Source organism: Sulfitobacter sp. EhC04, from assembly GCF_001650875.1.
In the GTDB taxonomy this organism is placed as follows: domain Bacteria; phylum Pseudomonadota; class Alphaproteobacteria; order Rhodobacterales; family Rhodobacteraceae; genus Sulfitobacter.
Window position 1 is genome coordinate 1 of record NZ_LXYI01000040.1, and the last position, 55,989, is coordinate 55,989.

The 55,989-nt window shown below is 63.1% G+C and carries 54 protein-coding genes and 1 tRNA gene (1 of these 55 only partly in view); 32 read left to right on the plus strand and 23 right to left on the minus strand.

What is annotated here, in order from left to right:
* Positions 1–193: 193 nt before the first annotated feature.
* A complete protein-coding gene (gene tldD, locus A8B82_RS16355; RefSeq protein WP_067294859.1) occupies positions 194–1,615 on the minus strand; it encodes a metalloprotease TldD in 1,422 nt (473 codons plus the stop codon).
* Positions 1,616–1,795: 180 nt separating this feature from the next.
* Here tldD and coxB point away from each other — a divergent pair, with 180 nt between their 5' ends.
* From coxB to A8B82_RS16400, 9 genes are all read left to right on the plus strand, one after another.
* Positions 1,796–2,722, plus strand: coding sequence for a cytochrome c oxidase subunit II (gene coxB / locus A8B82_RS16360; RefSeq protein ID WP_067294731.1), 927 nt, complete (start codon positions 1,796–1,798; stop codon positions 2,720–2,722).
* A gap of 108 nt (positions 2,723–2,830) precedes the next feature.
* Entirely contained in the window at positions 2,831–3,766 is a 936-nt protein-coding gene (cyoE, locus tag A8B82_RS16365; RefSeq protein WP_067294734.1) for a heme o synthase, read from the plus strand.
* A complete protein-coding gene (locus tag A8B82_RS16370) occupies positions 3,766–3,951 on the plus strand; it encodes a cytochrome C oxidase assembly protein (RefSeq protein WP_067294736.1) in 186 nt (61 codons plus the stop codon). Before cyoE ends, A8B82_RS16370 begins: the two co-directional genes overlap by 1 nt.
* A complete protein-coding gene (locus A8B82_RS16375) occupies positions 3,951–4,526 on the plus strand; it encodes a cytochrome c oxidase assembly protein (protein ID WP_067294739.1) in 576 nt (191 codons plus the stop codon). Before A8B82_RS16370 ends, A8B82_RS16375 begins: the two co-directional genes overlap by 1 nt.
* Positions 4,527–4,545: 19 nt before the next feature.
* The gene (locus A8B82_RS16380; protein WP_067294742.1) at positions 4,546–5,358 is read left to right on the plus strand and encodes a cytochrome c oxidase subunit 3; all 813 of its coding nucleotides are present in this window, start codon (positions 4,546–4,548) and stop codon (positions 5,356–5,358) included.
* A 96-nt stretch (positions 5,359–5,454) separates the two neighbouring features.
* Entirely contained in the window at positions 5,455–6,126 is a 672-nt protein-coding gene (locus A8B82_RS16385; RefSeq protein WP_067294746.1) for an SURF1 family protein, read from the plus strand.
* Between the two features lie 4 nt (positions 6,127–6,130).
* Positions 6,131–7,519, plus strand: a complete 1,389-nt coding sequence (gene thrC / locus A8B82_RS16390; protein ID WP_067294749.1) for a threonine synthase — start codon at positions 6,131–6,133, stop codon at positions 7,517–7,519.
* Positions 7,516–8,778, plus strand: a complete 1,263-nt coding sequence (locus tag A8B82_RS16395) for a M16 family metallopeptidase (protein ID WP_067294752.1) — start codon at positions 7,516–7,518, stop codon at positions 8,776–8,778. The genes thrC and A8B82_RS16395 overlap by 4 nt, the downstream gene beginning before the upstream one ends.
* On the plus strand, positions 8,778–9,362 hold the full coding sequence (locus A8B82_RS16400; RefSeq protein WP_067294755.1) for a GNAT family N-acetyltransferase: 585 nt from the start codon (positions 8,778–8,780) through the stop codon (positions 9,360–9,362). The genes A8B82_RS16395 and A8B82_RS16400 overlap by 1 nt, the downstream gene beginning before the upstream one ends.
* Before the next feature lie 40 nt (positions 9,363–9,402).
* Here the strand turns inward: A8B82_RS16400 and A8B82_RS16405 are convergent, their stop codons facing one another.
* Together A8B82_RS16405 and glyA are read right to left on the minus strand one after the other, a co-directional pair.
* Positions 9,403–9,867: a hypothetical protein gene (locus A8B82_RS16405; protein ID WP_067294760.1), complete on the minus strand. Its 465-nt coding sequence runs from the start codon at positions 9,865–9,867 to the stop codon at positions 9,403–9,405.
* Between the two features lie 208 nt (positions 9,868–10,075).
* A complete protein-coding gene (gene glyA, locus A8B82_RS16410; RefSeq protein ID WP_067294763.1) occupies positions 10,076–11,407 on the minus strand; it encodes a serine hydroxymethyltransferase in 1,332 nt (443 codons plus the stop codon).
* Between the two features lie 121 nt (positions 11,408–11,528).
* Between glyA and A8B82_RS16415 the strand changes: the two genes are divergently transcribed.
* Both A8B82_RS16415 and A8B82_RS16420 read left to right on the plus strand, forming a co-directional pair.
* Positions 11,529–12,356, plus strand: a complete 828-nt coding sequence (locus A8B82_RS16415) for an MBL fold metallo-hydrolase (protein WP_067294765.1) — start codon at positions 11,529–11,531, stop codon at positions 12,354–12,356.
* A 139-nt stretch (positions 12,357–12,495) separates the two neighbouring features.
* Entirely contained in the window at positions 12,496–13,914 is a 1,419-nt protein-coding gene (locus tag A8B82_RS16420) for an FAD-binding oxidoreductase (RefSeq protein ID WP_067294768.1), read from the plus strand.
* A 73-nt stretch (positions 13,915–13,987) separates the two neighbouring features.
* Here A8B82_RS16420 and A8B82_RS16425 read toward each other — a convergent pair whose 3' ends face one another.
* The 3 genes from A8B82_RS16425 to A8B82_RS16435 form a co-directional block, all read right to left on the minus strand.
* Positions 13,988–14,518 (minus strand): adenine phosphoribosyltransferase, encoded by a 531-nt coding sequence (locus A8B82_RS16425; protein ID WP_067294772.1) that lies wholly within the window; start codon positions 14,516–14,518, stop codon positions 13,988–13,990.
* On the minus strand, positions 14,515–15,144 hold the full coding sequence (locus A8B82_RS16430; RefSeq protein ID WP_067294775.1) for a LysE family translocator: 630 nt from the start codon (positions 15,142–15,144) through the stop codon (positions 14,515–14,517). Before A8B82_RS16430 ends, A8B82_RS16425 begins: the two co-directional genes overlap by 4 nt.
* A 135-nt stretch (positions 15,145–15,279) precedes the next feature.
* The gene (locus tag A8B82_RS16435; RefSeq protein ID WP_067294777.1) at positions 15,280–16,152 is read right to left on the minus strand and encodes an S-methyl-5'-thioadenosine phosphorylase; all 873 of its coding nucleotides are present in this window, start codon (positions 16,150–16,152) and stop codon (positions 15,280–15,282) included.
* Positions 16,153–16,316: 164 nt separating this feature from the next.
* Here A8B82_RS16435 and A8B82_RS16440 point away from each other — a divergent pair, with 164 nt between their 5' ends.
* Together A8B82_RS16440 and A8B82_RS16445 are read left to right on the plus strand one after the other, a co-directional pair.
* A complete protein-coding gene (locus A8B82_RS16440) occupies positions 16,317–17,453 on the plus strand; it encodes a glycosyltransferase family 2 protein (protein ID WP_067294780.1) in 1,137 nt (378 codons plus the stop codon).
* A gap of 174 nt (positions 17,454–17,627) precedes the next feature.
* The gene (locus A8B82_RS16445) at positions 17,628–19,229 is read left to right on the plus strand and encodes a SulP family inorganic anion transporter (RefSeq protein ID WP_067294862.1); all 1,602 of its coding nucleotides are present in this window, start codon (positions 17,628–17,630) and stop codon (positions 19,227–19,229) included.
* A gap of 54 nt (positions 19,230–19,283) precedes the next feature.
* On the opposite strand, the gene rsgA is transcribed toward A8B82_RS16445, so the two are convergent.
* Positions 19,284–20,357, minus strand: coding sequence for a ribosome small subunit-dependent GTPase A (gene rsgA / locus A8B82_RS16450; RefSeq protein WP_067294783.1), 1,074 nt, complete (start codon positions 20,355–20,357; stop codon positions 19,284–19,286).
* Positions 20,358–20,586: 229 nt separating this feature from the next.
* On the minus strand, positions 20,587–21,192 hold the full coding sequence (locus A8B82_RS16455; protein ID WP_082899347.1) for a flavin reductase family protein: 606 nt from the start codon (positions 21,190–21,192) through the stop codon (positions 20,587–20,589).
* A gap of 81 nt (positions 21,193–21,273) precedes the next feature.
* Here A8B82_RS16455 and A8B82_RS16460 point away from each other — a divergent pair, with 81 nt between their 5' ends.
* Together A8B82_RS16460 and A8B82_RS16465 are read left to right on the plus strand one after the other, a co-directional pair.
* Complete coding sequence (locus A8B82_RS16460; protein ID WP_067294785.1) at positions 21,274–21,762, plus strand: GNAT family N-acetyltransferase; 489 nt, start codon at positions 21,274–21,276, stop codon at positions 21,760–21,762.
* Between the two features lie 45 nt (positions 21,763–21,807).
* Positions 21,808–22,575: an EcsC family protein gene (locus tag A8B82_RS16465; RefSeq protein WP_067294788.1), complete on the plus strand. Its 768-nt coding sequence runs from the start codon at positions 21,808–21,810 to the stop codon at positions 22,573–22,575.
* Positions 22,576–22,606: 31 nt separating this feature from the next.
* Here the strand turns inward: A8B82_RS16465 and modC are convergent, their stop codons facing one another.
* The 3 genes from modC to modA are packed head-to-tail and all read right to left on the minus strand — an operon-like array spanning position 22,607 to position 25,085.
* Positions 22,607–23,695, minus strand: coding sequence for a molybdenum ABC transporter ATP-binding protein (gene modC, locus A8B82_RS16470; RefSeq protein ID WP_067294790.1), 1,089 nt, complete (start codon positions 23,693–23,695; stop codon positions 22,607–22,609).
* The gene (gene modB, locus A8B82_RS16475) at positions 23,692–24,381 is read right to left on the minus strand and encodes a molybdate ABC transporter permease subunit (protein WP_067294793.1); all 690 of its coding nucleotides are present in this window, start codon (positions 24,379–24,381) and stop codon (positions 23,692–23,694) included. Before modB ends, modC begins: the two co-directional genes overlap by 4 nt.
* The gene (gene modA, locus A8B82_RS16480) at positions 24,378–25,085 is read right to left on the minus strand and encodes a molybdate ABC transporter substrate-binding protein (protein ID WP_235604717.1); all 708 of its coding nucleotides are present in this window, start codon (positions 25,083–25,085) and stop codon (positions 24,378–24,380) included. The genes modB and modA overlap by 4 nt, the downstream gene beginning before the upstream one ends.
* Before the next feature lie 138 nt (positions 25,086–25,223).
* On the opposite strand from modA, the gene A8B82_RS16485 reads away from it, so the two are divergent.
* The 5 genes from A8B82_RS16485 to ptsP all read left to right on the plus strand — a co-directional run bounded on the left by A8B82_RS16485 (position 25,224) and on the right by ptsP (position 30,704).
* The gene (locus tag A8B82_RS16485) at positions 25,224–25,703 is read left to right on the plus strand and encodes an NUDIX hydrolase (protein WP_067294869.1); all 480 of its coding nucleotides are present in this window, start codon (positions 25,224–25,226) and stop codon (positions 25,701–25,703) included.
* 60 nt (positions 25,704–25,763) lie between these two features.
* Entirely contained in the window at positions 25,764–26,219 is a 456-nt protein-coding gene (locus A8B82_RS16490) for a DUF1178 family protein (RefSeq protein WP_067294794.1), read from the plus strand.
* Positions 26,220–26,230: 11 nt separating this feature from the next.
* Positions 26,231–26,875 carry an SDR family oxidoreductase gene (locus tag A8B82_RS16495; RefSeq protein ID WP_067294797.1) on the plus strand — a complete coding sequence of 215 codons (645 nt, stop codon included), beginning with the start codon at positions 26,231–26,233 and terminating at the stop codon, positions 26,873–26,875.
* 170 nt (positions 26,876–27,045) lie between these two features.
* Complete coding sequence (locus A8B82_RS16500; protein WP_067294800.1) at positions 27,046–28,284, plus strand: aspartate kinase; 1,239 nt, start codon at positions 27,046–27,048, stop codon at positions 28,282–28,284.
* A 173-nt stretch (positions 28,285–28,457) separates the two neighbouring features.
* Entirely contained in the window at positions 28,458–30,704 is a 2,247-nt protein-coding gene (gene ptsP, locus A8B82_RS16505) for a phosphoenolpyruvate--protein phosphotransferase (RefSeq protein ID WP_067294803.1), read from the plus strand.
* Here the strand turns inward: ptsP and A8B82_RS16510 are convergent, their stop codons facing one another.
* Both A8B82_RS16510 and A8B82_RS16515 read right to left on the minus strand, forming a co-directional pair.
* Positions 30,705–31,349, minus strand: coding sequence for a GntR family transcriptional regulator (locus tag A8B82_RS16510; RefSeq protein ID WP_067294805.1), 645 nt, complete (start codon positions 31,347–31,349; stop codon positions 30,705–30,707). It abuts the gene before it with no gap.
* Entirely contained in the window at positions 31,346–32,704 is a 1,359-nt protein-coding gene (locus tag A8B82_RS16515; protein WP_067294808.1) for a formimidoylglutamate deiminase, read from the minus strand. Before A8B82_RS16515 ends, A8B82_RS16510 begins: the two co-directional genes overlap by 4 nt.
* A 78-nt stretch (positions 32,705–32,782) precedes the next feature.
* On the opposite strand from A8B82_RS16515, the gene hutI reads away from it, so the two are divergent.
* From hutI to hutU, 4 genes are read left to right on the plus strand one after another with little or no spacing between them, the layout of a single operon-like run.
* Positions 32,783–33,973 (plus strand): imidazolonepropionase, encoded by a 1,191-nt coding sequence (hutI, locus tag A8B82_RS16520; protein WP_067294810.1) that lies wholly within the window; start codon positions 32,783–32,785, stop codon positions 33,971–33,973.
* The gene (hutH, locus tag A8B82_RS16525; protein WP_067294812.1) at positions 33,970–35,475 is read left to right on the plus strand and encodes a histidine ammonia-lyase; all 1,506 of its coding nucleotides are present in this window, start codon (positions 33,970–33,972) and stop codon (positions 35,473–35,475) included. The genes hutI and hutH overlap by 4 nt, the downstream gene beginning before the upstream one ends.
* Positions 35,472–36,266, plus strand: a complete 795-nt coding sequence (gene hutG / locus A8B82_RS16530; RefSeq protein WP_067294815.1) for an N-formylglutamate deformylase — start codon at positions 35,472–35,474, stop codon at positions 36,264–36,266. The genes hutH and hutG overlap by 4 nt, the downstream gene beginning before the upstream one ends.
* Positions 36,263–37,933: a urocanate hydratase gene (hutU, locus tag A8B82_RS16535; RefSeq protein WP_067294818.1), complete on the plus strand. Its 1,671-nt coding sequence runs from the start codon at positions 36,263–36,265 to the stop codon at positions 37,931–37,933. Before hutG ends, hutU begins: the two co-directional genes overlap by 4 nt.
* Positions 37,934–38,122: 189 nt before the next feature.
* Here hutU and A8B82_RS16540 read toward each other — a convergent pair whose 3' ends face one another.
* Together A8B82_RS16540 and A8B82_RS16545 are read right to left on the minus strand one after the other, a co-directional pair.
* Positions 38,123–38,956 carry a DUF3883 domain-containing protein gene (locus A8B82_RS16540; protein WP_067294820.1) on the minus strand — a complete coding sequence of 278 codons (834 nt, stop codon included), beginning with the start codon at positions 38,954–38,956 and terminating at the stop codon, positions 38,123–38,125.
* 136 nt (positions 38,957–39,092) lie between these two features.
* Positions 39,093–39,166, minus strand: a tRNA-Cys gene (locus A8B82_RS16545).
* Positions 39,167–39,311: 145 nt separating this feature from the next.
* Between A8B82_RS16545 and A8B82_RS16550 the strand changes: the two genes are divergently transcribed.
* From A8B82_RS16550 to A8B82_RS16560, 3 genes are all read left to right on the plus strand, one after another.
* A complete protein-coding gene (locus tag A8B82_RS16550; RefSeq protein ID WP_067294823.1) occupies positions 39,312–39,965 on the plus strand; it encodes a protein-L-isoaspartate O-methyltransferase family protein in 654 nt (217 codons plus the stop codon).
* Between the two features lie 53 nt (positions 39,966–40,018).
* Positions 40,019–41,449 carry a TolC family outer membrane protein gene (locus A8B82_RS16555; protein WP_067294825.1) on the plus strand — a complete coding sequence of 477 codons (1,431 nt, stop codon included), beginning with the start codon at positions 40,019–40,021 and terminating at the stop codon, positions 41,447–41,449.
* A gap of 75 nt (positions 41,450–41,524) precedes the next feature.
* Positions 41,525–42,565 carry a hypothetical protein gene (locus A8B82_RS16560; RefSeq protein WP_067294828.1) on the plus strand — a complete coding sequence of 347 codons (1,041 nt, stop codon included), beginning with the start codon at positions 41,525–41,527 and terminating at the stop codon, positions 42,563–42,565.
* A 3-nt stretch (positions 42,566–42,568) separates the two neighbouring features.
* Here the strand turns inward: A8B82_RS16560 and A8B82_RS16565 are convergent, their stop codons facing one another.
* Complete coding sequence (locus A8B82_RS16565) at positions 42,569–44,026, minus strand: cobyric acid synthase (RefSeq protein WP_067294829.1); 1,458 nt, start codon at positions 44,024–44,026, stop codon at positions 42,569–42,571.
* On the opposite strand from A8B82_RS16565, the gene A8B82_RS24010 reads away from it, so the two are divergent.
* A complete protein-coding gene (locus A8B82_RS24010) occupies positions 44,010–44,192 on the plus strand; it encodes a hypothetical protein (RefSeq protein WP_138069791.1) in 183 nt (60 codons plus the stop codon). The genes A8B82_RS16565 and A8B82_RS24010 overlap by 17 nt on opposite strands.
* Here A8B82_RS24010 and A8B82_RS16570 read toward each other — a convergent pair.
* Positions 44,171–44,491 carry a DUF6280 family protein gene (locus A8B82_RS16570; RefSeq protein WP_008228933.1) on the minus strand — a complete coding sequence of 107 codons (321 nt, stop codon included), beginning with the start codon at positions 44,489–44,491 and terminating at the stop codon, positions 44,171–44,173. The genes A8B82_RS24010 and A8B82_RS16570 overlap by 22 nt on opposite strands.
* 219 nt (positions 44,492–44,710) lie before the next feature.
* Here A8B82_RS16570 and efp point away from each other — a divergent pair, with 219 nt between their 5' ends.
* Positions 44,711–45,274, plus strand: a complete 564-nt coding sequence (gene efp, locus A8B82_RS16575) for an elongation factor P (protein WP_067294832.1) — start codon at positions 44,711–44,713, stop codon at positions 45,272–45,274.
* Positions 45,275–45,347: 73 nt separating this feature from the next.
* Here the strand turns inward: efp and ygfZ are convergent, their stop codons facing one another.
* Entirely contained in the window at positions 45,348–46,109 is a 762-nt protein-coding gene (gene ygfZ / locus A8B82_RS16580) for a CAF17-like 4Fe-4S cluster assembly/insertion protein YgfZ (protein WP_067294835.1), read from the minus strand.
* Between the two features lie 64 nt (positions 46,110–46,173).
* Here ygfZ and A8B82_RS16585 point away from each other — a divergent pair, with 64 nt between their 5' ends.
* Positions 46,174–46,851, plus strand: coding sequence for a TIGR04283 family arsenosugar biosynthesis glycosyltransferase (locus A8B82_RS16585; RefSeq protein ID WP_067294837.1), 678 nt, complete (start codon positions 46,174–46,176; stop codon positions 46,849–46,851).
* A 197-nt stretch (positions 46,852–47,048) separates the two neighbouring features.
* On the opposite strand, the gene A8B82_RS16590 is transcribed toward A8B82_RS16585, so the two are convergent.
* Positions 47,049–48,905, minus strand: coding sequence for an ABC transporter ATP-binding protein (locus A8B82_RS16590; RefSeq protein WP_067294839.1), 1,857 nt, complete (start codon positions 48,903–48,905; stop codon positions 47,049–47,051).
* 142 nt (positions 48,906–49,047) lie between these two features.
* Between A8B82_RS16590 and A8B82_RS16595 the strand changes: the two genes are divergently transcribed.
* The gene (locus tag A8B82_RS16595) at positions 49,048–50,256 is read left to right on the plus strand and encodes a pyridoxal-phosphate-dependent aminotransferase family protein (RefSeq protein ID WP_067294842.1); all 1,209 of its coding nucleotides are present in this window, start codon (positions 49,048–49,050) and stop codon (positions 50,254–50,256) included.
* Between the two features lie 390 nt (positions 50,257–50,646).
* On the opposite strand, the gene rpiB is transcribed toward A8B82_RS16595, so the two are convergent.
* The 3 genes from rpiB to A8B82_RS16610 are packed head-to-tail and all read right to left on the minus strand — an operon-like array spanning position 50,647 to position 52,484.
* Entirely contained in the window at positions 50,647–51,096 is a 450-nt protein-coding gene (gene rpiB, locus A8B82_RS16600; RefSeq protein WP_067294844.1) for a ribose 5-phosphate isomerase B, read from the minus strand.
* Positions 51,097–51,146: 50 nt separating this feature from the next.
* A complete protein-coding gene (locus A8B82_RS16605; RefSeq protein WP_067294846.1) occupies positions 51,147–51,329 on the minus strand; it encodes a hypothetical protein in 183 nt (60 codons plus the stop codon).
* A 51-nt stretch (positions 51,330–51,380) separates the two neighbouring features.
* Complete coding sequence (locus tag A8B82_RS16610; RefSeq protein WP_067294848.1) at positions 51,381–52,484, minus strand: pyridoxal phosphate-dependent aminotransferase; 1,104 nt, start codon at positions 52,482–52,484, stop codon at positions 51,381–51,383.
* Between the two features lie 135 nt (positions 52,485–52,619).
* Here A8B82_RS16610 and A8B82_RS16615 point away from each other — a divergent pair, with 135 nt between their 5' ends.
* Entirely contained in the window at positions 52,620–53,408 is a 789-nt protein-coding gene (locus A8B82_RS16615; RefSeq protein WP_067294872.1) for a crotonase/enoyl-CoA hydratase family protein, read from the plus strand.
* Positions 53,409–53,487: 79 nt separating this feature from the next.
* Here the strand turns inward: A8B82_RS16615 and A8B82_RS16620 are convergent, their stop codons facing one another.
* Positions 53,488–55,989, minus strand: partial view of a valine--tRNA ligase gene (locus A8B82_RS16620; protein WP_067294851.1) — the 3' portion only. Its footprint extends 570 nt past the window's final position; only the last 2,502 of its 3,072 coding nucleotides appear in the window; its start codon lies beyond the right edge, outside the window; its stop codon occupies positions 53,488–53,490.

Below are 55,989 nucleotides of genomic sequence, written 5' to 3' on the forward strand. Positions count from 1 at the left end.
GGGTGGGAGTGGGGGGTGAGTGGAAGAAGGATATGTGTCCTTGTCAGTCATCCCGCGTCTCCGCCTGTTGCAGAATCAGGTATAAGACAGCGCGGTTAACAGGGAATGAATCAACTAAAGCCGTTTTGGCACAAACTGGCCGTCCGACCGCAAGCCCCGGTACACAATGACATATACGCCCGGCAGGGCGGGATCAGGTGGCAGAGCCGCCGACCGTCAGCCCGCCTATCATCAGCGTCGGCTGGCCCACACCCACCGGCACCCACTGGCCCTGCTTGCCGCAATTGCCCATGCCCGGATCAAGGCTGGGGTCATTGCCGATGGCCCTGATCTGTTTCAATGCAGTGGCCCCGTCGCCGATCAGCGTCGCCCCCTTGACCGGCGCGCCGACCACGCCGTTCTGCACGCGGTAGGCTTCGGTGCAGGAGAACACGAACTTGCCATTGGTGATATCGACCTGCCCACCGCCGAATCCCACCGCATAGATGCCATCCCGCAGGTCCGCCACGATGTCGCCGGGGGCCACATCGCCGCCCAGCATGTAGGTGTTGGTCATGCGGGGCATGGGAATATGCGCAAAGGACTCGCGCCGCCCGTTGCCGGTGCTTTTGACCCCCATCAGACGCGCATTCTGCCGGTCCTGCATATAGCCGACCAGCCGCCCGTCCTCGATCAGCACGTTCCTGGCCGAGGGCGTGCCCTCGTCATCGACGCTGATCGACCCGCGCCGGTCCGGGATCGTCCCGTCATCCAGCACCGTGACACCGGAGGCCGCGATCTGCTGCCCCATCAAACCGGCAAAGGCGGACGAGCCCTTGCGGTTGAAATCGCCCTCCAGCCCATGGCCGATGGCCTCGTGCAGCAGGATGCCGGGCCAGCCGGGGCCCAGCACCACGTCCATCACGCCAGCGGGGGCAGGCACCGCATCAAGGTTGACCACAGCGATGCGCAGGGCTTCGCGCGCCTTTGCCTGCCAGTCTTCGGGGGCCAGCATGCCGTCCAGCCCGATCCGCCCGCCGCCGCCTGCCGTGCCGCTTTCGCGGCGGCCGTTCTGTTCAACGATGACCGACACATTCACCCGCGTCATCGGGCGCACGTCCCTGACGGATGTGCCCTCCGGCCTGAGAATCTCGATCTCTTGCAGGGATGCCGAAATGCTGGCGCTGACCTGCACCACCCGGCTGTCCAGTTCGCGGGCAAAGGCGTCGATCTCGCGCAGGGTCTGGATCTTGACCGGAAAGGCGGCCCCGGCGATCGGATCCTCGTCTGTATAGAGCCTGCGGTTGGTGCCCTCGGGCGCATCGGCCCAGGTGCCGCCGCCATCTGCCACGGCCAGGCGCGCGGTCTCGCAGGCGCGTTTCAGCGCCGCATGGGAGACTTCGGTGGAATGGGCGTAGCCCGCAACCTCGCCACGCACCGCGCGCAACCCGAACCCTTCGGAGGCATCATAGCTTGCCGTCTTGAGCCGCCCGTCATCGAACATCAGCCCCTCTGACCGACGCCGTTCAAAGAACAGTTCGCCATCGTCGGCACCGGCAACGGCCTCTCGCAGTGTTTTCAGGGCCGCATCGCGGTCCAGCAGGTCATTGAAGGGAGAAAAGGGGGTGCTGCTCATGAAATTGTCCTGAATTGGTGCCACAAAATGCGCATCGCGTCTGTTTGCCGCAATCGAAGTGGCTTTATCTTGAGGACAGAATATGATTGTAAGCACCGAGATTACAACGGGGCGGGCAGGGATCATCTGCTTCTTCCGGCGAAACCGTAGCCAAACATGGTCACAAGATCAGGACGACTTATGAAAAAACTTCTCTCTCTTAGCGCGCTCTTGGCAGGCCTCGGGGCCATGCCGGTACTGGCCCAGGACAATCTGCGCATTGATGGGCTTGAGGTCATCGGTACGCCCGTGGACGGCAAAACGGGCTTTCAGCCTGCCGTGACTCGGCTGGCGCAGGATATTCATGATCTCGACTGGCTGATCCTTGTGATCATCACCGTGATCACATTGTTCGTGACCGGCCTGATCCTCTGGGTGATCGTGCGCTACAGCAAGAAGCGGAACCCGAACCCTTCCTCCTTTACCCATAACACACCCGTCGAAATCGCCTGGACCGTCGGTCCGATCGTGATTCTGGTGCTGATCGGTGCCTATTCGCTGCCGATCCTGTTCCGCCAGCAGGAGATTCCCGAGGCCGATATCACCATCAAGGCGACCGGCAACCAATGGTACTGGTCGTATGAGTATGTGGACGAGGGGTTCGGCTTTGACAGCTACATGATCGGTGCGCCCGCAACGCTGACCTCCGAGGACGAAGCAGCCGGTGCCATTGCCAACCGTCTGGACGACGTCATGGTGGCCAAGCTTGAAGCCGCCGGATATTCGCGTGACGAATGGCTGCTGGCGACGGATACCTCTGTTGTCGTGCCGGTGGGCAAGACCATCGTGATGCAGGTCACAGGCTCTGACGTGATCCACGCCTGGACCGTGCCGGCCTTTGGCGTAAAGCAGGACGCGGTGCCGGGACGTCTGGCCGAACTGTGGTTCAGCGCGGAACGTGAAGGCGTCTATTTCGGCCAGTGTTCCGAACTGTGCGGTCAGGCCCACGCCTATATGCCGATCACCGTCAAAGTGGTCTCTGAGGCGGCCTATGCCGACTGGCTGGGCAAGGCCAAGGAGGAATATGCCGGTATTCCCCAGACGCTGAAGGTCGCTTCGGCCGACTGATCGTTGCGGCGCGGTGCCTGCCACCGCGCCCGACCTGCAAGCCGGGGGCGGCATGCATTGTTACTATGGTGGATGCCGTCCACCCTTGTTGCCAGCTAAAGGTGTCTCATGACCGACGTCAGCCAAACGCCAGCCTTGGAAAACGAAGCGGAACTGGGCGATTACTTTGCCCTGTTGAAGCCGCGCGTGATGCAACTGGTGGTCTTTACGGCCCTGGTCGGCATGCTGGCCGCACCCCAATCCGTGCATCCGGTGATCGGTTTTGCTTCCATCCTCTTTGTGGCCATCGGGGCGGGCGCATCGGGCGCGCTGAACATGTGGTGGGATGCGGACATCGACGCGGTGATGCGGCGCACAGCAAAACGGCCCATACCCGCAGGCAAGGTGCAGCCGGGCGAGGCGCTGGCACTGGGCGTTGCCCTGTCGGGCCTGTCAGTGATGATGCTGGGGCTGTCCGCGAACCTGCTCGCGGCGGGGATGCTGCTGTTCACCATCTTCTTCTATGCCGTGGTCTATTCCATGTGGCTGAAGCGCGCGACGCCGCAGAACATCGTGATCGGCGGGGCGGCGGGGGCCTTTCCCCCGGTGATCGGCTGGATCATCGCAACCGGCAGCTTCTCGGTCGAGGCATGGCTGATGTTCGCGCTGATCTTCATGTGGACGCCGCCGCATTTCTGGGCGCTGGCGCTGTTCATGCGGTCCGATTATGACGATGCCAATGTGCCGATGCTGACCGTGACCCACGGTCGCCCGGCCACCCGCCGTCACATCATGGCCTATACGGTTCTGCTGGCAGTGCTGGCTGTCGGCACCGGATTTACCGCCATCGGTGGTTATATCTATCTGGGTGTTTCGGTTGTACTGAACCTGCTGTTCCTGATCGGGGCATGGCGCATCTGGCAGCGCGACGAGGTTGCGGCCGAGGCGGACAATTATCTGGTGGAGCGCAAGTTTTTCCGTCTGTCACTCTTTTACCTGTTCCTGCATTTCGGCGCGATCCTGATCGAGGCGACATTGCGGACCTGGGGCATGGGGGGCTGGTAATGGCTATTCGCGCAGAGCACGAGATTCACAGTCGCCGCAAGGGCCGCAACGTGGGAGTCGGCCTGATGCTGGGCGGCTTTGTGGTGCTTGTGATGGTGCTGACCTTTGTCAAGATTACCCAGACCGATTTCACCCGCGCGCCGGGGACCGCCAATCCGCCCGCAGCCGTGGAAGGGAACAACTGATGGCAATGACCGGTCCGCAGAAGACAGTTCTTCAAACCGTGTCGCTCGTGGTCCTGATGGGCGGGCTGGCCTGGGCCTCGGTGCCGTTCTACGACTGGTTCTGCCGGGTCACCGGCTTTGGCGGCGTGCCGCAGGTCGTGGATGGCGGCGGGGACAACATCCTGGACCAGACGATCAAGGTCCGCTTCGATGGCAACCTCAACAGCGGGATGCCCTGGAGCTTCAAGCCGGTGGAGCGCGAGATCGAGGTGCGCATCGGCGAAACCGCCCTTGCGTTCTACGAGGCGCATAATCCCACGGATCGGCCCATCGCAGGCCAAGCCAGCTATAACGTGACGCCCTATTCTGCTGGTGCGTTCTTTGACAAGATCGACTGCTTCTGCTTCACCGAACAGGTTCTCGCCCCCGGCGAGACCGTGCAGATGCCTGTCAGCTTCTATGTCGATCCTGAAATCGTCAATGACAGGGATGGCAAGTATGTACACACCATCACCCTGTCATATACATTCTACCAAATTGATCTGCCCGAGGGCTATGCCGCCCTTGACGCAGAGACAGCAACAGACCTGAATTAATCAAGAGGGACCCCGGCACATGGCCCATGCAAAGAACCACGACTACCATATTCTCGCCCCGTCCAGCTGGCCCCTGATCGGCGCGATCGCCGGCTTTGCCATGTTGTTCGGCGCTGTGCTGTGGATGCACAGTGTGACGCCCTTCCTGTTCTGGGGCGGCTTTGTGGGTGTGCTCTACGTGATGTTCGCCTGGTGGAAGGACGTCGTCGCCGAAAGCCACATCGGCGATCACACCCCGGTTGTGCGCCTCGGCCTGCGCTATGGCTTCATTCTGTTCATCATGTCCGAGGTGATGTTCTTTGTCGCCTGGTTCTGGACCTTCTTCAAACAGGCCCTCTACCCGATGAACGAATATGCAGGGTCCGAATATGTGCCGCCCGTGTTTGACCCGGTCAATGCCTTCCACCTGCCGCTGATCAACACGCTGATCCTGCTGCTGTCTGGCTGCGCCGTGACATGGGCGCACCATGCGCTGGTGCACGAAAACAACCGCAAGGACCTGATCAGCGGGCTGGCGATCTCCATCGTTCTGGGTGTCGCCTTTACCGCGCTGCAGGCCTATGAATACGGTGAGCTGATCCTGCACCATGACTGGACCTTTGGCGGCGACGCGTTCTTTTCCGCGTTCTTCATGGCCACCGGCTTCCACGGCGCGCATGTGATCATCGGCACCGTGTTCCTGACGGTCTGCCTGATCCGCGCCATGCGGGGTGATTTCACGCCCGGCCAGCACGTCGGTTTCGAGGCTGCTGCATGGTACTGGCACTTCGTGGACGTGGTCTGGCTGTTCCTGTTCTTTGCCGTCTACATCTGGGGCGTGCCAGCGGGCTGATCCCGCGCACGGGGTTGCATCCGCCGCCCCGTCGCCTAAAACCCCAAAGCGCGCGATCCGCTTCGCGCGCTTTTTCGTTGCAACACGGACCCCTGCATGAGCCGCGCGCTTTTTGTCATTCTCATCGGTCTCGGCGGTGCCGCCATCCTGGTCAGCCTCGGCGTCTGGCAGGTGCAGCGCCTGGCCTGGAAAGAAAACATCCTTGCCGACATCAATGGCAGGATCGAGGCCACAGCCGTGCCGCTGCCGGACCGGCCCGACCCTGACTCGGACTCTTATCTGCCCGTAGAAGTCTCCGGCACGCTGGAGGGTCAGACACTGCGTGTTCTGGTATCGCAGAAAGAACAAGGCGCGGGTTACCGCCTGATCACCGCGATGAATACCGCCGACCGCCGTGTACTGGTGGATCGGGGATATATCCCCAATGAGGCGGTCGCGCCCCCACTGCCGGACGGGCCGGTCACAATCACCGGCAACCTGCAATGGCCGCAGGAGACCGACAGTTTCACCCCGGCCCCTGATCTTGACGGCAACATCTGGTTCGCCCGCGACGTCGCCGCCATGTCACAAACCCTGCAGACCGATCCGGTGCTGGTGGTTGCGCGCGCCGTGTCGTATGACGCGGCACCGGTGTCGCCCTTGCCCGTGGACACGGCGCGGATCCCGAACGATCATCTGCAATATGCCATCACCTGGTTCTCGCTGGCGGCCATCTGGGCCGCCATGTCCCTCTACTTCCTGCGCCGCCGTGCCAAACCCGAAAGCTGAACCCATGCGCTATATCTCCACAAGGGGCCAGGCCCCTGCGTTGACCTTTGAAGAGGCGATGCTGACCGGGTTGGCGCGCGATGGCGGGCTCTACGTGCCGGAGGTGATCCCGACCCTGACGTCTGACCAGATCGCGGCACTTCACGGCAAGAGCTATGAGGAAACGGCCTTTGCCGTCATGCGCCCCTTCATCGGCGAGACCTTTACCGATGACGAATTCCGCCAGATCATCGCTCGAGCCTACGCCGGGTTCAACCACGGCGCCCGCGCGCCGATGGTGCAGCTGGCCCCCGGCCATTTCCTGCTGGAACTGTTCCACGGCCCGACGCTGGCGTTCAAGGATTTCGCCATGCAGCTGATCGGCCAGATGTTCCAGGCCGCCCTTGCCCGCCGGGGCGACCGGGTGACAATCGTCGGGGCAACCTCGGGCGATACCGGATCAGCGGCGATCGAGGCGTTTCGCGGCCTCAGCAACGTCGATGTCTTTATCCTGTACCCGCATGGCCGGGTCAGCGATGTGCAGCGCCGCCAGATGACCACGCCGTCGGAATCCAACGTACACGCGCTGGCAGTCGATGGCGATTTCGACGATTGTCAGGCGCGGCTGAAGGACATGTTCAACGACTTCGAATTCCGCGATGGCGTGAAACTGGCCGGGGTGAATTCGATCAACTGGGGCCGGGTGCTGGCACAGGTGGTCTATTACTTCTCTGCCGCTGTCAGCCTTGGTGCGCCTGCGCGCGAGGTCAGCTTTACCGTGCCTACCGGCAATTTCGGTGACATCTTTGCGGGCTATATCGCCAAGCGGATGGGTCTGCCGATCCGCGACCTGATCGTGGCCACCAACCAGAACGACATTCTGGACCGCTGCCTGAAGGGGCAGGGCTATCACAAGACTTCTGTACATCCCTCGATCAGCCCCTCGATGGACATTCAGGTGTCCTCGAACTTTGAGCGCGCGCTGTTTGACGCCTACGGGCGCGACGGCAATGCGGTGGGCCAACTGATGGCCGAACTGGGGCAGGGTGGTTTCGACGTGAGCCAGGGCGCGATGCAGGCGTTGCAGGCCATCTACCGCTCCGGCCGCGCCTCGGAGGAGGAGACATCCGCCACCATCGCAACTGCGCGTGAAACCATGGGCGAACTGCTTTGTCCGCATTCCGCCGTGGGGGTCAAGGTTGCGCAGGAACAGCGCGACATGGCCGTGCCGATGGTCACGCTGGCCACGGCGCACCCGGCGAAATTCCCCGATGCGGTCGAGGCGGCCACTGGCGTGCGGCCCGATCTGCCGCCCCATATGGCGGACCTTTTCGACCGCCCGGAGCGTTTCACCCGCATCGACAACGATCTCGACGCCCTGAAAAAACATATCAAGGAAAACCTCTCCGCATGAGCCTGAACCAGACCCGCCTGCCCAACGGCTTTCGCATTGTGACCGAACATATGCCGGGGCTTGCCTCGGCCTCTGTCGGGGTCTGGGTGACTGCGGGCGGCCGCCACGAGACGCCGCAGCAAAACGGCATCGCACATTTCCTTGAACACATGGCATTCAAGGGCACGGCCCGGCGCACCTCGCTGCAGATCGCCGAGGCGATCGAGGATGTGGGCGGTTACATCAACGCCTATACCTCGCGCGAGGTGACGGCCTATTATGTGCGGGTGCTGGAAAACGACGTGGCGCTGGGGCTGGACGTGATTGCCGACATCCTGCGCAACCCGGTGCTGGACCCGAATGAGATCGAGGTCGAGCGCGGCGTGATCCTGCAGGAAATCGGGCAGGCGCTGGACACCCCCGATGACGTGATTTTCGACTGGTTGCAGGAAGAAGCCTATCCCGATCAACCGCTGGGACGTACCATTCTGGGGCCGACCGAACGGGTGTCGAATTTCAACCGCCAGGACCTGCAGGGGTTCATTGCCGATCACTACGGACCCGACCAGATGATCCTTGCCGCCGCCGGTGCCGTGAACCACGACGAGATCGTGAAGCTGGCAGAAAGCCTGTTTGGCGACATGCCGGCCAAGCCGATGTTCCAGATGCAGAATGCGACGTTCCGGGGCGGCGAGACCCGGCAGGTCAAAGCGCTGGAGCAGGCCCATTTCGCGCTGGGTTTCGAATCGCCCGGTTACCGTGCCGACGATATTTATGTGGCGCAGATATACGCCTCTGCGCTGGGCGGCGGCATGTCGAGCCGCTTGTTCCAGGAAATTCGCGAGAACCGGGGGCTTTGCTATACGATCTTTGCCCAGGCCGGGGCCTATGCCGACACCGGGATGACCACGATCTATGCCGGCACCTCAGCCGCGCAACTGCCCGAACTGGCCGGGATCACCATTGATGAAATGAAGCGCGCGGCCAGTGACATGTCACCTGCCGAGGTTGCCCGCGCCCGTGCGCAGATGAAGGCGGGGCTGCTGATGGGGCTGGAAAGCCCCTCCAACCGGGCCGAGCGGCTGGCGCGTCTGATCCAGATCTGGGACCGCATCCCGCCCCTGTCCGAGACCATCGAAAAGATCGACGCCGTGACCACCGGTGACGTGCGCGATCTGGCACAACACATGGCAGAGTCCGCACCAGCGGCGCTGGCGCTGTACGGCCCGGTGGAGAAAGCGCCGACGCTGGAAGCGCTACAGGCCCGACGCGCCGCCTGATGCTGCTGGTCAAACGGAAAATACGCATCGAGACAGAGAGGCTGACCCTGCGTCCGCCGCAGCATGCCGATTTCCGCGACTGGACCAGCCTGCGCATCAGAAGCCGCGATTTCCTGACCAAATGGGAACCATCCTGGGCCGAAGATCACCTGACGCGAAAGGCCTTCACCAACCGTGTCTATTGGGCGCAGCGATCCGTTAATTCTTCCACCGCCATGCCGCTGTTTCTGATCCGGCGCGCGGACCAGACCCTTGTGGGCGCGATCACGCTGGACAACGTGCGCCGGGGGCCTGCGCAATCGGCGACGCTGGGTTATTGGACTGGCGAATCCTATGCCCGGCAGGGGTATATGCGCGAAGCGATAGAGGCGATGGTTCATCACGCCTTCACCCGTATGGACCTGAGCCGGATCGAAGCCGCCTGCCTGCCGGAAAACGCGCCCTCGCGGGGGCTGCTGGAAAAGACCGGTTTCAAATATGAGGGCGTCGCGCAAAGCTATCTGCAAATTGACGGGCGCTGGCGGACTCATGTGCTTTATGCCGCGCTGCGCGGAGACCGCCGGGGCAAATCTGAAGCCGGATAGGGCAGAGCGTTTCCCGCCCGCTACATGGGCACTGCCCTTATTACACAGCCGCCATCTGCTCCTGCGTCGCCACAGAGGACAGGGTGTTGATGTGGTCTTCGGTCTGGGTGATTGCGTAGAGGCTGTAGGCAACTTTCCAGCACTCGCCTTCCTTGCGTTCCAGCCTTGAAAAGGCCTGGTAGGGGGGCTGTAGCAGCTCCTCCCCACGATAGACCCGTGCCTCGTGCAGAGACTCGATCCGATTTTCGCTCTTGAATTCGGCCTGCATGCAATACCGGTCCACCCGCGTCACCCCGCGTTCGCGGTAGTTGGCGCGCACGGCGCTGAATATCTGGTACAAAGTTTCCCTGTCCGTCACAAAGCGGCGCCCCTCGATGGTCTCGATATGCTGGGGCAGGATGAAACAGAGCGCAAATGCGTCGAAATCGCCGCCCATCAGCGCAACGCCGGTGCGGCGCAGAAGATATTCGGCTACATCACTTGCCTTTTCGAATTCGGTCGACACGGGGGTAATACCTCCTTAGACAATGGCGAAACTGGTACACAAGCGCGCAACTGCCATCTCCTGAGTCACGCGCGAACAATCGGCTCCGGGTGGTCAGGCAGCGATTCTCCGGAGACGCGGTGCAATTAACCACGCAACAATGGCGATTCTATGATCACAGTTGGGCCGCGCCCGGAATTCTCATTGTGCGCCTTGGGGAGTATTCACACTATCCCCCCACATGTCCGCCCACGAAATGCAGCTTGTCAAAGGTTGTGCGAAAGGCGCGCACCTCCTGCGCCATGGCGGACGGATCGTTTGACCGCAGCGCACGGGCGATCAGGGCGGCGAGTGTCTTGGCATCCTGCACGCCCACGCCCCAGCGCACCAATTCGGGCGTGCCGATGCGCAACCCGTTCATGTCCCCCGGCACCTCCGCGATCGGCAGACCGATGCCGCACGCCAGAAACCCCGCTTTGCGCAGGGTCTTTGACGCGGTCTGGCCGCCACCGAATGCCTCGGCCTCTACCGCAAATTGATGCGACCGGGTGAATCCGCGTGCCTTGCCGAACAACGTCAGCCCTTCCGCGTCCAAAGCTTCGGCCAGCGCCTGCGCGACCGCGATCATTTCGGCGGCATAGGCGGGCCCGTAGTCCACCCAATCCAGCAGGGTCAGGGCCAGGGCCGCCGATTTGGCCGCGTCAAAGTTTGCTGTCATGCCAGGAAAGGCGATGGCGTCCAGCCGTTCCGCGATGGCCGCGTCGTCGGTCACGATCAACCCGCCCGCCGGGCCGCCAAGGCTCTTGTAGGTGCTCATCGTCATCAGATGGGCACCCTCTTTGAGCGGGTTGCGCCAGGCGCGCCCGGCGATGATCCCGCATTGATGCGCCGCATCGAACAGGACCTTCGCGCCAACCTCATCCGCGATGGCGCGCACCTGAGCCACAGGATGTTCGAACAGGTTCAGCGAGGCCCCGACCGTGATCAACTTGGGGCGGACCTGATGCGCCAGCTTGCGCAGCTGGTCGATGTCCAGCGAATAGCCGTCGGCGTCAACCGGTGCGGGCACGGTTTTGAGTCCGTAAAGCCCGGCACAACCCGCCGCATGGTGCGTCACGTGCCCCCCGACAGCGGCAGGTGGCGCAATGATCGTATCCCCCGGCGCGCAGAGCGCCATGAAGCCGTAAAGATTGCCCAAAGCGCCGGACGGCACCCGGATTTCGGCATAGGCCGCGTCAAAAACCTGGGCGGCCAGTTCGGCAGCAATCACTTCGATCTCTTCGATGGCCTCAAGCCCCATTTCGTATTTGTCGCCGGGATAGCCCAGCGAGGGCCGCGTGCCGAGACCACTGGCAAGCGCCGCCTCGGCGCGTGGTGACATGACATTGGTGGCGGGGTTGAGGTTGAAACAGGCGCGCTCGTGGATTTCCCGGTTCTGCGCTGTCAGCGCGTCGATCCGCGTTGCGATCTGGCCGGTATCGGCGGTGGCGGTCCGGGTGGCAATCTGCTGTACAAGGGCTTCGCTGGCGGCAGGCACCCAGTTTCTGTTGGCAAGCATCATAGGTCTTTCTGCTGATTTTTGGGCAGCATGCATTGCCGCGCCGGGATTTGGCAAACCGCATTGTTCTAACCGCTCGAATTTTTGGTAAGCCGTGTTAGCTTGATCGGCAGGGGGTCCTGCCATGTTGCTTCGTTGTCTCACCTTGATTCTCGTCGCGCTGGCGCTGCCCGCCGCCGTCACCGCACAGGACCGCACGCCAAGCCATTGCATCGCGCTGGCGGATGCCACGCCGGGGATTGCGCATGTGATCCCCGCCAGCCTGCCCGACGTCGCGCCCGAAACGGTGCATCTGCATTACATCGCCCATGCGTCCTTTCTGATCCGCAGCCATGGTGGGCTGAACATGGTGACGGATTACACCGGCTTTACCGGCACCCTGCCGATGATCCCCGATGTGGTCACGATGAACCACGCCCACGACAGTCACTGGACCCCCTTTCCCGACCCGGCGATTCCCCATGCGCTGCCGGGGTGGGGGGCGTTTGGCGAAGGTATCGACCACGAGCTTGACCTGGGCGAGGTCCTGATACGCAACGTATCCACCGACATCCGCTCGCAGTTTTCCGAGGTGGAGCCGGAGGGCAATTCGATCTTCGTTTTCGAGATGGCGGGCCTGTGCATCGGCCATCTGGGGCATCTGCACCACGAACCGACCGAGGCGCAATATGCCGCGCTGGGCCGGATCGACGTGCTGATGGCCCCGGTTGATGGCGGATACACCCTGCCGCTGCCGGTGATGATGCAGGTGATCCGGCGGCTCAAGTCCTCCATCGTGATCCCGATGCACTGGTTTTCCGGCTATGCGCTGGATGCCTTCCTGCTGGGCATGTCGGATGAATTCCAGGTGGTGGAGCTGGAAAGCGCCAACCTCAGCGTCTCGATCGACCGGCTGCCGTCGCGGCCCACGATAATGGTGCTGAACCCCTCCTATATCAACGTTGCGCGATAAAGTGTTTCCAGTTTTCCTTGAAACAAGGTATCGCCGATGTCCCGGGAGCGCCGAAGGCGTGGCAGGGTATTGGCGTTTCAACATGAACTGGAAACGCTATTGGGCTTGCATCCGGTGCTGCGAGGGCTGATCAAGTGGCATGCTGAACCCTGCCGACAAAGATTTCGAAGCCCTTCTGCTGGAGCATCTGCCTGCCGAAGTCCTGCGCCCCGTCGAACCGCGCTATTCCGAAGAACCGCGCGGCTATTACAAGGGGTTGATCGGCCTGCTCGCCCTGCCGCGCACGGTCGAGGAAGTCTCAACCCTGATCAGATGCGCAAACAAGGCGCGGGTTGGCGTGATCCCCTATGGCGGTGGCACCGGATTGGTGGCGGCGCAGGTGATCCCGGACGGACCTGCGCCAATGGTTCTGTCGCTGGAACGGATGAACGCGGTGCGCGCGGTCTATGCGGACGAAAATGTGCTGGTGGCTGAGGCGGGCGTGATCCTGGCGGATGTGCAGGCGGCTGCGCAGGCGGCGGACCGGCTGTTCCCGCTGTCACTGGCCGCCGAAGGGTCGGCGCGGATCGGCGGAAACCTGGCCACCAACGCGGGCGGCACCGGTGTGCTGCGTTACGGCAATACCCGCGACCTCTGCCTGGGGCTGGAGGCGGTGCTGCCCGATGGGCAAATCTGGCACGGGTTGACCCGGCTGCGCAAGAACAACACCGGCTATGACCTGCGCAACCTGCTGATCGGGGCAGAGGGGACGCTGGGCGTCATCACCGCCGCCGCATTAAAGCTGTTTGCTCAGCCCGAACAGACCGGCACGGCGCTGCTGGTTGTGCCATCGCCCCGCGCGGCACTTGAACTGCTCTCGCTGGGGCGCAGCCAGTTGGGCGAGGCGATCAGCGCCTTCGAGTTGATGAACAGGCAGGGGTTTGACTTTCTGACCGAGGTACTGCCGGACGTGCGCCAGCCCTTTGCCACCCCGCCGGAATGGTGCGTGCTGATCGAACTGGGCCTGAACGGCGGGCTGGATGCCGCCGAAGCGATGGAAACGCTTGTTGTCGCCGCGATGGAGGCGGGGCTGGTCACGGATGGTCTGATTGCACAGAATGCACAACAGGCGGCGGATTTCTGGAATGTTCGGGAACAATTGCCAGAGGCCAATCGCATCATCGGCTCAATCTCCAGCCATGACATCTCCGTCCCGCTGCGCGCCTTGCCCGATTTCATCGAAGCGGGGGCAAGGCGCGTCGCCGATCTGGGTGATTTCCGGATCAATTGTTTCGGGCACCTGGGTGACGGCAACCTGCATTACAATGTCTTTCCCGCAAAGGGAAAATCCCGCAGCGCCTACATCGACCAACGCGACCTGGTGCAGCGGGCTGTGCACGATCTCGTTCATGAAGTTGGTGGGTCTTTCAGTGCCGAACATGGTGTCGGGCGGCTCAAGGTCGGGGAGCTGGAACGCTACGGCGCCCCCGCAAAACTCTCTGCGATGCGCGCGATCAAGGCAGCACTTGACCCCAATGGCATCATGAACCCCGGTGCAGTCTTGCGGGCCGGGACATAGGGACAACACCTCTATTCACCGTCTGAATCAGATGTCGTCGCGCCCTTGATCTCCGCCGATGGGGCCCTTTCCGTCAGTGACCCTCAAAGGCGCAAAGGGCATGCACCTCCATCCCCATCGCTTCCAGCCGCTTGCGGCCGCCCAGTTCCGGCAGGTCGATGATGAAGGCGGTCGAGACGATCTCGCCCCCCAGTCGCTCGATCAGCTTGATGCCCGCCTCGGCGGTGCCGCCTGTTGCCAACAGGTCGTCCACCACCAGCACTTTCTCCCCCGGCAGGATCGCGTCGTCGTGGATTTCCACGATCGCCTCACCATATTCCAGCTTGTAGTCCTGGCTGATGGTGGTGCCGGGCAGCTTGCCCTTCTTTCGGATCGGCACGAACCCGACGCTGAGCTGATGCGCGATGGCCCCGCCCAGGATGAAGCCCCGCGCCTCCAGCCCCACGACCTTGTCGATGTCGATCCCCGCATAGGGGTGCAGCATCTGGTCGATGGCCATGCGGAACCCGCGTGGGTCGGCGAACAGGGTTGTCACATCGCGGAACATGATCCCCTCGTGTGGGAAATCTACGATGGTGCGGATGTAATCTTCGACACGCTTCATGCGGTGGCCTTTCTCAGCGTTGCGGTCAGAACACCCATGCCGATCAGGGCACTGCCCCCGGCGCGGGTGATCCATGTCAGGATGGCAGGGCGCGCGATGACCCGGCGCAGCCGGTCCGCCAGCAGCGCATAGGCCAGCGCGTTCAACCCGGCCAGCCCCACGAATGTGCCGATCAGGATGGCGAATTGCGGCAGGAGTGCCGCGTCAGCGGTCACGAACTGCGGCACAAAAGCGATGAAGAAGGCGATGCCCTTGGGGTTCAGCGCCGTGACCGCCGCCGCATGGCGAAACACGCCCGCCGCGCCGGTATCGGCACTGCCGGGCAGGTCCAGCCCCTCGGAGGGGGCAGACCGGATCAGCTTGATCCCCAGCCAGATCAGATAGGCGGCCCCCACCCATTTCAGCACCGTGAACAGGGTGGCCGAGGCCAGCACAAGCGCACCCAGCCCGGCAAGCGACGCGCTCATTGCGACAAGATCGCCAAGCGCCACACCGGCGGCGGAGGCCAGTGCCACCGAGCGCCCCTTGCTGAGCGCATAGCTGAGCACCAGCAGAACGGTAGGACCGGGGATCAGCAGCAGGGCAGTGGAGGCCGCCACAAAAGTGAGCCAAAGGTCGAATGTCATGGTGGGCTCCTATACCCTGTTTCCAGCAGCAAAGACAGGATCGAGAAGGGGCTGCAACCCCCCGTTTTCATTGTTCCCAAAATACACAAATGCAACATCTGCCACGCAGGCCGTCATCCGCGTTTGTCGCTCAGGTCACAACACCCGCCCCGCAATCGCATCCAGCTTTGCCACCATTTGCGGGTCGCGCGCGCCCGGCTGGGTGATGATTGCGAACTCCAGCGCCCGGTCGCAGCCATGCGGGCAGGGCGCGCGGTCCGCCCCCAACAAGCCGGGCAGGCGTGCCACCATGTCGCGAGCCTTGTCGGCATTGCCCATCAGGGTGGCGATGATCTGGCTCACATCGACTTCGCCATGGTCGGGGTGCCAGCTGTCGTAATCCGTGATCATCGCCACAGAGGCATAGCAAAGCTCCGCCTCGCGGGCCAGCTTGGCTTCGGGCATGTTGGTCATGCCGATCACATCCGCGCCCCAGCTTTCGCGGTACATCCTCGATTCCGCGAGGGTAGAGAACTGCGGCCCCTCCATTGCCAGATAGGTGCCGCCGCGATGCACTTTAATGCCGCTGTCCCGCGCGGCACTCTCGCAGGCATCGCCAAGGCGCGGGCAGGTGGGATGCGCCACGCTGACATGGGCCACGCAGCCTGGCCCGAAAAAGCTCTTTTCGCGCGCCACCGTGCGGTCGATGAACTGGTCGACGATCACGAAGTCGCCGGGGGCCATTTCCTCGCGGAACGACCCGCAGGCCGAGACGCTGATGACATCCGTACAGCCCAGCCGCTTCAGGGCGTCGATATTGGCGCGGTAAGGCACGGAAGTGGGCGTATGCACATGGCCGCGCCCGTGACGCGGCAGGAACGCCATCGCAACGCCGTTCAGCGTGCCGGTCAGGATCGCGTCTGACGGTTCGCCCCAGGGCGTTTCCACCCGCGTCCATTCGGACCCTTCCAAACCGTCGATGTCGTAAATGCCGGAGCCGCCGATCATGGCTATCCTGGTCGAAATCATGGGTCTGTACCCCGTGCTGGCTAGGTTCAACTGTGCGCAGGACCACACAGAATGTGCCAGGGTTCAAGCCCAAACCGGTGCAACCTTGACAAGAGCAGCGCCAGAACCGTTTATCAACAGAAAGTTAAGCCGTCCCACAATGAGGGCGGACCTGAGGTAGATGCATGTTTTACGCCCCCGCTGACAGCGATGCGCGTTCCGATTGGGGCGTTGTGTGTACCTGTCGTGAACCGACCCAACTGGTCGTCGCCTGGGCCGCGCATTACGTGGCGCTGGGCGCGGCGGAGGTGCGCATCTTCCTCGATCAGCCGCAACCGGAGCTGGAATCTCTGCTGGCAAAAATCCCGCAGGTCATTGTGACAGTCTGCACGCATAAGTATTGGCGTCAAACCCTGAACAAGCCGCGCCCGGACATCGTGGAATACCGACAGCTGGTCAACGCGTTTGAGGCCTACAAAGACACGAAACTGTCTTGGCTGGCGCATTTTGACGCGGATGAATTCCTGCATTCTGACGTCCCGATCGAGGACATCCTGCTGGCCCAGCCGCGCGAGATCGACTTTGTCGTGGTGGAACCGCGCGAGCGCGCTTTTGTCGAGGGTCAGCCGCAGGAGAGCCTTTTTGATGGCGTTTTTCGCCAGCCCACGCCGCAGAACTGGGGCCAGGCCCCGTTCCTGTTTGGCAAGGCCATGCGGTTCCTCCGCCAGGGCGTGCTGGGGTATCCCCATGGCAAAAGCTTCACGCGCACGGGCCAGCCGATGGTGCCCGGCATCCACACACCGCGCCGCCCCGCCAGCCACCGCCGCCTGAAACTGCGCGGCTGGGCCGTGCAGCGCGCGCGCCTGCTGCATTTCGACGGGCTGACCGGGTTGCATTGGTCGTCCAAGCTGCTGCGCGCCGCAGCCACCGGGGGGCACCATCAGTTCACCAAGAAGGCGGCGCGCGACAGCCACCGCGCCAAGCAGATCGTGCATATGCGCAAGCTGGAAAATTCGCTGCAGCAGGCCTGGAACATGCACCAGATGCTGAAGGTGGTGCCGGTGGACCAGCTGGGGCGATTGAAAACACTGGCTCTGATCGAGCACTACAACATTGATCCCGCCCGCGACATCGACGCCCTTGGGCTGGGGGTTGCGATTGACCTCAGCCGGGCCGCCTTTGACGAGGCGCTGACCCGCAACACTGAGGACTTTGCCCGATGGCTGCCCGAATGGGAACGCCTGACCCATGCCGCGGACAGCGCCAGATCGGCACGAGACAAGCGCAGCATACGCAAAACGGCCGCAAAAGCCTCACGGTGACGGGACACATCGGGCGATCCCGCCTTTCCATCCCGGCCATTCTCCATTAGGGGGGGCGGCATCACGGCCTGCCATGCCGGGCCACTTTCCCAACGCCCCTGCAAAGGATGCCTCACCGTGCGCGCCACGCTTCACGCCTTCACCAAAAACCTCGATGTCACCGATCTGCGTTGGATGCCGGGCGAAGGTTTCTCTGCGGGCCGACTGCGGATCGAACTGCTGTCCGGCCTGACCGTCGCCCTGGCCCTGGTGCCGGAGGCCGTGGCCTTTGCCTTTGTCGCTGGGGTGCATCCGCTGGTCGGGCTCTACGCGGCCTTCCTCGTGGGTCTGATCACCGCGCTGATCGGCGGGCGGCCTGGCATGATCTCGGGTGCGACGGGCGCGCTGGCCGTGGTCATGGTGGCCCTGGTGGCCCAGCACGGGGTGGAATACCTTTTTGCCACCGTGGTGCTGATGGGGCTGATCCAGATCTTCGCGGGTGTCATGCAATGGGGCAAGTTCATCCGGCTGGTGCCGCATCCGGTGATGCTGGGCTTTGTCAACGGGCTGGCCATTGTTATTTTCCTGGCCCAGATGAGCCAGTTCAAGGTGCCGGGCACCATGGTGGACACAGGTCACGGCATGGGCGGCGGTGAATGGCTGTCCGGCCAGCCCCTGTATCTGATGCTGGCGCTGGTCGCCGCGACCATGGCGATCATCTGGGTCACGCCGCGCGTGACCAAGCTGATCCCGGCACCGCTGGCGGGGATTGGCATTGTTGCGGTGGTGGTCATCGCGACCGGCATGAATGTGCCGCGCGTGGGCGATCTGGCGTCGATCGAGGGCGGCTTCCCGCCGTTCCACCTGCCCTTTGGCGAGGGGCTTGGCCTTTATGGCACGGCGCTGGCACCCTTTACGCTTGAAACGCTTTACATCATCGCGCCTTACGCGGTGATCCTGGCAGCCATCGGGCTGATCGAATCCCTGCTGACGCTGAACCTTGTGGGTGACCTGACCGGCACGCGGGGCGGTGCGAGCCAGGAATGCATTGCGCAGGGCGTGGCCAATACGGTGACGGGTTTCTTTGGCGGCATGGGCGGCTGTGCGATGATCGGCCAGTCGATGATCAATGTGAAATCTGGCGGGCGCACCCGCGTCGCGGGCATCGCCGCTGCGGTCTTCCTGCTGCTCTTTATCCTTGTCGGCTCCTCTTTGATCGAACAGATTCCGCTGGCGGCACTGGTCGGCGTGATGTTCATGGTGGTGATCGGGACCTTCGCCTGGAACTCCCTGACCATCCTGCGCAAGGTGCCCTTGATGGACGCCTCCGTGATCCTGCTGGTGACAGTGGTGACGGTCTACAAGGACCTTGCGGTTGCGGTGGTTGTCGGCGTGATCGTCTCGGCGCTGGCCTATGCCTGGAACAACGCCCGCCGCATCCACGCCAAGAAATATGACACGCCGGAAGGTGCCAAGGTCTATCAGGTCCAGGGCCCGCTGTTCTTCGGCTCTGCCGAGGGTTTTTCCGAACTTTTCGACGTGGCGAACGACCCCTCGCGGGTGATCGTGGATTTTGCCGACAGCCGTGTGGTCGATCAATCCGCGCTTCAGGCGATCGAGGCGATGGCGGTGAAATACGAGGCTGCGGGCAAGGTGCTTGAACTGCGCCACCTCAGCCGCGACTGTCACCGCCTGCTGACCAAGGCGGGGCACCTTGTTGTGGACAGCGACGATGACCCCGAATACGAGCTTGCGGTCAATTATCAGGTCCGCACGGGTATTCTGGGCGGTCACTGAGCCATCAACGGGTTGGCGCGGACGGAAGGTTCATGTTCCTCCGTCCGCCACCGGTTACTTGCGGTTGTCTTTCACAATGCCGCGCACCATCTTGCCAAATGCGCGGTCCTTGGCCCGCCGCTGTGACAGCGTGGCGGAATTGAACGCCTCTTCCGCCAGCAGCTTGCGCCAGCGCGCCAGTCGGTTGCCGTCGATCTGACCGGCCTCAAGGGCAGCACGCACGCCGCAGCCCGGCTCTGTCTCATGGGCGCAGTCGTTGAACTTGCAGGATGCCGCCAGTGTGGCCAGATCGGCAAAGGTTTCCTCCAGCCCGGCCGAGGCATCAGTCAGTTGCAACTCGCGCATGCCCGGCGTGTCCAGCACGGCACAGCCTGCGCCGGTGATGTGCAATTGCCTGTGCGAGGTGGTATGCCGCCCGCGCGCGTCATCCTCGCGGATGGATTGCGTGGCGGCCTGCGCCGTTTCCGACAGGGCATTGGTAAGCGTGGATTTGCCCACGCCGGAAGACCCCAGAAACGCGACGGTCTGCCCCGGTTTGCACCAGGGGGCCAGCGTATTGCGGGCGTCATCCCCCCGCGCATCCAGTGCCAGAACCGTGATCCGCTCCGAGATGCTGCGCGCCTCGGCCAGGTAGGGGGCCGGATCGTCACTCAGGTCTGCCTTGGTCAGCAGGATCACTGGGGTGATCTGTGTCTCCATCGCCAGGGCCACATAGCGTTCCAGCCGGGCCAGATTGAAATCGGCGTTGCAGGAGGTGACAATGAAGGCGGTGTCGATATTGGCGCCGATAAGTTGCGCTTTGCGGTCATGCCCCGCAGCGCGGCGTTTGATCAGGCTCTTTCGGGCCAGAACACGGCTGCGCTGCGGATGATCCGCGTCGAAAAGCAGCCAGTCGCCCACGGTCGCCTCCGGCCCCGGCGGGATCTCGGTGGCAAAGCCGTCGCCCGCAACCCGAAGACCGGAACGGTGGACTTCCACCACCCGGCAAGGTGGCGTGGCGGCCATTTCGTCGACGTCCGTTTGCTGTGCAAAGAAGGTCTGCCAGCCAAGCCGGATCAGCGCAGAGAGTTCTTGTCGTGGAAGGCCGGACTTCTCCGGGCCAAGAAATTGGGAATAGTCCCGTGTCATCGTTGTGATCTTTCATGTCGCACCGGCCATCGCCGGTTGGTAATTTCCAATGGTCCACGCACACCTGTTGCACCCCGCGACGTTGCGCAGGACATTGCTGTCAGGGTGTGCATCGGGGTGGCGCGCTGCCGCCCCACATTACCGGGACATGAAATCTCCATTCTGGCTGGAAACAGGATAGGGCCGTTCCGCAGAGCGATCAAGCCTGCACGGGGCGCAGGTTGCGGCGTCACTCGTCGCGGCGGGCCAGTTCGAACACGTCGCGGACGGCGGTGTATTCGTGGTATCCCATCCGGCTGAGCGGGATGTAAGTCGCGCTTTCGAACTTGCCGTCCACCACGCAGTCGTCGCGCAAGTGGATGCCGGTAACTTCGCCCAATACGACGAAATTGTTCTTGCCCACCAGAGAAACAACCTGAGTCAGGCGGCATTCAAGTGCTGCGGGCGCATGGGCCACGCGGGAGCAGGCAATCGTCTCACATTCGGCCTTTTCGATACCCACATAGGCAAATTCGTCAATATCGCGCGGCAGCATCTCGGAAGAGGCGTTCATCGCATCACGGTCGGCCAGGCCGACGACATTGACGCAGAACACCCCGGTTTCACGAATATTGGCCACGTTGTCCTTGGTATCGCCCGCGTCCTCTTTGGTTCCGGTCGAGGAAAACATCACCTGCGGCGGTACATAGGCCGAGCCATTGAAGAATGAATAAGGTGCCAGATTGTCGTGGCCATCCTTCCCTCGGGTAGAGATCCAGCCAATGGGACGGGGCGTGATGAGGGCGTTGAACGGGTTGTGTGGCAGGCCGTGGCCGTCTTTGGGGCGGTAGAACATCGTTTGCTCCATGATCGTTTGCCCCATGGCTATCTGCATGTTAGGGCCTTTGCCACCGCAAACCTAGAACGGCCGCCCCCCTTGTACCAGTTCAGACCCGAAAAACCGGACGACCATTGGGAGGTCGAAGCACTTTATGACACCTGTTTCGCGCCGGGGCGCGAGGCGCTGTCCTCGTACCGGCTGCGCGATGGTATCCGTCCGGTGCCGGGCCTCAGCCGGGTAGCGCGGGATGAGGGCGGCATTCTGGCCGGGGCGATCCGCTATTGGCCGGTGCATATCGGCAAGACCGATGCGCTTCTGCTGGGTCCGGTTGCGGTGCATCCAACCCGGCAGGGCGAAGGGCTGGGGCGTGACCTGATCGAGGACAGCCTCGCGCTGGCTGCCCCGCTGGGCTGGGACCGCGTGATGCTGGTGGGCGATGCGCCCTATTACGGGCGGTTCGGCTTTGTACGGCTTGACGGGGTGGTAATGCCGCCGCCGACGAACCCCGACCGCGTGCTGGGCAGGGCGCTTGTTGCCGGTGCCTGGGATGGGGTCAGGGGCGATGTCACGCGCTGGGCGGATTGAAAAGCCCGCCCGCCTGACCCACATTGACGGGATGGAGGACTGCGCATGGACATCAAGACCAACCTGCCTGCCGCGATAGACGTCGAAGTGGAACTTGACCGGCTGGCAAAGCGCTACCGCGCGGCCAACGGGCTGGGGATGAGTGTGCTCAACCTGATCGGCGGCAGTGCGGAGAACCTGCTGGATCGTCTGCCAAAGGCGCTGCGCGCGAACCTTGAACGCGCCACGATCAGTGCCCTGCAACAGGCGATGAAGGCGGCCCATTCCAGCCGCAGCGTTGTACCGGATCAGAAAAGCTGGCTCAATCAGGCGGTCTCTGCCGCGATGGGGGCGGCGGGCGGTGCGGGCGGTTTGCCTACGGCACTGGCCGAATTGCCGGTCACGACAACGCTGCTGCTGCGGGTGATCCAGGGGGTCGCTGTCGAACATGGCTTTGATCCAAACGCGGAGAACGTGCAATTCGATTGCGTGCAGGTCTTTGCCGCCGCCGGACCCTTGTCGGGGGATGACGGGGCCGACCTGGGTTTTCTTGCCGCGCGGATGACCCTGACGGGCAAGGCGATGCAGGCCGTGGTGCATCGTGTTGCGCCAAAGCTTGCGATTGTCATGGGGCAGAAACTGGCCGCCCAGACCGTGCCGGTGCTGGGTGCGGTGGCAGGGGCGGCGACGAATTACGCCTACACCAGCTATTATCAGGAAATCGCCCAGGTTCATTTCGGTCTGCGCAAACTTGCCATTGATGCAGATGTGCCCCATGCGGAGCTGCTCAAAGGATTGGAAGCGCGCATGACGCGCGCCCCGGTCAAGACCTGATCGAAGCTTTGCGGCAGAGCTTGCCGACCCGTTAACGCCCGATGCTGCCCGGTGCGACAGTGGTGGCTTTGAGGATGGCATAGCAGGACATGCCGGGCACCAGTGCCATTTCACGCACGGCGCGGGCGGTGACGCGCGCCAGCAGCCGGTCGCGGCCTGCGCGCAGCCCGATGGCGGCACCCGGCCCGTCGCCGGGATGCACACTGTCGATCACGACAGGAAGGACATTGACCGATGACAGGCCCTCGGGCCGGTCCCGCGACAGGATGACATCCTGCGCCAGCACCCGCAGCCGCACCCTTGCGCCAACCGCGGCCTGTACACCGGGCAATTCCAGCACGCCCGCGTCGATCCGAAGGGTCGAAAGCCCATCTTCGGCATGGGCAGTGATCTCGGCCTCGATGACCGCACCGGCCTCGCGCACCCCCAGCAGTGGCACCGCGGCAGGGTCGGCCATCACGTCGTAAAGCGGCCCTTGGGCGCGCACCTGTCCATCCTGCAACAGCACCAGCGTGTCGGCCAGCCGCGCGACCTCGTCCACGGCATGGCTGACATAGAGGATTGGCAGCTTCAGCGGGCCGTCGCGCAAGCGTTCCAGATAGGGCAGGATTTCCTGCTTGCGTGGCCCGTCGAGGCTGGCCAGCGGTTCATCCATCAGCAACATGCGCGGGTGGCTCAGCAGCGCCCGCCCCAGCGCCACGCGCTGTTTTTCACCGCCCGACAGGGTTGCGGGGGCGCGGTGCAGCAGGTCGGACAGGCCCAGAAGGGAGACCACATCGTCAAATCCCGCGCCCGTCGCATCCGCCGGGCGGAACCGTGCCCCGAACATCAGGTTGGCGCGCGCATCCATATGCGGAAACAGCCGCGCGTCCTGAAACACCACACCAAGCCGCCGGGCGGCAGGCGGCACAAAAAGGCCGGTCTGCGCATCGAACAGGCGCACGCCGCCGACATCCACATGGCCCGCATCGGGGCGCAACAGGCCAGCGACGGCATTGATGACAGTGCTTTTGCCCGCGCCGGAGCGGCCAAAGAGCGCGGTAATCCCCGGCCCGGCCCTGCAGGCCACGTCCAGCGAGAAACCGGCAAAGCGGTGCCGGATGTGCAGATCAAGGGTCATGTGCCTGCGATCCGTGCTGCCACCCGGCGTGCCAGTGCCTCTGACAGGACCACGGCACCCAGCGCCACCACGCAGGCCATGATCACCATTGCGACCGCCTGGCCCTCACCCCCCGGAATTTGCAGCGCGGACCAGATCGCGCTGGGCAGGGTCTGGGTCTGGCCGGGGATGTTGGCCACAAAGGTGATCGTGGCACCGAACTCGCCCATCGCCTTGGCAAAGCCCATCACCGATCCGGCCAGGATGCCCGGCAGGATCAGCGGCAGGGTGACATGGGCAAAGATCGCGTAGCGCGGTGCGCCCAAGGTGGCGGCGGCCTGCTCCAGCTTCGGGTCCACAGCCTCGATCGCAAGGCGCATGGCGCGCACCATCAACGGAAATCCCATGACGATGGCCGCCAGCACCGCGCCGGTCCAGTGAAAGGCCAGCGTCAGCCCCAGCGATTCCAGCAGCTGTCCTGCCGGGCCGGTGCGGCCAAAGGCGATCAGAAGCAGGTAGCCGGTGACCACCGGTGGCAGCACCAGCGGCAGATGCACAAGCGCGTTCAGCGCCGATTTGCCCCAGAAGTCACGTCGCGCCAGCAGCCATGCCACCCAAAGCGCCAGCGGCATCGCCAGAACCGTGGCCCAGCAGGCTACCCAAAGCGACAGGCGCAGGGCCTCCCATGCGGCGGCATCCACGCTCACGGCGCGCGAAACCCGTGCCGGGCAAAGACCGCGCGAGCCTGCGCGCTGTCCAGCAGGCTGAGAAAAGGTGCGCCGGTCGCGGTCAGCGCCGCCGCCGGATAGGTGATCGGGCCGGAAAGGGGCGCGGGGACCTCGTAAAGCACCGATACGCCCGGTTCTGCCGCCGCATCCGTGGCATAGACGACACCCAGCGGTGTTTCGCCACGCGCCACCAATGCCAGGGCGGCCCGAACATTGTCGGTTTCGGCCAGATGGGTGCTCAGATCGTCCCATAGTCCGGCGGCACGCAGCCAGGTCTGGGCATAGGCACCGGCGGGCACCGCGTCGCGCTGGCCCATGGCCAACCGGTTGCCGTTCAGTCGCGGGGCAAGATCGTCGGGGCCGTCCAGCGGGGTGGCTCCGGCAGGGCCGATCACAACCAATGTGTTGCGGGCCACGTTTCTGGGTGTGCTTGCGCCTGCGACGCCTTGCTCGGCCAGCCAGCCCATCCAGAGCGGGCTGGCCAGAACGATCACATCCGCCGGTGCCCCCGCCGCGACCTGCCGCGCCATAGTGCCGGACCCGCCGAAAGACAGTATGACCTCTTGCGGTGACAGCTTTGCGATATCTTCCAGCACACCACGCAGGGAGGCGGCGGCAAAGACCGTGATCCGCTCTGCCTGCGCGGGGCTGGCGAGCGAGAAAAACAGGCAGAGAAGGGGCATCAGGCGCATCATCAGGCGCACTATCGACGATGGGTCCGGGGCGCACAAGTCCTGCCCATTGGTGGTGGCCTTTGCCGGTTGATCGCCTATACTTGGGATGCAGGCAGGATGTTTTGGCAGGACCCGTTGAAAGAGCTGATGATCAAGCAACTCCCGATTTCGCTGCATGGCGCGCGAAAGGACGAAATGCGGACCCAATTCGCGGCGCTGTGCTATCGCGTCCGGCGCGGCAAGGTGCAGGTATTGCTGGTCACCTCGCGCGGCTCGAAACGCTGGATCGTGCCGAAAGGCTGGCCAATGGATGCAAAGACACCCGCCGCCTCTGCCCTGCAGGAAGCCTGGGAGGAAGCCGGGGTCACGGGGCGGGCCGATAACCGCTGTCTGGGTGTGTTTACCTATGCCAAGGAGATCGGGCAGACCGGCGATGTGCCCTGTCTTGCCATGCTCTATCCGGTTGCTGTCAAATCGCTGTCCAAGCAATTCCCCGAGAGCGACCAGCGCCGCCGCACATGGGTATCGCGCAAGAAGGCCGCGCGGATGGTGTCGGAGCCGGAACTGGCCCGGCTGATTCTGGATTTCGACCCCCGCATTGTGGCGGGGTCCAAAGATGTTTCTTGACGCGTCCAGGGCGCGCACCCATCTCAATAGGGATAAGATAACAGGAGACGGTCTGCGGCCATGATCAGCTACACCCTGAAATGCGAGGCAGGCCACAGCTTTGACAGCTGGTTCCAGTCTGCTGCGGCATTCGAAAAGCTGGTGGCGGCGCGTCAGGTGACCTGCGTGGAATGTGGATCGCATGGTGTGACCAAGGCGGTGATGGCCCCGCGCCTGTCGAAGGGGCCGCAGACATCTGCGCCCGATCAGCAGACGCCGGAGGTGGCAGATACGCCCATGCTGAGCGCCCCTGACACGGAAATGCAGCAGGCGCTGGCAGAGCTGCGCCGCAAGGTCGAGGCAAATTCGGACTACGTCGGGGACCGGTTTGCCCGCGAGGCGCGGGCGATGCATCTGGGCGAAAAACCCGCACGTTCGATTTACGGGGAGGCGCGGCTGGACCAGGCGCGCAGCCTGATCGAGGACGGCGTGCCGCTGATGCCGCTGCCGTTCCGTCCGAAACAGAAACTCAGCTGAGAGGCCGGACCATGACGATCCTGATCACGGGTGCCAACCGGGGCATCGGGGCGGGCCTTGCCGCGCATTTTCGCGCGCAGGGCAAAGAGGTGATCGGCACCGGCCGGTCGGTTACCGCGCAGATCCAGCTGGATGTCACCCGCCCGCAAAGCCACGCGGCCATGGCGCAGGCACTGGGGAACACGGCGATCGACCTGCTGGTCTGCAATGCCGGGGTTTATCTGGACAAGGGGGCCGATCTGGATACCGGCTACGGTGCCGACCTCTGGGCGCAGAGCTTTGCCACCAATGTGACCGGCGTCTTTCTGACGGTGCAGGCGCTGTTGCCGCATCTGCGCCGGGCAGGCGGGGCCAAGGTGGCCATCATCGCCTCGCAGATGGGGTCCACCACCCGCGCGCCGGGGGGCAGCTATATCTATCGCGCCTCCAAGGCGGCGGCGCTGAACCTGGGGCGCAACCTGGCCACGGACCTCGCGGGGGAGGGGATTGCCGTGGGCATCTATCATCCCGGCTGGGTGCAGACCGACATGGGCGGCGCGACTGCCGAGATCACCACGGAGGAGGCGGTGCGCGGGCTGGCACAGCGCTTTGCCGCGCTGGAGCTTGAGACAACGGGGTGTTTCGAGACATGGGATGGCCGCGCGCACGCCTTTTGATGCGAAAAGGAGCGGCTGCGCCGCACATGATGTCTGGATTTGGGTTCCCCAAATCGGTGCGAGGCGCTGCCTCGCGCTCCGGTATATTTTTGGAACAATGAAAGGGGCGCAGGCTTGCAGTGGGCAGCGCTTGCGCGTAAACCCCGCCGGGATTGAAAGGCGGGGGTGATATGCCTGTTTTGGTGATGAAATTCGGCGGCACGTCGGTCGCGACCCTTGACCGGATCAGACGCGCGGCCAAGCGCGTGGGCGTGGAAGTGGCCAAGGGCTATGATGTGATCGTCATCGTGTCGGCGATGTCGGGCAAGACCAATGAACTGGTCGGCTGGGTGAACGAGACATCACCGCTCTATGATGCGCGCGAATATGATGCGGTTGTGTCCAGCGGAGAGAATGTCACTGCCGGGCTGATGGCGCTGACCTTGCAGGAGATGGACGTGCCGGCGCGGTCCTGGCAGGGTTGGCAGGTGCCGGTGCGCACCACCTCGGCGCATTCGGCGGCACGGATCGAGGAGATCCCGCCCGCGAACATCCGCGCCAAGTTCGAAGAGGGCATGCGGGTGGCGGTTGTGGCCGGCTTTCAGGGTGTCAGCCCGGAGGGTCGGATCACCACGCTGGGCCGGGGCGGATCGGACACCACCGCCGTCGCCTTTGCCGCCGCCTTCGAGGCGGAGCGCTGTGATATCTATACGGATGTGGACGGTGTCTATACCACTGATCCGCGGGTGTCGTCCAAGGCGCGCAAGCTGGACCGGATCGCCTTTGAGGAGATGCTGGAGCTGGCCTCGCTTGGGGCCAAGGTGCTGCAGACCCGGTCGGTCGAACTGGCGATGCGCTACAAGGTCAAGCTGCGGGTCCTGTCGAGTTTCGAGGAACAATCCGACGAGGCGGGAACGCTCGTTTGCGATGAGGAGGAAATCATGGAAAGCAATGTGGTCGCAGGGGTCGCGTTTTCGCGCGATGAGGCGAAGATGACGATGGTGTCGGTTGCGGACCGCCCCGGCATCGCCGCGACGATCTTTACCGCGCTCAGCGATGCGGGGGTCAATGTGGACATGATCGTGCAGAACATCGCGGAAGAGGGGCGCACGGATATGACATGGTCCTGCCCGGTGGACCAGGTCAAGCGCGCCGAACGTGCCATTGCCGGCGCCAAGGAAAGCGGCGTGATCAATTTTCAGGAATTGATCGCGGACGAGGATGTGGCGAAGGTGTCGGTCGTGGGCATTGGCATGCGCAGCCACACCGGGGTGGCGGCCAAGATGTTCCAGGTGCTGCGCGACGAGGGCATCAACATCAAGGTCATCACCACCTCCGAGATCAAGATCTCGGTCCTGATTGACCGCAAGTACATGGAGCTGGCTGTCCAGGCACTGCATGATGCCTTTGAACTGGACAAGGCGGCCTGAGCCCTGGACGCGTGCATCACGGCACCCTGAACAGGGTGCCGCGAAATTGGGCAGGCATGACCCCTGTGCGTCGGTAGCCGCGCCGCGGATACACGCTGAGGTGGACAGTCAGGCACTTTCGGTTTTCTGTGGACTATGCTCTAAGCCGGAACAGCAAAGGGGGGCGCGTCAGCATGGCAGAGCGTTTTGAAACCGAAAGCCGCAAGCTGCTGGGCCGTCTGCGTGATGCCATGGCATCCGATGATGCGGGCCAGGCGCGTCTGAACAAGATCACCCATCTGATTGCCACATCCATGGGCTGCGAAGTCTGTTCCATCTATCTGTTCCGGGACGAAGATACGCTTGAGCTTTGCGCGACAGAGGGGCTCAAGGCGGAAGCGGTACATGAGACACGGATGCGCATGGGGGAGGGGCTTGTCGGCCGTGTGGCCAAGCGCAAGCAGGTGATCAACACGCCGGATGCACCCCAGGCGCCAGGTTTCCGTTTCATGCCGGAGACGGGCGAGGAAATCTATTCGAGTTTCCTGGGGGTGCCGATCCAGCGGCTTGGGGAAACCCTGGGCGTTCTGGTGGCGCAGTCCAAGCAGGTGCGGGAATTCTCTGCCGACGAAGTTTACGCGCTGGAAGTGGTCGCCATGGTGCTGGCCGAAATGACCGAACTGGGCGCTTTCGTGGGCGAGGGGGCAGCGATGTCCGCGCGCCATTCACAGCCGGTGCTGTTGCGCGGAACGGTGGGGCAGGAAGGCGTGGCCGAGGGCCATGTCTGGCTGCACGAACCGCGCGTGGTTGTCTCCAATCCCATCGCGGATGACCCGGTGCTGGAGGAACAGCGCCTGAACGATGCGGTGGACCAGCTGCGCGTCGGCGTGGATCAGATGCTGGCCATGGCGGGGGGCGACAAGGACCAGACCCAGGTGCTGGAGGCCTACCGCATGTTTGCCAACTCCAAGGGCTGGATGCGGCGGATGTGCGAAGACATCCAGAGCGGGCTGTCCGCCGAAGCGGCGGTCGAAAAGGAACAATCGCTCGCGCGGTCCCGCATGGGGCAATCCACGGACGCCTATCTGCGTGAGCGGCTCAGCGACCTTGACGACCTGTCGAACCGGCTGCTGCGCATCCTGACCGGGCAGGGTAATGACACCGGGGCGGAATTGCCTGCGGACCCGATACTGGTTGCCCGGAACATCGGCCCGGCGGAACTGTTGGAATATGGCCGCTCGTTGCGCGGGATCGTGCTGGAAAACGGCTCTGTCGGGTCACATGCGGCGATTGTCGCGCGGGCGCTGGCGATCCCGCTGGTGGTCCATGCGGGCCGGATCACCAATGATGCGCTGAACGGCGATCACATTATGGTGGATGGCGAGCAGGGCGTTGTGCACCTGCGGCCGGATGAAAGCGTGGCCTCGGCGTTTCGCGACAAGATTGCGATGCAGGCGGCGGCGCAGGAAAGATATGCATCCATCCTTGACCTGCCTGCGCAGGCGAAATGCGGGGCCGTGGTGTCGCTGCACATGAACGCGGGGCTTATGGCGGATCTGCCCTCGCTCACCTCCTCGGGGGCGGAGGGTGTGGGGCTGTTCCGGACCGAACTTCAGTTTCTGGTGCGCAACCAGATGCCCAAGCGGATGGAACTTGCCGCGCTTTATTCAAGGGTGTTGGACGCCGCCCATGGCAAGCGGGTGGTGTTTCGCACCCTCGATATCGGGTCGGACAAGGTGCTGCCCTATATGAAACCCAATGATGAGCCGAACCCGGCGCTGGGCTGGCGCGCGATCCGGGTGGGTCTGGACAAGCCGGGTGTGATGCGGATGCAACTGCAGGCGCTGATCCGCGCGGCGAACGGGCGGCCCCTGACGGTAATGTTCCCCTTTGTCGCGCAGTTTGAGGAATTCCGTGCCGCGCGTGCCGAGATGGACAAGACACTGGCGCGCGAGGAAAGGCTGGGTCATGTGTTGCCCTCCAAGATCGAAGTGGGCGCGATGCTGGAAACACCCAGCCTTGCCTTTGCACCGAAGAAATTTTTCGAAGAGGTGGAGTTCCTGTCGATTGGCGGCAACGACCTCAAGCAGTTCTTCTTTGCTGCTGACCGCGAGAACGAGCGCGTGCGCCGCCGCTATGACACCCTGAACCTGAGCTTTCTGAATTTCCTCGAAGGTATCGTTCAACGGTGTCGGGAGACCGGAACGGATGTTTCGTTTTGCGGCGAGGATGCGGGCCGGCCCGTCGAGGCGGTCTGTTTCGCGGCCATCGGTCTGCGGTCGCTGTCGATGCGGCCTGCCTCTATCGGGCCGGTCAAGAGCCTGTTGCGGCGGTGCAATCTGGATGAGGTGCGTGCAATCATCGAAAAGGCGCGCGACGACGGGGACATGTCGGTGCGCCCGGCGGTCATGGAATACCTGCGCGCCCAGCATTCGGCGTGATCAGATCTGCAACCTGACAACGTGACCGGGCGCATGGGCAAGCCTGACGCGCGTGATCCGACCCGCCTCGCTGAAGGTCTCGCGGTAGAGGATCAGCAGCGGTGTGCCTTCGGGACAGTCCAGGTGTCGGGCGTCGGAAGCCGTCGCGCCCTCTGACATGTAAGACATGTTGCCGTGGTCGAAAGGGGCGTTCTGGACCAGCCATTCGTTTGCGGACAGGGTGGTAAAGTCAGCACTTGCCGCCGCAGGCATATGGGTCAGATCAATTTCGCGGTCTTCTAGACCGTAGGCGGTGCCATCGGCCTGGTGCAGGGTCTGCAAACTGAGCAGGTCGCCTGTGACTTTCCGGCTCAGCAGCCTGTGGCCATAGGTTTTCCCCAGCGCTTCGACTTCCTTGCGCAGGACCGCGACGGACATCTGCGCGCGCCTCAGCGGTGACAGCGCGACTCTGGTCCCGGCGCGCCTGCGACGCTCCAGCCAGCCGTCATCGGCCAGCGCCTGAAGTGCGCGGTTGACGGTGGCGCGGGCGCAGCCAAATTCACGGGCCAGCGCGACCTCTCCGGGGATCAGCCCGCCGGGCGGCCAGTCGCGGTTCTGGATGCGGCGCAGGACCTCGGCCTGTACAGTTTGCCATCCGGTGCTCACATCACGTCCTCAAGCCGCCGCAGGGTGGCGCGGTAGGCTGTGGTGATCGCATCGCGCGCAACATGTGCGCCGTCCTTGACCACATGACGCCCGGCGGCCCAGACATCGCTGACCGCGGCGTCGGTGCCTGCGAAAATCCATGTGTCCAGCAGTTGATCGCCCTTGCGCCCGATGAAATCCGTGGCATCGCCGCCAAGGGCCACCAGATCGGCCCAATGCCCCGGCGCTATCTGGCCTGCATCTCGCCCGGCGGCCTGCGCCCCGCCGGCACAGGCCATGTCATAAAGCACGCGTCCGGTGGAATGATCCGGCGTGGCCAGAACCGCGCGGTTCTGCGTCACAAGGCGTTGCGAATACTCCAGCGTCCGCAACTCCTCTTTCAATGAAATCAGGATGTTGCTGTCCGAACCAATTCCCCAGGTGCCGCCTGCATCCGCCCATTCAACCGCGTTGAAGATACCGTCCCCCAGCGAACTTTCAGTAAGGGGGCACAGCCCGGCGACAGCGCCCGACTGCGCCAGCCCGCGAGTCTCGGCCCTGGTCATCTGGGTGCAATGGATCAGACACCAACGCGGCCCGAGGTCGAGGTGATCGAGCGCCCAGGTCACCGGGCGCGCGCCATAGGCGGCCTTGATCTCCTCCACCTCGGCCTGTTGTTCGGCCAGATGCATGTGCAGCGGCCCCCTGAACTGCTGGAGGTGGCGCAACGCATCGGGTGTGACGGCGCGCAAGGAATGCGGTGCCACGCCCAACCGCGCATCCTCGGCAAGGCCCGCCACCGCCTGTTCCGCACCACCCATGATCTGCATGTAGCCGTCCATATCGTTGCCGAACCGCACCTGACCGGGGGCCAGCGCCCGGCCATCGACGCCGCCCTGCATGTACATCACCGGCAGCAACGTCAGGCCGATTCCGGTCTGATCGGCGGCGGCGCAGATGCGTTGGGCCATCTCGGCGGGTGCGTCATAGGGGCGGCCACCGGGCCGGTGGTGCAGGTAGTGAAATTCAGCCATGGCGGCAAAACCGGCCTCCAGCATCTCCATTTGCACCTGCGCCGTGATCGCCTGCACGTCGTCCGGGGTCAGCTTGTCAAGGAACCGGAACATCAACTGCCGCCAGGTCCAGAAACTGTCCGTCTTGTCCGCGCCGCGCTGTTCGGTCAGCCCGGCCATGGCCCGTTGGAACGCGTGACTGTGCAGGTTTGTCGGGGCGGGCAACAGGATGTCGACGCTTGTGTCGGCGTCTTGCAGCCCCCCGGTGACAAGGTCGGTGATGCGCCCCTCATCAAGGTAGACGGTTACATCGCTGGCCCAGCCTTCGGGCAAAAGCGCCGTTTTCGCGAGTATGCTCTTCATGGTCTGCCCTCTTGACGACTCGGGGTGGGGTGTGAATATGTCTATACATATTGAGCAACAATTCCGTGAGGTCAACCCATGCAGCAGGTGCTCTGCAACGCGAGAATCGCCACGATGACCGGGGCAGGCTATGGGCTGTTGGAGAATGGCGCTATGGTGCTGGAGGCTGGCCGGATCGCTTGGGTCGGGGAGGCCTTGCCGGCAGAATACGCCGATCTGCCCCGACAGGATCTGCAGGGCAGGCTGGTGACACCCGGTCTGATCGACTGCCACACCCATATCGTACACGGCGGCAACCGTGCCGCGGAATTCGAAATGCGGCTGAAGGGGGCCAGCTATGCCGAAGTGGCACAGGCCGGCGGCGGCATCGTCTCCACCATGGCGGCGACGCGCGCGGCCAGCCAGGATGCGCTGATCGCCGCAGCGCTGCCACGTCTGGACGCATTGATCGCGGAAGGGGCCTGTGTGGTCGAGGTCAAGTCAGGCTATGGGCTGGACGTCGAGACAGAGCTGACCATGCTGCGCGCCGCCCGCGCCCTGGGACGGATGCGCCCGGTGCGGATCGTCACCAGCTTTCTCGGGGCCCATGCGGTGCCAAAGGATTTCGATGCAGGCCCGGATGCCTATATCGACAAGGTCTGTATCCCCGCCCTGCGCGCGGCGCACAGCGAGGGTCTGGTCGATGCCGTTGACGGATTCTGCGAGGGAATTGCTTTTGATCCCAGGCAGATCGCCCGCGTCTTTGATGTGGCACGCGAACTGGGCCTGCCGGTGAAACTGCATGCAGAGCAGCTGTCGCACCTCGGCGGGGCGCAGATGGCCGCCGAATATGGCGCGCTGTCGGCGGATCATCTGGAATATGCGGATGCGGCGGATGCCCAGGCGATGGCGGATGCAGGCACCGTGGCCGTCCTGTTGCCCGGTGCCTTCTACACCCTGCGCGAGCCGCAGGCCCCGCCAGTCAACGCCTTCCGTGCCGCCGGTACGCGGATGGCATTGGCCACCGACTGCAACCCCGGATCCTCGCCGCTGACGTCATTGCTGTTGGCGATGAACATGGGCTGCACGCTGTTTGGCCTCACCCCCGAAGAGGCGCTGGGCGGGGTGACGGCCCATGCCGCCGCAGCACTTGGCCTGACCGATTGCGGACGTATCGCGCCGGGGCTGCGCGCGGATATCTGCGTCTGGGACGTGATGCATCCGGCGGAACTGGCCTATCGCATCGGCTTCAATCCCTTGTATCAACGCTATTTCGGAGGTGTCTCATGATCCTGAACCCCGGTCAGGTCAGCCTGAAAACGCTGGAGCGCATCTGGCGCGGCGATGATCCCGTGACGCTGGATGCAGCCGCGAAACCGCATGTCGCGCGCGCCGCAGCGCTGGTGGCAGAGGCCGCAGCGCAGGCCGCACCGGTCTATGGAGTCAACACGGGCTTTGGCAAACTGGCCAGTCGCAAGATCGCGCCGGAAGACACAGAAACCCTGCAACGCAACCTGATCTTGAGCCATTGCTGCGGTGTCGGTGCGGCGCTGAGCGCACCGCTGACTCGGCTGATGATGGTCCTCAAGCTCAACTCGCTGGGGCGGGGTGCCTCTGGCGTGCGCTGGGAGATCTGCGCGCTGCTTGAGGGCATGCTGAACGCGGGCGTGATGCCGGTGATCCCCTCGCAGGGTTCTGTCGGTGCCTCCGGCGATCTGGCCCCGTTGGCGCATATGGCTGCGGTGCTGATCGGCGCGGGGCGCGCGGCCTATGACGGGCAGGAAATGTCCGGGGCCGCAGCGCTTGAACGGGCAGGTCTGCGCCCCGTGGTGCTGGGACCGAAGGAAGGGCTGGCACTGATCAATGGCACACAGTTTTCGACCGCCTGCGCCTTGGCAGGCCTGTTCGAGGCACAGAATGCCGTGCGCAACGCCATGGTCATCGCGGCCCTCAGTACCGATGCGATCATGGGCTCCACCGCGCCGCTGCTTGCCGAAATACACAGCCTGCGCGGCCATCCCGGCCAGATCGAAGTCGCCGCGGAAATGCGGGCGCTGATGGAAGGGTCGGAGATCCGCGACAGCCACCGCGAAGGGGACACGCGCGTGCAGGACCCCTATTGCATCCGCTGCCAGCCACAGGTTCTGGGCGCCGCGCGGGACGTGATCGCACAGGCTGCCCAGACGCTGGAGATCGAAGCAAACGCCGTCACCGACAACCCGCTGGTACTGGTGGACGAGGGGCTGATCGTCTCGGGCGGGAACTTTCACGCTGAACCTGTTGGATTCGCAGCGGATATGCTGGCGCTTGCACTGGCAGAGATCGGCGCGATCGGGCAGCGCCGCGTGGCGCTGATGGTGGACCCGACCCTGAGCCACGATCTGCCGCCGTTTCTGACGCCCAATCCGGGCCTGAATTCGGGCTTCATGATCGCCGAGGTGACCACCGCCGCGTTGATGAGCGAGAACAAGCACCTTGCCAACCCCTGCGTGACCGACAGCACGCCGACCTCTGCCAATCAGGAAGACCATGTCAGCATGGCCGCGCATGGGGCCTACAGGCTGGCGCGGATGGTGGACAATCTTTATGTGATTCAAGCGGTTGAGGCGATGTGCGCGGCGCAAGGCATCGAGGCGCGCGCGCCCCTTGCAACAGCGCCCCGGTTGCAAAAGGCCATCGCATGTCTGCGCAAGGCGGTGCCGACACTGGTAGAGGACCGCTACCTTGCCCCCGATATCGAAGCGGCGACCGCGCTGGTGCGCAGCGGCGCATTGGTGGAGGCCGCGATATGATCGAAGTGGTTCAGGGCAGCCTGCCCATCGTATTGGGATTGCCGCATACCGGCACCGAAGTGCCGCCGGAGGTCTGGGAGGGGTTGAACGACACCGGCCGCGCGCTGGCCGATACCGACTGGCACATCGACCGGTTGTACAAGGGCCTTGGGCTGGATGTGAGCACAGTGCGCACGCCGATCCATCGCTATGTGATCGACGTGAACCGCAGCCCCGAAGACAGCTCCCTTTATCCCGGTTTGAACACCACGGGCCTGTGTCCGCTGACCGATTTTGACGGCAATCCGATCCACCGCGAGGGTGCAGCACCCGACGCGGCAGAGATCGCGCGCCGGACCGAGCAGTATCACGCGCCCTATCATGCGGCGTTATCCACAGAACTGGCGCGGGTGAAGGCAAAACACGGCGTTGCTCTCTTGTACGATTGCCACTCTATCAGATCTGTTATCCCCTATCTATTCGAAGAAACCTTGCCGGATATGAACATCGGGACAAATTCATCCCAAAGTTGTTCACCGATCATGGAACGCGCCGTCCATACCCGGTGCCGGGCCGCGCAGGACTATACAACGGCGCTGAACGGACGCTTCAAGGGGGGCTGGACCACCCGCCACTATGGGAATCCCGGCAAAAACCTGCATGCCCTCCAGATGGAACTGGCGCAATCCACCTATATGGACGAGTGCCCGCCATGGCGGTGGCGCGCCGACAAGGCAGAGCGCATCAGGCCCGTTCTTTATCGTATTCTCAACGACTTGACAGAGCTTCTTAACGAAAGGCCACAGCGATGACCGACCCTCGCCACAACATCCGCGACGTCTATCCCGCCACCGGAACGCAGATCACCGCCAAGAGCTGGCTGACCGAAGCGCCCCTGCGGATGCTGATGAACAATTTGCACCCGGATGTCGCTGAAAATCCACATGAATTGGTGGTTTACGGCGGTATCGGACGAGCGGCACGCACATGGGCTGATTTCGACCAGATTGTCGCCTCTCTGACCGCGCTGGAGGCGGATGAAACGCTTCTGGTGCAATCAGGCAAGCCTGTGGGCGTGTTCAAAACCCATGAAAATGCCCCCAGAGTGTTGATTGCAAACAGTAATCTGGTGCCGCACTGGGCCAATTGGGATCACTTCAACGAATTGGATAAACGCGGGTTGGCGATGTACGGCCAGATGACCGCCGGGTCGTGGATTTACATTGGAACACAAGGAATTGTGCAAGGAACCTACGAGACTTTTGTAGAGGCGGGGCGCCAGCATTACGACGGGAACCTCACTGGCAAATGGATCCTTACTGCTGGCCTGGGCGGCATGGGCGGCGCGCAGCCCCTTGCCGCCGTGATGGCGGGTGCCTGCTGTCTGGCGGTTGAATGCAACCCCGACAGCATCGCCTTCCGGCTGCGCACCGGCTACCTTGATGAGCGCGCCGAAACGCTGGATGAGGCCCTGGCGATGATCGCGGACTGGACCGCGAAGGGCGAGGCGAAATCGGTGGGCCTGCTGGGCAATGCGGCAGACGTCTTTCCCGAACTGGTCAAACGCGGGGTGCGCCCCGATATCGTGACGGACCAGACCAGCGCGCATGATCCGCTGAACGGCTACCTGCCGCAGGGCTGGGGCATGGCCGAGTGGCGCGCCAAACGTGAGAGCGACCCCAAGGCAGTAGAAAAGGCCGCGCGCGCATCGATGAAGGTCCATGTCGCCGCGATGGTCGATTTCTGGAATGCGGGCGTGCCGACACTGGATTACGGCAACAACATCCGGCAGGTGGCGCTGGAGGAAGGGCTGGAAAACGCCTTTGCCTTTCCGGGGTTCGTCCCGGCCTATATCCGGCCCCTGTTCTGCCGGGGCGTGGGCCCGTTCCGCTGGTGCGCGCTGTCGGGCGACCCCGAGGACATCTACAAGACCGATGCCAAGGTAAAGGAGCTGATCCCCGACGATCCGCACCTGCACAAGTGGCTCGACATGGCGCGGGAGAGGATCAGCTTTCAGGGTCTGCCCGCGCGCATTTGCTGGGTCGGCCTGGGCCTGCGCGACAAGCTGGGCCTCGCGTTTAACGAGATGGTCCGTACCGGAGAGTTGAAGGCCCCGATCGTTATCGGGCGCGATCACCTCGATTCCGGCTCTGTCGCCAGCCCGAACCGGGAGACGGAGGCGATGAAGGATGGCTCCGACGCGGTCAGCGACTGGCCGCTGCTGAATGCGCTGCTGAACACGGCCAGCGGTGCGACCTGGGTGTCCCTGCACCACGGCGGCGGTGTGGGCATGGGGTTTTCGCAGCATTCCGGCATGGTGATCTGCTGCGACGGCACGGCGGAAGCCGACAAGCGTATCGCGCGTGTCTTATGGAACGACCCCGCGACCGGGGTGATGCGCCATGCGGACGCAGGATATGAAACAGCGCTCGATTGCGCCCGCGAACATGGGCTGAACCTGCCGGGCATTCTGCGCTGACGGCAATGCGGCGTGCGTGAGCGAAGCTCACGACACCCCGACTGCCGCCGTGGAAAAACGGCTTTCTTGTGATTTGGGCCAAACCAGCCTGAAAATCTGTCGGCACAAGGATCACGAGGAGGTGTCCGACGAACGTCTGGGCAAACTATACGCGCCCCGTGTCAATGCCCGGAAGGATGGGCACAAGTTCTAGTCGAACCGGGCTTGAAAGCTCGTCGGCGTCAGGGTGACGTGGTGATCCAGCGGGGGGCGGAGTTCAAAAGCTCTCGGCCCCCGCGCGTTGTTGTAGATCCTGAAGAGATGCCAGGTGTCCCTGTGCTCATCCGCCACACGCAGTTCGTTTTGTGAGATATGGAACGGTGTGCGATCCCAGCCATTTGTCGTCTTGACCTCAAGCAGGCGAGGGGTGCCGTCAGGCGTGAAGCTGGAAATGTCGTAGCCCGCGCCGTCACCCATCTCCTCGCTGACCCATTTGACCTGCTGAGCCAGATCGTCCCGGCCTGCATCCCTGAGGGTCACCCGTTCATGGGCCAGCGCGCGTTCTTCGCCCAGCCGTCCGAGCGCGCGATTGCGTTCCTGCTGTGCCGCGACGTCGAAATGTCGCGCGATGCTGCGCAACTGTTCGGCCTCTTCGGGGGGCGGGGTGTTGCGCATCGTGGGCGGTGTATCCAGAAACAGACGGTCGTTGGTGTAGGCCATACCCGGGGTCGCGGCCTTTGGCAGCCGCTCGACCCATTCCGGATGAGCGCGCAGCCAGCGGTCGACGGCTTCGGCCAGCGCCGTCTGAACATTGAACCGGGGGAGGTAGCCGGTGAGGATCGGCTGGCCGAAGGCTGGCATCAGGGCCGAAATATTTGCGTGTTTGAACTCGATCGAGCCTTTGGAGCGGTCGATCCGTTCCTGAAGGGCGCGGTTGTGTTCCGCCTTCACATATCGGCGGCGGCAGAGATCGTCGGCGAGCATGGCGAAATAATCCGCCACGATCAGGTCGTTCTCTTCGTCTGTCCAGGGACCTTCCGCCATTTCAGGACCTTAGCCGCAGTCTGCTGGGCTGTCACGCGGGAGGCGAAAACTGCGGAATCTGTAAACCGGCCTGCAAACCGCACCAATATCTGCGCTGCCAAAGCAGTGAAACAAGCGTCTGCGTTGATGGAGAGATTGGAGGCGAGTAGGAGAATCGAACTCCTGTACACGGATTTGCAATCCGCTGCGTAACCACTCCGCCAACTCGCCAGCCGATAGGGTGCCGCACTGCTATCTGATCACATCTGCGCCTGCAAGTCCCATGAAGCGGTGAAAATGGGGTTCGGGCCGTTGCCGCGCCGTGAGTGATGTGGCACACCTGATCAAAGAGAATCTGAACAGATGAGTTTAGCTGATGATCGATTTCGCCACGCGCCGCAACATGATGGTTGATACGCAGGTCCGACCCTCCGATGTGACAAAGTTTCCGATCATCGAGGCGATGCTGACCGTGCCGAGAGAGGACTTTGTTCCATCCGCCCAACGCGAAGCTGCGTATATGGGTGAAAACCTCGATCTGGGGCAGGGGCGGGTCCTGCTGGAGCCGCGCACCCTGGCCAAGATGCTGGACGCACTGGCGATCACCAATGGGGAGCTGGTGTTGGATGTCGGCGGGGCCATGGGCTATTCAACCGCTGTGATTGCGCATTTGGCCGAAGCTGTGGTTGCCGTCGAAGAGGACGAGGCGATGGCGCATGAGGCGCAGGAAGCGCTGATGGAGGCCGGGGCAGACAATGCGGTGGTACATGTCGGCCCCTTGGTCGAGGGTGCGCAGCAACATGGCCCTTATGACGTGATCATCCTTCAGGGCGGGATCCAGCAGCTGCCTGACCCGCTGGTCGATCAGTTGAAGGAAGACGGGCGGGTTGCCGCGCTGTTCATGACTGGCGAATTGGGCGAGGTGCGCATTGGCCGCAAGCGCGGATCGGACATCAGCTGGCGGATGGCGTTCAACGCGGCTGCGCCGGTCTTGCCGGGTTTCGGGCGCGAGGTTGCCTTCGAATTCTGAGAAAAATGTGCCCGGCGGGGTGCCGGGCCGAGGATACGAGCAGAGAGCGACTCATGATGCAGGTGACTTCCATCCAGAAATTACGGCGCGCGGCGGGCATCCTATGCCTTGCGACGGCGCTGGTGGCCACGGGCCGGCTGGCACAGGCCGAAACATTGGCGGACGCGCTGGTGGGCGCGTACAACCATTCGGGGTTGTTGGAACAGAACCGCGCGGTGCTGCGCGCCGCTGACGAAGACGTCGCCGCAGCCGGAGCCGCGTTGAAGCCGGTTCTGCGGTGGACCGCTGACCTGACCCAGGGCTACCGTGGTTCGGGGCCCCAAAGCCTTTTTGCGACAACGGGCAGTTCGAATTCGCTGACCGCGTCGATCGACCTGATTGCCGAGGTGCTGGTCCATGACTTCGGCGCATCGGCCTTCCGCATCGAGGCGGCCAAGGAAACGGTTCTTGCCACCCGCGATTCGCTTTTGAACGTCGAACAGCAAATCCTGCTGCGCGCGGTCAGCGCCTATATGGGCGTGATCGAAGCGTCGGAATTTGTGGCATTGCGCCAGAATAACGTGCGGCTGCTGACGCAGGAATTGCGTGCGGCACGCGACCGCTTTGAAGTCGGAGAGGTCACCCGCACCGATGTTGCATTGGCAGAGGCGCAGCTGGCGAATGCCCGCAGCGGACTTGCTGGCGCGCAGGGTGACTTGTTGCGCGCGCAGGAAGAATACCGCACCGCCGTGGGCCGCAAACCCGGCCGGTTGAGCGGACCGCCCAAGCTGCCCGCGATCGGCAATGACATCGAAACCGCCAAGGGATTGGCGCTGCGCCGCCATCCGCTGCTGCAGGCAGCCCAGCATCAGGTGGCCGCCGCCGACCTGTTGATCCGTGCGAGCGAAGCGGCAATGTCACCCCAGATCAAGCTTTCCGGCTCGGTTGGTGTGTCCGAAGAATTTGGCAACCAGAATTACAACAACAATGCGTCTATCGGGCTGGGTGTCAGCCAGACCATCTATCAGGGTGGCGCATTGTCATCAGCGGCGCGCAAGAGCATGGCCCAGCGGGATGCGCAGCGGGCCAATCTGCATGTGGTGCGCTTCGATGTGGAGCAGGCGGTTGGCAATGCCTATGCCGGATTTGCCTCTGCCCGCGCGCAGCTTGAAGCCTCTGACCGCCAGATTCGCGCGGCTCGCATCGCTTTCCGCGGCGTGCGCGAGGAAGCGACGCTGGGCGCGCGCACCACATTGGATGTGCTGGATGCGGAACAATCCCTGCTGGATGCCCAATCGACGCAGGTTTCCGCCCGCGCGAACCTATACGTCGCCGCCTATTCGATCCTGTCGGCGACAGGCCAGTTGACGGCGGCGAGCCTGGGGTTGCCGGTGCAGATTTATGACCCTGCGGGCTATTACAATCTGGTCAAGGACGGCCCGGCAAAGGAAACCCGGCAAGGGCGCCAGCTTGACCGTGTTTTGCGGGCCTTGCAAAAAGACTGACAATTTTCAGCGCCCCATTGTGAGAATCTCTGATCCGCGCTAACCTCTGATCGAGGAATGAGTGGTAAAAAATCTATGTCCGACCCCGTCACAAATGCCGAGGTGGAGGATGTCCTGTCTTCGATCCGCCGTCTGGTTTCCGAAGACAAACGTCCTTTGCAGAGCAAAACCCGGCCAGTCGTGTCCGACCGGCTGGTGTTGACCCCCGCCTTGCGTGTTGCCGAACCCGAGGCCGAGGTGCCGGACGAAAGTGCCGATGCGACGGCACAGGACTGGTCCGAAGAGGATGCTGCGTTCGAAGCGGCATATGGCGATGGTTCAGCCGATGACGCGGTGCTCGGGAAGGAACCCGAAGCCGATGCGTCGGAAGATGATGAGATCTATTCCACTGCGCAAACCGATGCGGAAAATCCGGTTTCCGACAAGATCGAAACGGATCTGGATGATCCGGCCCTCGACTATGAAACCGATCCCTATAATTTCGCCGATGATACCGACCAGGATGGCGAGGGGACGCGTGCCAGTCGCTCGTTCGATGACGAATTTCGGGATCTGGAGGAGGATGAAAGCCCAGTACAGGGGCTGGATGCTGATGACAGTGCCGCGCCAGGGCAGCATGACGCCCAGGCCGCCACGCTGAGCGCCAAGATTGAAGCGCTGGAAACCGCGATTGGCAATATCGCAGACACTTGGGAACCTGACTCTCCGGGCGATGGCGAATATTCCGGGACAGAAGCGCCCGCAATGGCATGGGAAGATGACCTGGACCAGACGGCTTCGACCGCGCGCTTGCACAACCTTCCCGAAAACCGTGGCAAGCAGCCAGATGCCGCCAGTTTCTTCAGCGACCGGGGCGGGGACGAACATGTGGGCCCGGATCGTCCCGTTACGGACCGGCCAGGTGCGGCGGGTGATGCCAAGGCGTCAACAGCCGAAGAACGCCCCGTATTTGGCGATGATGACCAGGTGCTGGACGAGGAAGCGCTGCGTGATCTGGTCAGCGAAATCGTGCGGGCCGAATTGCAGGGCGCATTGGGCGAACGGATCACCCGAAACGTGCGCAAGCTGGTGCGGCGCGAAATCCACCGCGCCTTGACCGCGCAGGAACTGGAATAGCCTTCAGACCTCGCCGGCGAGGGACAGCAACAGATCGACGTCCATGAAACGTTCGACGTGCGCCGCCAGAGCATCCAGCGTTTTGTCCACGCCGGTTTCGAACATGTGGGAAGAGGCGACGCCGAAATCCGCCAGATAGGCGCGGCGGAAATCGTCGGATGTAAAGATACCATGCATGTAACATCCCTGAACGCGGCCATCTTCGCTGGTGGCCCCTTCGCGGATGCCGTCAAAAGTCAGCCAGCCCCGCGCGCAGTCAGGGCCAGAGGTCTCGCCAATATGTATCTCATAGCCGGAAAGGGCTGTGCCGCTTGCCGGATGGGTGCCGGTCTTGAGGGACAGGTGTTTTTTCGGGGCCATGACAGTGTCGATGTCCAGATGCCCCAGCCCGGCCACTTCCGATGGTGGCCCTTCGATGCCATGCGGATCGGCAATCCTGCGGCCCAGCATCTGATAGCCCCCGCAAAGCCCCAAAACATGCCCGCCACGCCGGATATGCGCGGCCAGGTCGATGTCCCAGCCTTCGGACCGAAAGGCCTCAAGATCGGAAATCGTCGCCTTGGAGCCGACCAGCAGCACCAGATCGGCCTCGGCGGGCAGGGGGCTGCCGGGCATGATCATGCGCAGATCCACGCCCGGTTCGGCGGCCAGCGGGTCCAGATCGTCAAAATTGGCAATGCGCGGCAGGCGCGGCACGGCGATCACGCAGCCCGCACCGCCAGAGCGCGCGCGTGCGGGCAGGTCCATCACGTCCTCGGCGGGCAGGCGGTGGGCCTGGTCGAACCAGGGTATCACGCCAAGGCTGGGCCAGCCGGTGCGCCGCGCGATGTCATCACGGCCCGCGTCAAACAGGCTGCGGTCGCCGCGAAACTTGTTGACGGCAAAGCCCCGCACCAATGCGTTGTCCTTGGCGGACAGGACTGCCTGTGTGCCCACGATCTGTGCTATCACGCCGCCCCGGTCGATATCGCCCATCAGGATCACCGGCACATTCGCTGCGTTTGCAAAGCCCATGTTGGCGATGTCGCCCGCGCGTAGGTTGGTCTCTGCCGGGCTGCCCGCACCCTCGACAATGATCAGGTCGATGCCTTGCCCAAGCCGGTGAAAGGACTCCAGCACATGGGGCATCAGCGCCCGTTTGTTCGCTCCAAATGCCGCCGCCTCCTGATGGCCTGCCACCTTGCCCTGAACCACCAGCTGCGCCCCCGTGGCCGACTGGGGCTTCAGCAGGATAGGGTTCATGTCCGTATGCGGCGCCACCCCCGCTGCACGGGCCTGCAACGCCTGTGCGCGCCCGATCTCGCCGCCATCTTCGGTCACGGCGGCATTGTTGGACATGTTCTGCGGTTTGAAAGGGCGCACCCGCAGGCCCCTGTTCACACAGGCACGGATCAGCCCAGCCACGATCATGGATTTCCCCACGTTCGAGCCGGTGCCCTGGATCATGATGGCTTTGGTCATTTCTGCGCCTTTGCAACTGGAGCGCAAACTGGCGCAATTCGCGCGGGTGGAAAAGGGGGATGTGGTATCGACCTATCCCAGCCTGCCCGAAAAAAAACGCAGCCCTGAGGCTGCGTTTGATGTGGTTCTGATAGCGGGGGAGGATCAGGCCGCTTCGGCCTGCTGAGCAGCATTGCGCCGCTCGGATTCTTCACGGCTCAGGGCGACGGATGTCCGAACACCTTTTCCAACGAAATCCATGAGCCCGGTCACGACGCGTTCGTTCGGGTCGATGCCGGCACAGCTCAGCACTTCGCGCCCGTCACGAGACCGCGCCCAGCGGGCAATCTGCTCTGGTCCGTTACCGTATTTCTTGTCGTCCGCAATCGCGTCATCAAGCGCTGCCAGTACCACGGCAGCGAAGAGTTTCCTGGCCCGATTTCCTTGCTCGTTATTGAAAGCGGTGCCATCAACGAAATCTTTCATCTCGTCGTCCTTTCCATTATTCTTGCTCTTGTCATTTTGGCGTGCGGCCTCTTATGACGGATATCACTCGATTCGGATACCAATATTTCGCATGTCTCCCATGCAGTGAGCGCATGGCCTTCGCGGGTGCAGCATAGGCCGCGCTCGCCTTGCAGGGAGCCGATACGGCAGATATAGGATGCGGTGAACATACATCAACCTTTATGACGGTTTTGCAAAATGCCAAAAATCAATGGAAACGAGATCCGCCCCGGCAACGTTCTGGAGCATAACGGCGGCCTCTGGGCAGCGGTCAAGGTCGACCATGTGAAACCCGGTAAGGGCGGTGCCTTTGCCCAGGTCGAGATGCGCAACCTGCGCAATGGCTCCAAGCTGAACGAACGCTTCCGGTCGGCTGACAAGGTCGAACGTGTGCGGCTGGAACAGAAAGATCAGCAATTCTTGTATGAAGACAGTGGGATGCTGGTCTTGATGGACACCGAAACCTATGAGCAGGTGCAGCTTTCCGCAGAGCTTTTGGGCGACCGCCGCCCCTTCTTGCAGGACGGGATGATGATCGTGGTGGAGTATCACGAAGCAGAGGCGCTGAACGCGTCACTGCCGCAAAAGGTTGTCTGCAAGATCGTGGAGACAGAGCCGGTGGTGAAGGGGCAGACCGCTGCCAACTCCTTCAAGCCCGCAATTCTGGACAACGGTGTGAAGGTTTCCGTGCCCCCGTTTGTCGGCCAGGATGAGGATATCGTGGTCAATACAGAGACGATGGAATACGTCGAACGCGCCTGAAGCATCGGCCCCGTGACGCGACGTTATGCTGCAGCTGCAATGCAAAACGTCGCGGATCGGGGGCCAGACCCCCTTAATTTGACGTATCTGATTCTGACCCGGTCCATGTGACCTGGGCTGAACCTGCGGTCATCGGGCCCGTGGCGCGATCGAACCTGAGGTAGGCAATTGCCTTGCCATCCGCCTGGGTCAGCAAAGAGCCCGCCGGTTTGTCGCCCGACAAGAGCTCTGTGCCCACAGGGGCCGATCCTGTGACATCGACCTGTGCGAGGCCCTTGCGCAGCTTGGTCTTGTGCCGCATCCGCGCGGTCACCTCCTGGCCCACGTAACACCCTTTTCTGAAATCGACGCCATTCAGCCGGTCCAACCCGACCTCAAGCACGAAGGTATCGGGTGTCAGTTCGACACCGGTTTCAGGCACAAGATGCGCCACCCGCAGGCTGTCCCAATCGGTTTGGTCATCGGTTTGCGACTGGTCGCGATAGGCGCGCCAGCCCATCTGCGGATGCCGGGGGTCGGTGTAGCCGTCTGGCGGCGGGGTGCCGATACCGCGATGCAGGTGCAATCCGGTTTCGTCAATCTGCACATCGGCGCGCAGCTTGTACATTGTCAGACGCTGCACCAGCATATCGCCCAAGCTGTCGGCCACGTCGAGCAGCACCGCGCCATCACTTTGCCCGATGACAAAAAAGTCGGCCAGGTACTTGCCCTGTGGTGTCAGCAGGGCGGCATAGATCGGCCCTTGTTCCAGCTTGCCGATGTCATTGGTGATCAATCCTTGCAGGAATTCGCGGGTGTCCTTGCCCGACAGGCGCAGGATGCGGCGGTTTGTCATTGCGGTGTCCTTTCTGCGGTAGCCATGACATATAGCTTCCGTCCAGCGTTCTAAAGGGGGGAACATGCGCGCGCCGATCACGGTCATCATTCCGACGCTGAATGCGGCCGAGGTGCTGCCGGATTGTCTGGTGGCGCTGATGGAGGGGCTTGAGGCCGGGATGATCCGCGAATTGATTGTCAGCGACGGCGGGTCGCAGGATGCAACCGCCGCACTGGCCGATGCCTGGGGCGCGAAGGTTCTGCAAGGCGCGCCGTCGCGGGGGGGGCAACTGCGTCGCGGATGCGCACAGGCCGGGGGCGATTGGTTTTTGATCCTGCACGCCGATACGCGGCTGCAACCCGGCTGGACCGATTGCATGCATCATCACATGCGCAACAGCAGTCACGCGGGCTGGTGCCGCCATAAATTCGACAAGGGCGGGCTGGCGGCGCGGCTTGTCAGCGGCTGGGCCAACCTGCGCAGCCGTTTCGGGCTGCCCTATGGGGATCAGGGGCTTTTGATCTCAAAGGCACTCTACGAAAGGGTCGGCGGTTTTCCCGACATCCCGTTGATGGAGGATGTGGCGATGGCGCGCGCCCTGCGGGGCCAGCTGTCGGCGCTCGATGCCTTTGCTGTCACCAGCGCCGATAAATACCAGCGCCAGGGGTGGCTGAGACGAGGGGCGCGCAATCTCTGGACCTTGGTACGATACTGCGCGGGCAGCGACCCCGAGCAATTGGCTCAAAGGTATCAACGGTAGGCCGTGGCGCGCAGCGCATCAAAAAATGACATGTCATATTTGACATGTCATCGAAGACATATCTTGCATGACATGTCGTCTTTTTCAGCCAGACAGCCGACGTGGCGAAGCGCTTCAGGTGGTCGCGATGGACAGGCCGGTTGCAAACGAAAGTCGCGGGCAGGCCGCGATACCCGGATCATCACCCATGGCAAGGCTCAGCCAAACAGACGTTGACCAATTCGTTGCAGCAGGTTCGGCGCGGTAGGGGCAAGCCTCCGTTCACGGGCCCGCAGCGCCCGCATGCCTCGGGCGTCCGACACCGTCTTGCCGTCCTCGAACTGCAGACGATAGAGGTTTGCATAGGTCCCCCCGCGCGCCAGCAACTCTTCATGCGTGCCTTCATCTGTCACCTGCCCCCGGTCCATCACGATGATGCGGTCGGCGCTGCGAATGGTGGCCAGCCGGTGGGCGATGACGATGGTGGTGCGCCCGGCCGACAGCCGGTCCAGCGCATCCTGAACCACCTGCTCGGACTGCGCATCCAGCGCGCTTGTCGCCTCGTCCAGCAGCAGGATCGGCGTATCGCGCAGCAGGGCGCGGGCGATCACCACCCGTTGCCGCTGCCCCCCCGACAGGGCAGAGCCGCGCGGCCCCACCTTCGTATCCAGCCCGTGCTCGAGTTTGGGCAGGAAATCGGCCACATGGGCCGCTTCCAGCACCTCCTGCAGGCGCGCGTCACTGACATCCGTTCGGCCGAGCACGATATTCTCGCGCAGTGTCTCGTCAAACAGCAGCGCCTCCTGTGTCACCACCGAGAAAAGACCGCGCAGATCCGCCAAGGTCACGTCCTTGACAGAAATGCCACCGATGGTGACCTCGCCCTCCTGCGGGTCGATGAGCCGGGTCAGCACGTTGAAAACCGTCGATTTCCCGGCGCCCGAAGCCCCGACAAGCGCCGTTGTCTTGCCTTCCATCGCGGTCAGGTTCAAACCGTCCAGCACCCTGGCCTCGCCAAAGGACAGGGTGACGTCTTTCAGAACAATGTCGGTGCCGGGCAGCGGCAGCGCCTTGGGGTGCGTCGGGTCGGACTGGCGCTGGGGCGCGTCCAGCAACTCCTTCAACCGCTCCAGCGCGGCTGCTGCGGTCTGCCACAGCCCGCTGACCCCGCCCAGCCGCCGCAGCGGACTGAAGGTGAAGCCCATGGCGGTGAAAAACGTCATGAACTGGCCGATTGTCTTGTCGCCCGAAATGATCTGGCTGCCACCATAAAGGATCACAGCCATGAATCCGATTCCGGACATGATGTCGATCATCCCCGGTATGGCGGAATTGCCAAAGGCCGCGCGAACTTCGGTTGTGATGAACTTGCGTGTCAGATCGCGGTATTGGCGCGATTGGTACTCTTCCAGCGCGTTCAGCTTGATCTGGACAATGCCATGAAACACTTCGTCCAGCCGGGTCGCCAGATGCGCGCCCAGATCCCGCGCTTCGCGGGCGCGGCGACGGACAAAGCGTTGCGCGGCCACCGCGGGCAGCACCATCAGCGGCACCCCGATGCAGGCCAGGAAAGCCCAGACCGGATCAATCGAAATCGCCACCCCCAGAAGCACCAGCAGCCCAATGGCATCGCGGCCCGCGCCGGTGATGACTGCGCGCCAGACATCGCCCACTGCATTCACATCCGATTGCACCCGCTGGATCAGGAAACCGGGCGGATGCGATTGGTGAAACGCGCCGTCCTGAACCATCAGCTTGTCCAGCAGTTCGATGCGCATGTCGGCGGCTGTGCGCTGCGCGATGCGGGTCAGCAAGACCTTCTGAATGACCCCGGCAATGGCGCGCATCGCAAAGATGCCGACCAGCACCAGACCAACCCACTTGAGCGCGCTGCGGTCCCCGGCGACAAAGACAGTGTCGAACATCGGCTCCATCAGCCGCGCCAGGGCACCCAGCGTGCTGCCCTCGATCCCCATGAAGATCATGGCGACGATCATCAGCTTGGTGTGTTTCTTCAGGTAATCCCGCCAGAGCCAGCGCAACAGCTCACCCGAGGTGTAGGTCTGATCGTTCATATCGACGTTGACGCTCCTTTGGGGCGGTCTGCTGACCTGTCTACGCAACCCACGGGGGCAGGGCAAGGCAGGTGGGATATTGACGCCGGATCAAGGGGGCGTAGTGTCGGCCCGATCCTTCCTTCCACAACAAGGCACCCTTATGGCAAAGACCTCGAAACCGGCGCAGGGGCGTCCTTATCTAGCGATTCCCGGACCGTCGGTGATGCCTGACGCGGTGCTGCGCGCCATGCACCGGGCCGCGCCGAATATCTACGCCGGTGAGCTGCCAGAGATGATGCCGGGGCTGGTCACCGACCTGAAACGGATCGCGCGGACGGATCACAACCTGGCCATGTACATCGGCAACGGCCATGCGGCATGGGAGGCATCCCTGTCCAACGTCCTTAAGCCCGGCGACAGGGTGCTGGTCCCCGCCACCGGGCGTTTCGGCCTGGGTTGGGCGCAGATGGGCAAAAGCCTCGGGCTGGAGACGGAAATCATCGACTTTGGCAGGCAGTCCCCGATGGACATGGACCGCATTGCCGAGGCGCTGAAAGCCGACACCGCGCATAATATCAAGGCGGTGCTGGCAGTGCATGTGGACACGGCAACTTCGATCCGCAATGACATCGCGGCCCTGCGCGGGGTGCTGGACGATGTGCAGCATCCTGCGCTGCTGATGGCCGATTGCATCGCCTCGCTGGGCTGTGACGTCTTCGAGATGGACGCCTGGGGCGTGGATGTGATGGTGACGGGCTGTCAGAAGGGCCTGATGGTGCCCCCCGGCATGGCCTTTGTCTTTTTCAACGACCGGGCAGAGGCGGCACGGGCCAGAATGCCCCGCGTCAGCTGGTACTGGGACTGGACCCCGCGCGCCCATCCGGAGGAATTCTTTCAATACCACGGCGGCACGGCGCCCACCCACCACCTTTATGGCCTGCGCACCGCCCTCACCATGATCCACGACGAGGGGATTGAACAGGTCTGGGCGCGCCACCGTCTGCTGGCCCGCGCGGTCTGGGCCGCCTGCGAGGCCTGGTCAACCGCCGGAACCTTCCGGATGAACGTGTCCGACCCGGCCTATCGCAGTTGCGCTGTGACCGCCCTGCGCCTGCAAAGCCCGCATGCAACCGAATTGCGCAGCTGGGTTGAACAGGAACTGGGCCTGACCCTTGGCATCGGGCTCGGGATGGCCGAACCGGGTGATCCGGCGCGCGATGGGTTTTTCCGGCTGGGGCACATGGGGCACACAAACGGCCATATGATCATGGGCCTGCTGGGTGGCATAGAGGCCGGGATGCGCGCAATGAAGGTCGAACACGGGCCGGGCGCGCTGGAGGCGGCCGCAGATGTGATCGCGGGCGCTTAGGCTCTGGACCCATTAATTCTATATTCACAGTTTGCCAGATTTTTTCGCAGACAAGAAGCATCTGCACAGGAATAGTGGTTCTATTTCAATCAGATGTGACGCCTCCTCTCGGGACATTGCTGCGCAATGCCCTGCCGGGCAATGGGCTGCGGGAAAATCCGTCAAACCCGTCACGCCGAAGGCGTGCCAGCATAACACGGCGCTCCTTCGGAGCGACGGGCGGCGATTTCACTTCATTTCAACGTCTTGGGTCGCTTGCAAATAGAACCTACCACTGCCCGGCAGTGCATTTGCATGGCAAATGTCACGAGAGGGGATTGGCTGCTCGCCCCAAACCATTGAAATTTCGTGAAATCGCCGCTGAGCATATAAGATTTATGGGTCCAGAGCCTAACTTTCCAGCGCCATGATCATGTCGACCCTTGTGGCATGGCGTCCACCTTCGAAAGCGGTGTCGAGAAACGCATCGACAATGTCGAGCGCGACGCCATCGCCGATCACCCGCGCCCCCAGGGCCAGCATGTTGGCATCGTTATGCGCGCGGATCATCCGGGCCGAGAAGACGTCCGAACAGACGCCGCAACGAATCCCTGAAACCTTGTTCGCCGCCATCATGATCCCCTGGCCGGTGCCGCAAAGCACGATCCCCAGCGCGCAATTGCCCGATGTCACATGCCGCGCGGCTGCGGCACCGTGGTCGGGGTAATGCGTGCTCTCGGGCGTCTCGGGGCCGATGTCGACCACCTCATGGCCACGCGATGTGACATGGGCGGCGACGGCACGGCGCAGGTTGATGGCGGCATGATCGCTGGAAAGCACGATGCGGAGGCTGGAGGACATGGGGCAGGCCTTTCGAAAGGGTGTCTGGGGCGCGGTGGCCGCGCGCGCCCCTATTGCCGTGCCGCGGCGATGCGATCAATCACCTTGTTCACCCCCCAGCACAATGCGCCAGCCGCGATCAGACCCCAGATCGCCCAAATCGCCATCAGCACCCACGCCAGATTGATGCCGAACATCACGATGCAGGCCTGTGTGTAGTTCGGGGCGGCGGGCCGGTTGTGAGAATCGCGCATCGGTCTCTCGCAGCTTGATCGTCAGCAAGTATATATCCCGATTTTGCTGAGTCAGCCCTTTTCTGCATCCGCCAGCGCACCCGGCAGCGCGGCGGCAAAGGCATCGAGATCCGCAGGCGTGCCGCAACTGACGCGGATACAGCGGTTCTGCGGTGCCGCGAATGGCATGCGCACAAAGATGTCCCGCGAGACCAGACCGTCCAGCACAGCCTTGGCATAGGCGCCGTCCCGGCCGCAATCAATCGCGACGAAGTTCGCCGCCGAGGGCAGCGGTGTCAGCCCGTGGTGCCGCGCGATGTCCGCGATCCGGTCACGGGCGGCGGCGATTTCGGCCTGCACATGCGCCAGCCAGTCGACATCCTCCAAGGCGGCCAGCGCACCGGCCTGCGCCGCGCGGTTCATGCCGAAATGGTTGCGCACCTTGTGAAAGGCGGTGATCAACTCGGGATGTCCCAGCGCATAACCGACCCGTGCGCCCGCCAGCCCGTAAGCCTTTGAAAAGGTGCGCATGCGAATGACGCGTGGATCGTCGAAGGGCAGCGGCAGCGCGGTGCCTTCGGGCGCGGTCTCCACATAGGCTTCGTCAAGGACCAGCAGGGTGCCCTCGGGCAGACTGTCCATGGCGGCGGCAATGTCGGCCCCCCGGTGCCAGCTGCCCATCGGATTGTCCGGATTGGCCATGTAGACCAGCTTGGCATCCACTTCCGCCGCCTTGGCAAATAGGGTTTCGGGGTCCTCGCCATCTGCGACATAAGGCACCTTGTGCAGCGCCCCGCCGTAGCCCGCGACATGGTAGTTGAAGGTCGGATAGGCCCCGTCGGAGGTGACAACCGCATCACCGGGTGCCACAAAAAGCCGCACCAGATAGCTCAGCAGCCCGTCGATGCCCTCGCCCACCACGATATTCTCCATCGTCGTCCCATGGTGCCGGGCCAGGGCCGCGCGCAGATCGTGGCTTTCGGGATCGCCATACATCCAGTGCCCGGTTTCAGCCATCGCTGAAAGGGCGCGGGGCGAGGGGCCAAAGACATTCTCGTTTGCGCCCAGCCGGGCGGTGAAGGGGCGCTTGTGCGCACGTTCCTGGGTTTCGGGCCCGACGAAGGGGACAGAGGCGGGCAGGGATTGGGCAAGCGGGGTGAGGCGAAGGTTTGTCATGCGGTTTGATAGGCCCCGGCGGCGCGCCGGGCAAGAGGCCCTGCGCAGATGTGGGGTGCCGGGGGTGCCGCTGCGTTGGGCTGGCGCGACGGCGCGGCTTGCGCTCTAATGTCAGAAACCCTGCCGGAGGATGCCATGAGCCGCGTTTCGATCACCTATGAAAATCACATCGCCTTTGTCCGCCTGACGCGGGCGGACAAGATGAACGCCGTGGATCAGGAGATGATAGACGCGGTGATCGCTGCCGGAAACGAGGTTGCGGCGTCGGACGCGCGCTGTGTCGTGCTGTCGGGCGAAGGCAAGGCGTTCTGCGCCGGGATCGACATTTCGGGCCTGTCGGGCATGGTTGGAAAGGACCCGGCAGAGCTGCTGATGCCGCGCAGCCATGGCAACGGCACCACGAACCAGTGGCAGGAGGTTGCGATGGTCTGGTCCCGCATGGACATCCCCGTGATCGCCGCCATCCATGGCGCCTGCTTTGGCGCGGGCCTGCAACTGGCGCTGGGGGCGGATATCAGGATTGCGGCACCGGATGCGAAATTCGCGGTGATGGAGATGAAATGGGGCATCGTGCCGGACATGGGCGGCATGGTTTTGCTGCCGAAACTGGTACGCAGCGACGTGCTGCGGCGATTGACCTATACGGCAGAGCCGATCGGCACCGCACAGGCGGAGCGTTGGGGGCTGGTAACCGAAGTGGCCGAGGACCCGCTGGCGGCGGCGACAGCGCTGGCAGAGGTTATTGCGGGCAAAAGCCCATCGGCAGTACGGGCGGCCAAGCGGTTGATTTCACTGGCAGAGGTCGCCGGTGAGGCGGCGGTTCTGGAGGCGGAATCGCGCGAGCAGGCCGCCCTGCTGGGCAAGCCGCATCAGATGGAAGTGGTGGCGGCTGAATTCGGGAAACGTACTGCGGTTTTCAAATAACCGCTGCGCCGGAAACATGAAACGCGCGCCAGGGCGATGGCGCGCGCATGTGTATTTGTCAGAACAATGAAAGAGGGGGTCAGCCCATTTCCGCCAGCCGGTCGAGGGCCGCCTGAAGCTGGTCTGCCTCTTCCTGCCGGGCGTCGAGATTGGCTTGCGCCTCGGCCACGACCTCTTCGGGGGCGGAGGCGGCGAACTTGGGATTGTTCAGACGTCCCCTGAGGCCCCCGATCTCCTTGCCCAGCTTGTCCAGCGACTTTTGCAGGCGCGCCTTCTCTGCGGCGATGTCGATGATCCCTTCAAGCGGCAGGCCAAGGGTAGCAGCGCGCGCCGGGATGGAGGCGGTGCCCTTTGGGAAGGTATCGACCTTTTCAAGCTTTTCGACACCGGCGCGCCGCGCGATCAGGTCCTGGTTGCGCTCCCATGCCAGCAGGCCCGCGGCGTCGATCTCGGTATAGACCATCGGCACCTTGAGGCTGCCGGGCACGCCCATGGACACCCGCGCCGAGCGGATGTTCTGAATCAGCGAGATCACCCAGTTCAGTTCCTCGTCGGCCTCGTCATCGAGCAATTCCGAAACCGTGTAGGTCGGCCAGTCGGCATGGACCAGCAACTTGGGCCGGTCCTTGAGGCTCCACAGTTCCTCGGTGATAAAAGGCATGATCGGGTGCAGCAGGATCAGGCATTGATCCAGTGCCCAGCCATAGGTGGCGCGGGTTTCCGCGATGGCGCCCGCGTCGTCACCGTCAAAGATCGGCTTGGTGAATTCCAGATACCAGTCGCAGAAGGTGCCCCAGACAAAGGCGTAAAGCGTGTTGGCGGCATCGTTGAACCGGTATTGGGTCAGGGCCGTATCCAGCGCCTCGCGGGTCTTGGCGATCTCGCCCTTGATCCATTTGTTCACGGTCAGCGTGGTTTCGGGGGGCGTGTCGCTGTGCGGCACCTCCAGCACGCCGTTGCGTTCGGCAAAGGCGGTGGCGTTCCAGATCTTGTTGCCGAACTTGCGATAGCCGTCGATGCGCGCGGTGCTGAGTTTCAGGTCGCGCCCCATGGCGGCCATGGAGGTGAGCGTGAAGCGCACGGCGTCAGCGCCGTATTCGTCGATCAGTTCCAGCGGGTCGAGCACATTGCCAAGTGACTTTGACATCTTCTTGCCCTTCTCGTCGCGGACGAGGGCGTGGACGTAGACGGTTTTGAATGGCACCCGCTCCGACAGGGGCAGGCTCTGATCCAACACGGCGGTTTGCATCATCATCATCCGGGCGACCCAAAAGAAAATGATGTCGAAGCCGGTGATCAGGACGGAGGTGGGGAAGTATTTTTGCAATTCCTCGGTCTGTTCGGGCCAGCCGAGGGTGCCGATGGGCCAGAGGCCGGAGGAGAACCAGGTGTCGAGGACGTCGGGGTCGCGTGAAAGCCTAAATTCAATGGTTTGCGCCGTTTCTATAGACGAACCATCGAAGGTTACGCCGGGAGTTACACCTGCCGCTATCCCTTCAGCTTTCATCCCATCGAGGTCAATGTTATTTTCAGAAATTTCTACGGCTGCGAGCGGATATTTTTTTTCATAGTAGCTTTTGGCCTTACTTGCTGCCTCTTGAAAGGTTGGAGCGCAGAATGGCTCAAAGTCCCATCCATACCAAACCGGTATCTGATGCCCCCACCAAAGTTGTCGCGAAATGCACCAGGGCTCGATGTTTTCCAGCCAGTGGAAATACACCTTCTTGTCCTGTTCGGGCAGGATTTCGACCTCACCCGAACGCACGGCGTCGATGGCGGGGCCGACGATCTTTTTGGTGTCCACGAACCACTGATCCGTCAGCATCGGCTCGATCACGACCTTGGAGCGGTCGCCGAAGGGCTGCATGATCTTCTTGGCCTCGACCAGCGGAATGTCGTCGGTGGCAGAGCAGACCCGCCCGTCGCTGTCGTCGATGGGGCCGGGGATCATCACGGCGAGGCCCTCGGCGGTGATGTCCGCGACCACGCGCTTGCGGGCCTCGAAACGGTCCAACCCGCGATAGGCTTCCGGCACCAGGTTCATGGCGGCGATGGAGCCTTCGGTGAAGTCCTGCTTGCCATTGGCGATGGCCTGGGCGACGGCGGCTTCCTCGGCATAGGGTTTGCCGTCGGCGCGCATCGCGCCTTTTGTGTCCATCAGATTGTACATCGGGATATTCGCGCGCTTGGCGACTTCATAGTCGTTGAAGTCATGCGCGCCGGTGATCTTGACCGCGCCGGAACCGAAATCCTTGTCGGGGTATTCATCGGTGATGATCGGGATCAGGCGGCGGTGCTCTTTCGGGCCGACCGGAATTTCACAGAGTTTTCCGACAATTGGTGCGTAGCGTTCATCCGATGGATGAACGGCAACCGCGCCGTCGCCCAGCATGGTTTCAGGGCGTGTGGTGGCGATGGAGATATAGTTGCGCGTCTCGCGCAGGGTGACGTTGCCGTCTTCGTCCTTCTCGACATATTCGTAAGTTGCGCCGCCCGCCAACGGGTACTTGAAATGCCACATGTGGCCGTCGACTTCGATGTTCTCGACTTCGAGGTCGGAGATCGCGGTTTCGAAATGCGG

Excerpts from the sequence above, each read along its gene's own strand:
- tldD (WP_067294859.1), bottom strand. The coding sequence starts at position 1,615 with ATGAGCAGCACCCCCTTTTCTCCCTTCAATGACCTGCTGGACCGCGAT.
- coxB (WP_067294731.1), top strand. The coding sequence starts at position 1,796 with ATGAAAAAACTTCTCTCTCTTAGCGCGCTCTTGGCAGGCCTCGGGGCC.
- cyoE (WP_067294734.1), top strand. The coding sequence starts at position 2,831 with ATGACCGACGTCAGCCAAACGCCAGCCTTGGAAAACGAAGCGGAACTG.
- A8B82_RS16370 (WP_067294736.1), top strand. The coding sequence starts at position 3,766 with ATGGCTATTCGCGCAGAGCACGAGATTCACAGTCGCCGCAAGGGCCGC.
- A8B82_RS16375 (WP_067294739.1), top strand. The coding sequence starts at position 3,951 with ATGGCAATGACCGGTCCGCAGAAGACAGTTCTTCAAACCGTGTCGCTC.
- A8B82_RS16380 (WP_067294742.1), top strand. The coding sequence starts at position 4,546 with ATGGCCCATGCAAAGAACCACGACTACCATATTCTCGCCCCGTCCAGC.
- A8B82_RS16385 (WP_067294746.1), top strand. The coding sequence starts at position 5,455 with ATGAGCCGCGCGCTTTTTGTCATTCTCATCGGTCTCGGCGGTGCCGCC.
- thrC (WP_067294749.1), top strand. The coding sequence starts at position 6,131 with ATGCGCTATATCTCCACAAGGGGCCAGGCCCCTGCGTTGACCTTTGAA.
- A8B82_RS16395 (WP_067294752.1), top strand. The coding sequence starts at position 7,516 with ATGAGCCTGAACCAGACCCGCCTGCCCAACGGCTTTCGCATTGTGACC.
- A8B82_RS16400 (WP_067294755.1), top strand. The coding sequence starts at position 8,778 with ATGCTGCTGGTCAAACGGAAAATACGCATCGAGACAGAGAGGCTGACC.
- glyA (WP_067294763.1), bottom strand. The coding sequence starts at position 11,407 with ATGATGCTTGCCAACAGAAACTGGGTGCCTGCCGCCAGCGAAGCCCTT.
- A8B82_RS16415 (WP_067294765.1), top strand. The coding sequence starts at position 11,529 with ATGTTGCTTCGTTGTCTCACCTTGATTCTCGTCGCGCTGGCGCTGCCC.
- A8B82_RS16420 (WP_067294768.1), top strand. The coding sequence starts at position 12,496 with ATGCTGAACCCTGCCGACAAAGATTTCGAAGCCCTTCTGCTGGAGCAT.
- A8B82_RS16425 (WP_067294772.1), bottom strand. The coding sequence starts at position 14,518 with ATGAAGCGTGTCGAAGATTACATCCGCACCATCGTAGATTTCCCACAC.
- A8B82_RS16430 (WP_067294775.1), bottom strand. The coding sequence starts at position 15,144 with ATGACATTCGACCTTTGGCTCACTTTTGTGGCGGCCTCCACTGCCCTG.
- A8B82_RS16435 (WP_067294777.1), bottom strand. The coding sequence starts at position 16,152 with ATGATTTCGACCAGGATAGCCATGATCGGCGGCTCCGGCATTTACGAC.
- A8B82_RS16440 (WP_067294780.1), top strand. The coding sequence starts at position 16,317 with ATGTTTTACGCCCCCGCTGACAGCGATGCGCGTTCCGATTGGGGCGTT.
- A8B82_RS16445 (WP_067294862.1), top strand. The coding sequence starts at position 17,628 with ATGCCGGGCGAAGGTTTCTCTGCGGGCCGACTGCGGATCGAACTGCTG.
- rsgA (WP_067294783.1), bottom strand. The coding sequence starts at position 20,357 with ATGACACGGGACTATTCCCAATTTCTTGGCCCGGAGAAGTCCGGCCTT.
- A8B82_RS16455 (WP_082899347.1), bottom strand. The coding sequence starts at position 21,192 with ATGTTCTACCGCCCCAAAGACGGCCACGGCCTGCCACACAACCCGTTC.
- A8B82_RS16465 (WP_067294788.1), top strand. The coding sequence starts at position 21,808 with ATGGACATCAAGACCAACCTGCCTGCCGCGATAGACGTCGAAGTGGAA.
- modC (WP_067294790.1), bottom strand. The coding sequence starts at position 23,695 with ATGACCCTTGATCTGCACATCCGGCACCGCTTTGCCGGTTTCTCGCTG.
- modA (WP_235604717.1), bottom strand. The coding sequence starts at position 25,085 with ATGCCCCTTCTCTGCCTGTTTTTCTCGCTCGCCAGCCCCGCGCAGGCA.
- A8B82_RS16485 (WP_067294869.1), top strand. The coding sequence starts at position 25,224 with ATGATCAAGCAACTCCCGATTTCGCTGCATGGCGCGCGAAAGGACGAA.
- A8B82_RS16490 (WP_067294794.1), top strand. The coding sequence starts at position 25,764 with ATGATCAGCTACACCCTGAAATGCGAGGCAGGCCACAGCTTTGACAGC.
- A8B82_RS16495 (WP_067294797.1), top strand. The coding sequence starts at position 26,231 with ATGACGATCCTGATCACGGGTGCCAACCGGGGCATCGGGGCGGGCCTT.
- A8B82_RS16500 (WP_067294800.1), top strand. The coding sequence starts at position 27,046 with ATGCCTGTTTTGGTGATGAAATTCGGCGGCACGTCGGTCGCGACCCTT.
- ptsP (WP_067294803.1), top strand. The coding sequence starts at position 28,458 with ATGGCAGAGCGTTTTGAAACCGAAAGCCGCAAGCTGCTGGGCCGTCTG.
- A8B82_RS16515 (WP_067294808.1), bottom strand. The coding sequence starts at position 32,704 with ATGAAGAGCATACTCGCGAAAACGGCGCTTTTGCCCGAAGGCTGGGCC.
- hutI (WP_067294810.1), top strand. The coding sequence starts at position 32,783 with ATGCAGCAGGTGCTCTGCAACGCGAGAATCGCCACGATGACCGGGGCA.
- hutH (WP_067294812.1), top strand. The coding sequence starts at position 33,970 with ATGATCCTGAACCCCGGTCAGGTCAGCCTGAAAACGCTGGAGCGCATC.
- hutG (WP_067294815.1), top strand. The coding sequence starts at position 35,472 with ATGATCGAAGTGGTTCAGGGCAGCCTGCCCATCGTATTGGGATTGCCG.
- hutU (WP_067294818.1), top strand. The coding sequence starts at position 36,263 with ATGACCGACCCTCGCCACAACATCCGCGACGTCTATCCCGCCACCGGA.
- A8B82_RS16540 (WP_067294820.1), bottom strand. The coding sequence starts at position 38,956 with ATGGCGGAAGGTCCCTGGACAGACGAAGAGAACGACCTGATCGTGGCG.
- A8B82_RS16550 (WP_067294823.1), top strand. The coding sequence starts at position 39,312 with ATGATCGATTTCGCCACGCGCCGCAACATGATGGTTGATACGCAGGTC.
- A8B82_RS16555 (WP_067294825.1), top strand. The coding sequence starts at position 40,019 with ATGATGCAGGTGACTTCCATCCAGAAATTACGGCGCGCGGCGGGCATC.
- A8B82_RS16560 (WP_067294828.1), top strand. The coding sequence starts at position 41,525 with ATGTCCGACCCCGTCACAAATGCCGAGGTGGAGGATGTCCTGTCTTCG.
- A8B82_RS24010 (WP_138069791.1), top strand. The coding sequence starts at position 44,010 with ATGATGGCTTTGGTCATTTCTGCGCCTTTGCAACTGGAGCGCAAACTG.
- A8B82_RS16565 (WP_067294829.1), bottom strand. The coding sequence starts at position 44,026 with ATGACCAAAGCCATCATGATCCAGGGCACCGGCTCGAACGTGGGGAAA.
- A8B82_RS16570 (WP_008228933.1), bottom strand. The coding sequence starts at position 44,491 with ATGAAAGATTTCGTTGATGGCACCGCTTTCAATAACGAGCAAGGAAAT.
- efp (WP_067294832.1), top strand. The coding sequence starts at position 44,711 with ATGCCAAAAATCAATGGAAACGAGATCCGCCCCGGCAACGTTCTGGAG.
- ygfZ (WP_067294835.1), bottom strand. The coding sequence starts at position 46,109 with ATGACAAACCGCCGCATCCTGCGCCTGTCGGGCAAGGACACCCGCGAA.
- A8B82_RS16585 (WP_067294837.1), top strand. The coding sequence starts at position 46,174 with ATGCGCGCGCCGATCACGGTCATCATTCCGACGCTGAATGCGGCCGAG.
- A8B82_RS16590 (WP_067294839.1), bottom strand. The coding sequence starts at position 48,905 with ATGAACGATCAGACCTACACCTCGGGTGAGCTGTTGCGCTGGCTCTGG.
- A8B82_RS16595 (WP_067294842.1), top strand. The coding sequence starts at position 49,048 with ATGGCAAAGACCTCGAAACCGGCGCAGGGGCGTCCTTATCTAGCGATT.
- rpiB (WP_067294844.1), bottom strand. The coding sequence starts at position 51,096 with ATGTCCTCCAGCCTCCGCATCGTGCTTTCCAGCGATCATGCCGCCATC.
- A8B82_RS16605 (WP_067294846.1), bottom strand. The coding sequence starts at position 51,329 with ATGCGCGATTCTCACAACCGGCCCGCCGCCCCGAACTACACACAGGCC.
- A8B82_RS16610 (WP_067294848.1), bottom strand. The coding sequence starts at position 52,484 with ATGACAAACCTTCGCCTCACCCCGCTTGCCCAATCCCTGCCCGCCTCT.
- A8B82_RS16615 (WP_067294872.1), top strand. The coding sequence starts at position 52,620 with ATGAGCCGCGTTTCGATCACCTATGAAAATCACATCGCCTTTGTCCGC.